The following is a 57439-nucleotide window of genomic DNA, read 5'->3' on the forward strand; positions in this document are numbered from 1 at the left end:
CGGGCACCCGGCGGGGGATACGTGCCCGGCCTCGCTCGCCGTGTACCGGGCGAAACTCGGCGAGCTGGACACGCTCATCGAGCAGCTCCAGTCGGCACGCGCGCAGGTCGGGGCGCAGCTCGCGCGGGCCGAACTGGAAGCGCAGGCGGAGGTTCCGGGCGGTCCGGAACCACGCTGCGCATTGACGGATGGAGGGGAAGACCGGTGATCCACGCGAAAGGCGTCGCCGAGGTGACGGACAACGACTTCGAGGAGGAGGTGCTGAAGGCCGACCTGCCGGTCCTGGTGGAGTTCACCGCCGACTGGTGCCCGCCGTGCCGCCAGATAGCGCCTGTCCTGAGCGCCATCGCCAGTGAGGAGGCGGACAGGCTCAAGATCGTACAGCTGGATGTGGACACCAATCCGGAGACGACGGTGCGGTACGGGGTGCTGTCGATGCCGACGTTGATGGTGTTCCGTGGCGGCGAACCGGTGAAGTCGATGGTGGGTGCCCGCCCGAAGCGCAGGCTGCTCCAGGAGCTGGAGGACGTGGTCCCGCCGAGCATCACCGCGCTGCACCACGAGCCGAAGCACTCCTGAGGACGTCGGGCATTTCGGGCTCCTTCAGAGTGCGCAGAAGAAGCCAGCCGACGGCAGGCAGTGCGATCAGCGGGGCGAGGGCGGTCCGCAGGGAGGCGGCGTCGGCGAGGGCGCCGATGAGCGGCGTCGCGATGCCGCCGATGCTGACGGTCAGGCCCAAGGTGACACCGCCGGCGGTGCCCACGCGCTGGGGCAAGTAGTCCTGGCCGAGGGTGATGTGCAGGGAGAAGGGCACATACAGGCCCGCCGAGGTGAGGGCGACAAACACATAGAGCAGCGGCCCTGGAACGAAGACCACGCCCGCCACGGCGAGAACGGTCAGCGCGTAGGACCACTGCACGACCGGGATACGGCCGTGGCGGGTGGCGAACTTCCCGCCGGCCACGGTGCCCACCGCGCCACCGAGGTACAGCACGAACAGCGCGGCCATACCGGAGACCTCTCCTCCGCCGGTGCGCTGGCGCACATGCAGTGAGATGAACGCGCTGAGGCCGACGAACACAATCGACCGGCACGCGATGGCCCCCGACAGCTTGATGAACGACGCCCAGTCGTCCCTGCCGACGACCCGGCTCGCCCGAGCGTCCGCTGTCGCTGCGGCGGGGGCTTTCGTGCCTTTCATACCTGTCGTGGCACTACCGCGCAGCGCGGCCACGCACAGCGCCGTACCTGCGAGGGCGGGGACGACCAGCAGAGGGGAGGCGCGCAGGCCGTAGGTGGCGATGACGGCGGAGACCAGCAGGGGCGCGGCGGCGAAGCCGAGGTTGCCGCCGAGGGAGAACCAGCCCATCGCGGTGTGGCTGCCGCGGCTGGCGACTCGTGCCACGCGTGCGGCTTCCGGGTGGTACGCGGCGATGCCGATCCCGGATATCGCGACGGCCGCCAGGGTGAGGGCGTACGAGTCACTGACACCGGCGAGGGAGACTCCGACGCCACCCACCAGCGTGCTCACGGGCAGCAGCCACGGCATGGCCCACTTGTCGGTGAGGGCCCCGAACAACGGCTGCACCACCGAGGACAGCAGAGACGCGGCCAGGACGATGCCGGAGGCGGCGGCGTAGCTGTAGGAGCGTTCGGAGACGAAGAACGGCACCAGGGCGGCCACCGCTCCCTGGTAGACGTCCACGCAGGCATGTCCCAGGGACAGCAGCGTGATGGGCCGGGTGCGTTGCCCGGTACGTGAGGTCTGGTTCGCTGACACCTGCCCATCGTCGCCACGGCTTGACCTGGCGCGCTTCCGATAAAATGCCAACCCATGCCGGACATCCGCCATATCCGCCACAGGCCCGAAGCGCCCACCCGCACCCAGGCGCTGGCTCCCGGCGAGAGCATCGACGCGCACCATCACGACGACCACCAGATCGTCTACGCGGGCTCCGGCGTCCTGGCCGTCACCACAGGCGTCGGCACCTGGTTCGCCCCCGGCACGCGTGCCATCTGGGTCCCCGCCGGCTGCGTCCACGCCCACCGCGCCCACGGCCACCTCGCCCTGCACCTGCTGGGCCTGCCGCCCGGCATCAACCCGCTCGGCCTCGACACCCCGACCGTCATCGCGGTCAGTCCGCTCCTGCGCGAACTGATCCTCGCCTACACCCGGGCACCCCACGACGACACCCCCGAGAGGCTGCGCCTGCGCGCGGTTCTCCTCGACCAACTGCGTGCCTCACCCCAGGAACCCGTGCAACTGCCCGCCCCCACCGACCCCCGGCTCGCAGCCGTCTGCGACGTCCTGCACCACAACCCCGCGGACGCGCGCACACTGGCCGCCCTGGCAACCACAGCGGGAGCCGGTGAGCGCACCCTCAGCCGCCTCTTCCGCCGCGAACTGGGCATGACCTTCCCTCAGTGGCGCACCCAGCTGCGGCTGTACCACTCCCTGCGCATGCTGGCGGAGGATGTGTCGGTCACCACGGTCGCGCACCACTGCGGCTGGTCCTCCACCAGCGCCTTCATCGACGTCTTCCGCCGTGCGTTCGGGTACACGCCCGGTACGCACAATCGCCGTCCCTGACCCCTGGCTACAATCCGAAGTTAAAGTCTTCGTAGCAAGAGCGATCACACGGAGAGCAGCGGGGGACGGGGTCATGGGGTTCGATCAGGAGTGGGCCGGGGCGCGCGCCGACGCGAGTGAACGGCAGGCGGTGGCCATGCGGTTGAACCGGGCCGACGACGGCCCGGGTGCGGGACCCGGGGCAGCGGGACCGCCCGATCAGGCGTCGACGCCGGCCACGAAGAAGGCCGCCGCGAACACCATCGAGACCGAGCTTGAGCCGAACACCGGCAAGGCGGCCACCTGGGCCGACGTGGCGACCGACACGGCCATCACCGGATTCGCTGGGTGGGCCACCGCCGTTGGGCTGAAGACGGTGCAGACCACGTGGGACAGCCAGGTCAAGACCCTCACGGGACGGCTCACCGCGGAGAAGGGCGCCCTGAGGGCCACCGCCACGACGGTCAGCAACTTCGAACTGGACCGGAAGCAGCGGTTCAGCGGCCTCCAGTCGGGCATCGGCAGGTACTGAGTCACGGTCAGGTCCGCAGCGGCATGACGACCGGCGTGACAACCGGCATGACGGCCTGACCGCGCAACCGCTTCGACGCCCCAAGGGAATGCAGCATGCTGACGTATTACGAGGTCATGACCACCGACTTTGGCAGCCTCTCCACCGCCGCAGACAAATGGCAGGAGATGGTGGGAGAGCTCCACAAGGTGGAGGAGCGCTACCGCGACAGCGTTCAGAAGATCACGATGGACACCACCTGGATCGGCGAAAGCGCGAACGCGGCCCACACGAACTTCGCCGCGACCCGCTATGAGTACCAGGCCGCCCAGAGGCAGGCGAAGGCGACCGCGACTCTGCTCCGTAACGCCCATCAGCAGTTCGTGGAACTCAAGAAGCAGCTCGCGACCGCCCGTGCCGATGCGGTCAAGGCCGGTATGAAGGTCTCCGAGCAGGGAAACGTCGCCTTCGACTACGACAGTCTCTCCGCATCCGAACGCAGCGCGCTCCGGCACGACCCGGACTACGCGGCAAGCGTCAAGACGAGCGAGCAGTCCTGGGCCGATCTCATCAAGTACTACGTCGAGGCGATGGACGACGCCGACCAGGATCTCAAGAGAGACCTGGAGGCCGTCGTCAAGGACGCCCAGGGCAACAAGAACGACGAGACCGGCGGCACCGGGTTCAACGGTGACGCGGGCAAGGTCGCCAAGGCCGACGACCAGCAGAAGACCGACCGTATGAACCTCGCATGGCTGGACATGCGGGACAACGAGTCCCTGGACGACTACATCAAGCGCCTCCAGCGCGACGGGATGACCCGCCTGACGGGCAACCCGCAGCTCGCCCAGCTCGTCTCGCAGTTCACGAGCGGTGCGATCACGGCCGGCGCCTTCTCCGGTGCCCTCACCGCGGCCGGGCTGTACTCGTACAAGCTGTCCAAGGCCCTGCGGCCGCCCTTCACGCATCCCACCGCGCCCGGCACCTTCCTCTCCCGCCACTTCAACATGAGGCTGGCCGGCGCCGCCCCGGGAAGTCTGCTGGGCCGGGTGCCCCCTGGTCTGGCGACCGCGCTGACGGGGTCGGACGAGGCGGCCATGCTCGGCGGGTTCATGCGGAACGGGGCGTTCTTCATGCCGACGGCCGCGGAGGCCAACCTGGTCAAGGTCGCCCAGAACGGCGGCCTCGCCAATGCCGCGAAGGCGGCCGGCTGGATGCGCGGTGCGGGTGTGGTCGGCGGTGTCGCCGCCACGGCCTACGGCGTGGCCAACCTCACGACGTACAACGCGGACATGATCAAGGCGGATCCCGCGAAGTTCGCCTCCGACCTCACCGGGACGGCGTTCAGCGCCTCCATGACCGCCCTGACCGTGGCACCCAACCCGGTTACGCTCGGATTGGCCGTGGGCACAGGTGTGCTCTACGGCGGCGCCCTGATCTGGGACCACCACGAGGCGATAGGCGACGGGCTGGAGAAGGCGGGGGACTGGGTCGGCGACAAGGCGTCGGAGGTTGGTTCGGACATCGCCGACGGCGCGAAGAAGCTCGGCAGCGCACTCAACCCGTTCGACTAGCCAGGAAGCTGGCCAGGAAGCAAGGAAGCGTATGCACACCGCCGCCACCCCGTTCACGTTGCATGCCTGGAAAGAGGGCAACCGGCACGACTACCGGTCCGGCTGGAAGGGCACCTCGCACGAGTTCGGCGACATCACGCTGACCTGTCCGTTGCCCCGGACCGCGTCGGCAACGGTCGTATCCGAGGTGCGCGGCGGCCTGATCCCCACGGCAAGCTTCGAGGCGCGCGGGATCCACACGGACGTGGTGCGGCTCCCCACCCTGAACCGCTCGACCCTCCGCGTCGGAGACGCCATGGTCTACATGACGCGCAACCGGTGGGGAGCGACGCACCAGCAGCGCTCCCTGCAACTGAAGTACGCCGGTGACCGCTACCGGATGTGGGCGGTCGATGCCCGTGAGTACGTCGTCTCCCGGGAGGCGGACAACGAGGACCCCGGAGTCACCATCAGGGTGCGCGAGTCCGGACGCGGCAAGCGCAAGCAGCTCGCGGTGCAGGTGACGGGCCAGGTAGGCGAGGGTGACATCTCCCTCGCGTTGATCTTCGCCGGTGTCGACCGGTCCGCGCTCACGCGACGCGGGGCCGTGCGCGCGGGCTTCTCCCGGGTGACCCACCTCTTTGCGGAGTCCCAGTACTGACCGCCACTGACCGCGTTCCGGCCGGATCGCGATGATTTCAACACGTAAGCGAGTATGCGCATGCCTTCATACGATGTGACCAGGTCTCGGTTCCGGCTGAGCGACGACCATGTCTTCCTCCTCGCCCAGTTGGCGACCGGGCAGCCGGTCCCCGCGAGGCTGGAGCCCGCCGCGGACGAGCTACGCGAAAGCGGCCTGATCAACCGGACCGGAGAGCTCTCTGTTCTGCTCCTTCCGCTGATGAAGACACTCGTCAGCCCAGGAGTGATCATCTCTCTGGAGGCGGGCGGCCGGCAGGACACGCTGCATCATGGCCTGCTCATCGGGGACGATCACGTCATTTCCCATGAGAGCTGGCCCGGAGAGGCCGAGGCCGAATACCGGCTCGTGGAGCCGAAGATGCTGGTCTGGACGCTGGCGAGCATGGTCAACCTGCAGCGGTCCGCTCCCCGCCACGACACGAATGTCACTGTCGTCGAGACCACGGTCGCCACTGTCGAGGCCGGCATCGCCGCCCTGGGCGTGCCCCTCGCCGAGGGTGGCGAAGAGCGCGAGCATCTGCGGAAGGCCCTGGTGGCAGGGGGTGCCCCTGCCGGACCTGAGCTGCTGCTCGTCGCCGACCTGATAGCGGACCTGCGGTCGAGCTGGCGCATGACCGCGGCCTGGCAGAGCCGACAGGACGGCCAGGAGGGCGTGGAGGCACGCGGATTCGCCATATGGGACTGCGGCCCTCTCGGCTACTGGCACCGGGAACTTCCCGCCGAGCCCGTCGCGGCGGGGCAGACCGGACCCGACAGCACCTTCAGGCTGGTGCGTGTGGAGGCGAAGAAGGTCTGGGAGATGATCACCGGACTTCTGCCGGCGGAGGGGGAGATCACGCACCGGTGAGGGATGGCCGCCAGTGGTGCGCTCAGGAGCGCGGACCGAGGAACAGGCCACCACTTGCGTCGATGATCTGACCGGTGATCCAGCGGGCAGCGTCGGAGGCGAGGAACGCGACTACGCCGGCGACATCGTCGGGCCCGCCCAGCCGGTCGAGCGCCGTCATTCCGGCGATCTGCTCGGCGAGGCCCGGCACTTCGAAGAAGGACCCGTTGGTCGCGGTCCGGGTGGCGCCGGGAGCGACCGCGTTCACCGTGATTCCCCGGGAACCGAGTTCGTTGGCCAAGGTCATGCTCATCGTCTCGACCGCGCCCTTCGTCATGGCGAAGGACGTCTGGGTGGGGTTGGCCATCCGGGTCGCCACGGACGAGATCGTGATGATGCGGCCACCGTCGCGAAGCATGGGCAGCGCATTCTGGATGATGAAGTACGGCGCTCGCACGTTCACCGCGAAGAGGTGGTCGAACTCCGCCCGTGTCGTTGCTCCGAGCGGACCGGCGGGCGCAGCCGCCGCGTTGTTGACGAGGATGTCGAGCGGCCGCCCGGCCAGGCCGGCCTCGACTCCCGCGAAGAGCGTCTCGACGTCGTCATCCACGCCCAGCTCGGCCTGGACGGCGAGCGCGGTTCCACCGGTACGTTCGATTGCGTCGACCGTCGCCGTCGCACCGTCCTTGTCCGTGCCGAAGTGCACGATGACCATGGCCCCGTCCGCGGCAAGCCGGGCCGCGATGGCCTGCCCGATGCCGCGCGACGCCCCGGTCACGAGAGCCGTCCTGCCGGTCAGATCGCTCATACCGTCCACCCCACCCAAGTGATGTTAGTTACTACCACTGCGGTAGTGTCTATCACATGACCGACCGGCATCCAACGCTGCGAGCACAACGGCGATCCGAGACGCAGCGCACGATTCAGGCGCACGCGGTGCGGCTGTTCACCGAGCGCGGCTACGACGCCACGACCGTGGCCGACGTCGCCGAAGCCGCGGGCGTCTCGCCCATGACCGTGTACCGGCACTTCCCCACGAAGGAGGACCTCGTACTCGTCGACCAGCACGACCGGCTCGTCGCCGAGCGCATCGCCGCGTCGTCCGGGGAGCAGCCGCTGGTACGCCGCATCGGCAGCGCGCTTGTCGACTCGGCCACGACATTGACCGGGACCGGTGGCGGCCACGGAGGCGGCCCGACGGTGAACGAGCGGTTCCTGCTGGCCCGCCTCCGGCTCATGATCTCGACGCCCGCCTTGCGGGCCAGGCACCTGGACAACCACTACGCACTGCAGCAGGCCATCGTCAACGCCCTCGGGGGCGACGAGATGGATCCCGACGCGGCGTTCCGCGCCCAGGCGGCGGCCAGCGCCTGCCTGGCCGCCCTGCACACGGCATTGGTGCGCTGGGCCGAGGACGACGGACAGACCGAGCTGCCCGAATTGATCACGAAGGCGCTCGCTGCCGCCTTCGGCGATGACATCGTTGACGTGGGCCCGGACGGGTGAGGAAGACCGTCCGGGCCCACGTCGACGCGGCAGCCGCGTCCCGCGCCGTTTCGGCGAGGGCGAGATGGCCACCGACCAGCCGGCCGCACTGCTGACCTTCAGGGGCAGTTGACGACCGTGTCGCCGGGGTCACGGTTGCAGGTGTCGAAGGAAGCACCGCCGTCGAGGGAGTCGTTCACAGGGATGCCGTCGACCGCCTCCAGGGTGTCGACGCCCTCCTGGCCGTTGTGACTGTCGTTTCCGGTGCCGCCGGTCAAGGTGTCATTGCCGGTGTTTCCGTTGAGGGTGTCATTGCCCTCGTTGCCGTTCAGTGTGTCGTTCCCGGCGTTGCCATGGATCGTGTCGTTTCCGCCGAGTCCGGAGATCGTGTCGTTGCCGGGCCCACCGTTGATGGTGTCGTTGCCCGGTGTCGCACGGCTGCCCGCGGTGGCCACATCGTCACCGACGAGTTGGTCGGCCCGGGGGCCGCCGTTGAGCTGGTCGTCCCCGGCGCCGCCGAACACCACCGCAGGGGTATCCACGTTCGCCGAGACCGTGATGTCGTCGTCGGCGTCCTGGCCGGTGATCCGGATTCCGGTCCCGGGCAGCGGACATGCCACGGAGCCCACCGACCGCACCTGGCAGGGCGCCACCGCGGACACGTCGTCCCCCGCGTCCGACACGAGGAGGACATCGCCCTGCCGCCGGACGGTGATGATATTGGCCACGCCCTCACTCGCCGTGACCACGAGGGTGTCGCCCGAGAATGAGACGACGGTGGTGTCCGCAAGTGCGCCAGCTCCGGCGGAGCGCGGAACAGCCGACGCCGAGGTGCCTGCCAGCGGTAGGCAGACGAGTGCCGCGACGCACATCGCGGCCCACGCGCGCGGGGTTTTCGTCATCACGTGTCTCCTTTGTCGTAGGGCGGAACGGGGCATCGCGGTCCGCGCGGATCTGTCCGCCATCAGGGGCAGCCCGAAAGGAAGTCGCCCAGGTCGTAGCTGCACTTGTCGACGCCCGTGCCGCCTTCGGCGTAGTCGTTGCCGCTGATCTCGTCCACGACGTCGATGGTGTCCCTGCCGCTGCCGCCGTCGGCGTAGTCGTTACCCTCCCCGGAGATGATCTGGTCGGCGCCGTTACCGCCTTCGATGACGTCGTTGCCCAGTCCGGAGCTGACGAGGTCCGCGCCGTCGCGGCCCTCGATGGAGTCGTTTCCGGCGCCGCCGATGATCCCGTCCGAGCCGGATCCGCCGATGAGGGTGTCGTTGCCGCCTCCGCCCGACAGTGAGTCGTTGCCTTCCTCGCCCTCAAGCGTGTCGTTGGCGTTGCCGCCGACCAGCCTGTCGTCGCCCGAGCCGCCGAGCAGGGTGACGCCGAGCCCGGTGAGCGAGGAGGTGACACTGTCGTTCTGGTCGCCCGCGCCGACCACCAGCTCGGTGGTGGTGGCGGCCCCGGAACAGACGGCCTCGTTGGCGCTCACGGCGGTGCAGCCGCCGGACGCCGCGATGTTGTCGCCGGTGTCCCGGATTCTGATGGTGTCACCCACCTGCCATACGGTGAGGGTGTTGCCGTACCCCACACCCGCGGTGACGGTGACGGTGGTATTGGTCTTGTTGACGAGAGTGGTGGCGAGAGCCCCACCCGGCGACTGACCGCCGGTGGCGGCGCTCGCCACCCCCGTGAGGTGCAATGCGAATCCGCACACGGCAATGAGAAGTGCGGTGGCGCGCAGAGGCTTTGTGCCCATGTCCTGCTCCTGCTCCCTGGAAAGGTGGAGACCGGTCGGTGCGGGGCTTCCGTGCCTGATGAACCGGGGAAATATCCCGGGATGGAGAAACGTGCCGGTGCCTGTCCGTGCGCTGTGCCGGTGCGGCGTGCGTTTGCGGCGTGCGGCGTGCGGCGTGCGGCCGTGCGTTGAGTCGGCGCGCGCTCGTGCGGCGCGCTGCCGTGTGTCGGCCCGTCCCGCTGCCCCGGCCACTGGCAGTGTGCGGAGTGCCAGGTGTGACGGTGCAGACGTCTGAGCAGTGAGAGCATGCTCCGCCGTGGAGCCGCGATGAAGGCGTTTTTTCGCCATTCATGGCCGACAACCGCTGATCGCGTCGGCTGGCGTAGGCGATGTGTGGGCAACCTTTGTGCCGGTTGGCGAGTCACCTTGGATTATGGGGCTGGTATGCGATCCGGCGGGGGAATCATGGGGAACGCAAAGGGAGCGGGCGTCCCGTGGGTGCGGTGGCTGTTGGAGGCCGGGGTGCTATTCGTGGCGTGGCAGAATTACGCCACCGAGACGATGCCCTGGTGGTTCGCGTTGCCCCTGGCCTGCCTGGCGTCGGTGATCTACGGGGTCTCGTGGGCGTCGAGACTCCGGTACTTGGTCCGAGGCCCGCAAAGCAGCGGCGTCCACCGAAAGGATGCCGACTCACTGTGACGCTCGCAGCGGGAGGACGCGCGCTGAGCGCGTCGACCTGTCGGCGATTCAAGCGCCCCCGCATTGCCGTATCGGGCGGGGACGACATGGTGGACTTCCGGGAGATCGCTGCCCAACTGCGTGGTCTACCGGCGGACGCCCACCATGTCGAACTGCCTTGACCGATCTGCTGGTCGGCTTCCTGCGTACGAAGGCCAGTTGAGCTGTCGAGCTAGATGGTGCCTCGCTGTACGGCCGAGACGAAGGTGCTGAATGCGTCTGTGGGGAAGACCACGGCCGGACCGTGCGGGTTCTTGGAGTCCCGTACGGGAACGGTGCCGGGGTAGCCGTCGGCGACCTCGACGCATTCGGCCCCTTCGCCGTTGCTGTAGCTCGACTTGCGCCAGCTGGTCGTCAGAGCAGATGCGTCAGGAATCATCTTCATCTTCGTACCCTTTCAGGTATGTGCGGACCATGTCGAGAGATTCGCTCTCAGGCAATGCCTTGGAGCGAGCGATATCAAACCTCTGCGTGAGCTCAAGGATCTTCCTTGGTGACTCTACTGACCCGCCGGAGGCGAAGCTCTCGACGTACCCGATCGTAGCGCCGTTCCGGAGAGTGAGCAGACTCAAGCTCCCGCCCAGCAAGGGGTGTTCCCCCTGTGCAAACGGTAATACCTGAATCTGGACGTGCCGAGACTCCGCAGCCTTGAGCAGAGCGTGAAGTTGCTCCGTCATGCACTCTCTGCCCCCAATTGGGCGTTTGAGTGCGGCTTCATCCATGATTGCCCAGTAGAGGGGTCGCGCTTCTTGATCGAATACGCGCTTGCGGCGCATTCGTGTGGCGACTCGTTCGCCTGTCTGCTCCTCGGTTTCGCCGGGAATCGACTCATGGAAGAGTGCTTGCATGTAGTCCTCGGTTTGCAGCAGGCCAGGAATCAAGCTGCTGCCGAAGACCTGGATCCGAGCCGCCGTGGCCTCGCTTTCCAGAATTACGCGCCCATAGCCAGGAATCGAAGAGTCCTGCGCCATGGTCCGTAGCTCGGCAAAGAGCCCGTCCGTGGCGAAGTGTGTGTCCAGATCTTCGGCGAGCGTGTCGGAGGGAAGCTGCTCGCCGCGTTCGACCCGGCTGATGTACGTATGCGGATAGCCGACCTTGTCGGCAAGGGCTCGCTGTGAGAGTCCCGCACTCTCCCGCAGTCGGCGCAGACGTCGGCCGAGCACTGTGCGTGGGGTGGCCTTGTCGTCGTCCTCGTTGTGTAGCTCCATTGTTCGAACGCACCTTCAATTCCGTGTCCACAGAGGCCTTTTGGTGACAGGTGAAGCCTGTAACCAACGTACCTCGTCGGCAATGGTGTGAGTGGACATTCCGAGAAAGGCACCCGTAGACGCGAAGGGGCACGGCGACCATGGCAGAACCGACCACAACACCCGCGACCGTTGGCGATGTGGATGAGCTCGCGGCGCTGATAGAGGCCGGTGGGTTCTGGCGGTTCGTCCCTGACTGGGTGCCGCGAACCGGTTATGCCGAGCCGACGCCTGACATTCTCAGGGCCGTTGAAGCGGAGCTGAGGCGGGTGCCGGGATGAGCCGTGGAGAGATTCCCTATGTGCCTGCTGTGGGTGAGACGGCCAGGGACTCTATTACGGGCCGGGTGGGCCGGGTGATGGGTCACGAAGGGCCGTACTATCAGCTCCGGCCGCTCAATGGCGGCAAGGAGTGGGACGCGAAGGCGGAGCACCTGGTGCCGGTGTCGCTGTCCGACGCGCTCAGGCCCGCTGTGGCCGAGGTGAATTCCCGCACCAAATGGGGGGATGCCAGGTGGGCGTGAATATGAACCCGCACGGGTTCAAGGTCGGCAGCGTGGTCTATGACCGATATTATGATCTGCCCGCTATGGTCGCCGATTTCCAAGGGCCATTGATCTGCCTTACCCGCCCGAGCGGCTTTTCGTGGCGGTCGCGTTGGGTCAATGTGCGACCGGCCACCCCGTACGAGCGGCGACAGCTACGGGCCATAGCCAAACTCCACGCTCAGCAACAGCGACGGTAAAAATGCCTGGCGCGCATCTTCATGCAGTGGCGTTTGTCGCGGCAAACGCCGTGTCCCTCGCAGGTCACGTCTCTTTGTAGGTGGCCGAAGCCGTGAGCCTGTGTCGCGCTTCAGGGGGCACACGATGTCGCTTTGAGTGCCCCCTGGGGGCGTATCGGGTGACGAGAGTCGCATTGGGGCGTGCGCGGGTCGCTCTGCGCGGCCTGAGCTGTCCGTGTCAGATCGCGCGCTAAGCCTTCGTCGGCCCTGGTGGGTGCCTGACAGCGTCCCTCGCGGTGGCCCACCTACCGCATCCTCGCCGAGCATCGGTCACGCCCACATCGTGGGGATCCGGCAGCTTCCTTGCCCCTGGGGCAGAGCAGGGAGTCCAGGGGCCACGCTGGTCGGCCGAAGCGATGGCAGTTGGCCGCTTCGGCCGCCCGGCCACTTACGGCTGGTCCTGGCCTCGCCTCGCTCGGCCGGACGGTAATGCGACCGCCTACGGCGCCGTGTCGCTGATGGCCGCCGCCGATGCCACCGGTTCGCCCCACAAGGCGGCCATCCAGGGCTCGATCGCCCTGGCCTCTGCGACCTGCCCGATCGGGCACGTACTCGCCGAGAAGTCCAAGATCGAGGACCTGGGCGGCCGGTCCGTGGCGGAACGCGCCGACCGGGTGCTGCCAGCCCTGACGGCGGCGATGAGCCTGCTGAAGGAGCAGGATCCGGGCGAGGCAGACAACTTCCGCGGCACCGTCCTGGTCGCCGTCGAAGCGGCGGCCCAGGCCGACAAGGGGCAGGCCCGGCCCTTTCCTGGCGGAGAGGGCCCGCAAGATCACCGGCGCCATCGACGCCGCTTGACGGGACACGGGGGCCGGAACTCTTCCAACCGGCCCCCGACCGCTCAAGGTTGCTTCTGGACGTCCTTCACCGAGGTCGGCCCCAACTGCTTGGCGCTGGCGTACTCCGGCATCGTCATGGGCTTGTCGAACAGGAAGAACGACTGGTTCGTGCCGACCGTGAACTCCATGTACGCGCCCGTCGTGGCGTCGAAACCGTAGTAGGCATTGCAGGTGGAACCCGACGTGTACGTGCCGTCCATGCCGGGCTGTGCGAGGACCGCGATGCCGTTTTTGGAGTCCTCCACCTTCTCCGTCGGAGTGAGCATCTTGCAGCGCGGCACAGGCAGGCCCTTCATGATGAAGTACCCGTACTCGCCGTTGGCGTTCTGGATGTAGACGTAGGAGAGTTTGCCCCGCTTCCCCCACGTCTTGATCCACTGGTTGATCGCTTCGCGGGTCGGCGAGTACTCCATGCGGCCCGCCGGCTGCTGGGCCACGAGGCGGTCGTAGTTGTCCTGCTTGGCCTTGTTCTCCTTGTCCTGGCTGGAGTCGTCGGTGCAGGACGTCAGGGCAAGGCCCACAACGAGCGCGACGACGGTGGCCAGGGCCATACGTGCGAACTTCTTCATGCGGTGCTGCCCTCTTCCCGGGATGAGATGGGGATCAGTTGGTGCACGTCGTGCGCTCGGCGGTGGCATCCAGCCGGTACGGCAGATCCTTGTCACGGAAGGGCGCGCGGTGCTCCTGGGCGGCCTTCGAGTTGTAGGCGTTGACCGACTCGATCCGCGTGGCCTTCAGCGCGGTGATCGACTGGTCGATCTGCGTCGTGCGAGTCTCCGAAGCGGCCTTCCGCTCCTCCTGGAGCGCCTGGAGCGCCTGGATCGTCCCTTCGGCGTTCTGCACGGCTTCGCACAGATCGAAGAACTCCTCGTACGCGGTCTGACGGAACTCGCCCGAGCCGACGGCGTTCTCGCGCTTGTCCGCCTCACCGCGGAACGGGGCGGTGATCCACCCCGCGCCGCCGAAGGCGAACACCCCGATCACGTACAACACCGCCAGGCCGATGATCCCGCCGACGGCCCAAGCCCCTAACCGTGCCCCCTCGCGTATCTGCCCCATGGCCATCCTCCTTCACAGGTGGTTCCGTGGCGTGGAACCACCTTCCGCGAAGGAGGACACGGCGCCTGGTGAAACGGTTCCGCCGGCACGAACGTCAGGAAGGGTTACCGGCGCGGTCGAGCCACTGCCGGCACACGGTCCAGTGGATGCGCGCGCTGCCAGGGGTTGACCCACAGCCGCTTCAGAGAGGGGACTGAGCGCGCGGTGCCAGGCGCGGACGTCGTGGCTACTCTCGGTGCTGGTCAGCTGCAGGAACCGAACGGGGCCGTTTTGCTGCTGACGGACGCCAGCGGGCGCACGTTCCCGGCGTCTCGGGAGCGGGGTCGTCGCGCAAGGCTGGATCTCGTCGTGCTGGGCGGCCAGGCGTGACAGTGCCAGGGTCTTGGATGTGGTGAGCTCGGCCAACTGCCGGTCGCGGTCCTTGATGCGTTCTTGCAGGGTCGCGTTCGCCGCTTTGAGGCGTTCGATCTGCGCAAGACGCGGATCGACGATCTCCCCGGCGTCCTGGAAACTCCTTCAGACGCCGCTCGAACTCCTCGGCAAGGTGCTGGTAGGGACCGGGCAGGCACGTGCGTGACGTCCAGCAAGTACGGCAGACGTTGATTGACATCCATGTCGGGGTTCGCGCCCGGGACTTCGGGCTCACCGGGCCCTTCTATACGGCCTAGCGCTTCGGCGAGCGCCTCACCGGTCACAGCTCGGCTCCGGGGTGGGAGGCCGTCATCGGTTACGACTACGGTGAGCCGGTCGGGTTCGCGTACTGCGCTCTGCTCGGCCCCAGCACCCGTTGGTGGACCGCGATGACCACCCCGCTGCCCGACGGGTACGCCGTCGAGACGAGCAGCGGTACCCTCGCGCTCAACGAGATTGTCGTCCGCAAGGCCTGGCGCGGCACCGGGGCAGCCCGTCGGCTAGTCGGCGGGCCCACCGACTTCAGGTCCCTGGTGTGCCGCCCGGCCCCTGATCGATCCGGTCGAGCTCCGCGAGGTCCTCCGGTGTGAGGCGCAGTGCCGTCGCGGCTACGTTCTCCTCCAGGTGGGTCAGTGACGACGTCCCCGGAATGGCCAGCATCGCCGGTGATACGGCCAGCAGCCAAGCCAGCATGACCTGGGCCGTCGTGGCCCCATGGCGACCCGCGATACGCCTGAGGGGGGCCGTATCGGGCACTCCCGTGCCGCCGAGCGGAAAGTACGGCACAAAGGCGATGCCCTGCTCGGCGCAGGTGGCCGGCATGGCCGAGTCGGTGCGTGTCACCAAGCTGAAGTTGTTCTGCACCGCCGCTACCGGGGCGATCCGCTGCGCCTCCGCCAGCTGCCCCGTGGTGACGTTGCTGAGTGCGAGGTGCCGGATGAGGCCCTGTTCCCGCAGCGCCGCCAGTGCGGCGAAGCGGTCGCCGATCGGGGCGTCCTGTGGGCCCGCGATTCCGCCGACGCGCAGGTAGACCAGATCCAGGCGGTCCCGGCCCAGTTCGCGCAGGTTCTGCTGGACCCCGGCCTTCAGCTCGTCCGGGCTTGCCGCCGGCAGCCAGGTTCCGTCCGGATCGCGCTGGGGGCCCACCTTCGTGGCGATCACCAGGTCCTCCGGGTAGGGGCGCAGGGCCGTACGGATCAGGGCGTTGGCCGCGACGTCCCCGTAGAAATAGAAGGCGGCGGTGTCGATGTGGCCGACTCCCAGCTCCACCGCCCGGCGCAGGACGGCAACCCCCCGAACCGGGTCGCCCGCCGGGCCGTCGATGTGCCGCGCGGGCAGCCGCATCGCGCCGAAACCCATTCTGGCCACCGGCAGGTCACCGCCGAGGTCCCAGCGCCCGGCGGTTCCGGCCGTTCCGGCGTTCGCTGCGTCTGCTTGCAATTCCTTGGTTGTCATAGGGGGATCCTCTGGTCGGCGCACTCGGCTGTGCAGGGGTTGGCACCTTGCTGCCAGGATGTTCGAACCATGACGACCGACCGGATAGTGACCCTGCGGGGCGAGCGGGAACTGGTTCTCCGGGCCGGCGATCTGTTCGCCGCCGCGCAGCATGAGTTCCTGTGCGCCGCCGCCGACCTGGTGACCTGGTCCGCCGGAGCGAACGCCGCCTTGGCCGGAGAAAAACGGCCGCCGCCGCCCCCTGGCCTGTCCGTACGGAAGCTGTACACCGCACGCGCCCTGTCCGACCCCGCCTCGGAGCGTCGTCTTGTCCGGATCGCCGCCTTGGGCGCGCACGTGCGGATCTGCGCCGCGCCGCTCGCGCACGAGGCGATCGTCATCGATCGGCGGATCGCGATCCTCGCCGGATCCCCGGTCCACGGGACCCGGACCTACACCGTGGTCCGGTCCCCGGATGTCGTCGAAGGCGTCCGGTCGCTGTTCCGCGCGGCCTGGGAGAGCGCCGTGGACCTTGCCGACTTCCGGCGCGCGCGGCCTCCCGTACTCAGCGAGCAGGCCCGCCACATCCTGCGGATGCTCAGCGCCGGACACACCGACGAGGCGGCGTCACGGCAGCTCGGCATGTCACTGCGTACGTACCGCAGACGCGTCGCCGAGCTCATGGTGATGCTCGGCGCCACGTCCCGGTTCCAGGCCGGCATCCGCGCCCGTGAATTCGATGGCGGGTCTGACCGGGCATAAAAATACCCCGCTACCGAATTGGCGGGCGGGGTCTCTGTCTGCGTATATTGAGTGTTTGTGTCCGTGCGCACTAAAGCGCATGGAGAAGTTCACTAGCGTCACCATACCGCGCCGGGAGCCGAATTGTCAACCAACGAATTGCAGAATGAGCAGCAATTCATCAACCACCTCTACGAGCGTCTCGACACGCTCCGCGAGCAGGCCGAGGCCGCCGTCCAGACCGCCATCGCCCAAGGCAGCACCGGCCGGCAGGCCCGCGTCGAGCGCGATGTGGTCGTCGCCGAGCAGTCCGGGCTGTTGTCCGCGCTGAATGGAGTCGACTCCGGGCTCTGTTTCGGGCGCATCGACTTCAGCGACGGCACCCGGCACCACATCGGCCGTATCGGAATGCGCGAGAGCAATACGGAGCGCACCCCTCTGGTCATCGACTGGCGCGCCCCCGTCGCCCGGCCCTTTTATCTCGCCACCGGCTATGAACCCATGGGGCTGCGCCGGCGGCGGCACATCACCACCAAGGGGCGCACCGTCACCGCCCTGCACGACGAGATTCTCGATCTCGCCGACGCCACCCGCACCGGGCACGAGGACCCGGACGCCGACGCCGTGCTGCTCGCCGCGCTCGGGGCCGCGCGGACCGGGCGGATGGCTGACATCGTGCGGACCATCCAGGCCGAGCAGGACCGCATCATCCGCGCCCCGCAGCGCGGCGTCCTCGTCGTCGAGGGCGGGCCCGGCACCGGGAAGACCGCCGTCGCGCTGCACCGGGCCGCGTATCTGCTGTACGCGTACCGCGAGCAGCTCGCCCGCCGCGCCGTACTGATCGTCGGGCCGAACCCCGCGTTCCTCGGCTATATCGGCGAGGTGCTGCCCGCACTCGGCGAGACCGGGGTGCTGCTGTCCACGATGGCGGAGCTCTTCCCCGGCGTACGCGCCACCGGCACCGACACTCCGCAGGCCGCCGTCATCAAGGGGCGCGCCGAGATGGCCGAGGTGCTCGCCAGGGTCGTACGCGACCGGCAGACGCTCCCCGAGTCGCTGCCGGCCATCGACATTGATTACGAGGACGCGGGCACCGTCCCGGAACCCGCGCTGGAGATCGACCACCCCGATCACGGGATCCTGCTCCTCGGCCGCGAAATGGCGTACGAGGCGCGTGACCGCGCCCGTGCCACCGGGCTGCCGCACAATCTCGCCCGGCCGCACTTCGCCTTCCGGATCATCGACGCGCTGACCGCCCAGCTCGCCGACCGCATCGGCGCCGACCCCTACGGAGGACCGAACCTCCTCGGCGCCGACGACATCGCCCAGCTCTCCAAGGAGATCGCCACCAGCGCCGAGGTGCACTCCGCCATCGAGCAGCTGTGGCCCTCCCTCACCCCGCAGCAGCTCATCACCGACTTCCTCGCCGAGCCTGGCTCCCAGTTGCCCGATGAAGACGCCGCGGTGATTCGGCGCGGCGGCGGGGAATGGACCGCGGCCGACGTGGCCCTCCTGGACGAGGCCGCCGAACTCCTCGGCTTCGACGACAGCGCCGCACAGGCCGCCGCCGAAGCCGAGCGCCAGGAGCGCATCGCCTATGCCCAGGGCGTACTGGAGCTCTCCGAGGGCTCCACCACATACGAGTTCGAGGACGAGGAGTCCGAGCTTCTCGCCGCGCACGACATCATCGACGCCGAGCGGATGGCCGAGCGCCACGAAGAGGCCGACCACCGCAGCGCCGCCGCGCGTGCCGCCGCCGACCGGACCTGGGCCTTCGGGCACATCATCGTGGACGAGGCGCAGGAGCTCTCCGCCATGGCCTGGCGGCTGCTGATGCGCCGCTGCCCCACCCGCTCGATGACGCTCGTCGGCGACCCCGCCCAGACCGGCGACGAAGCGGGGTGCGGCTCGTGGCAGGAGATCCTCCAGCCGTACGTGGGCGACCGCTGGACGCACACGCAGCTGCGGGTCAACTACCGTACGCCCGCCGAGATCATGGAGTACGCGGCCGAGCGGCGCCGCGCCACGGACCCCGGCTTCGCGCCGCCGCGCTCCATCCGTTCCACGGGCGTACCGCCCTGGGAGCGCACGCTGCCCCTCGCCGACGTGGCCCGGCTGGCCGCCGAGGAGGCCCCGCACGAAGGGCGGCTCGCGGTCATCGCCCCGCGCGAGCTGCACACCGAGCTGGCCGGGCTCGGGGGTGAGCCCGTTGACCTGACGCGGGCCGTCGTGCTGCTCGACCCGCGTCAGGCCAAGGGCCTCGAGTTCGACACCGTCATCGTTGTCGCCCCCGACCGTATGGAACCCAACGACCTCTACGTGGCGCTCACCCGCGCCACTCAACGGCTCGGGGTGATCACAGAGGCGTGAATCACACCGGACGCAGCCAGATAGTCGCCAGCGGCGGCAGCGTCAGCTGGATGGACGCCGGGCGGCCGTGCGCGGAGACCGACTCCGGTTTCAGCAGGTCAGGGTTGAGCACATCGCTGCCGCCATAGCGCGCCGCGTCCGTGTTCAGGATCTCCATCCACGAGTGGACCGAGTCCGGCACCCCCAGCCGGTACTCGTGCCGCACCACCGGCGAGAAGTGGCTGAGGGCCAGCAGCGGATGCCCCGAGGCGTCGTACCGCAGAAACGCGAAGACGTTGTCCTCCGCCGCGTCGCCCTCCACCCACGCGAAGCCCTCGGGCACCGTGTCCTGCTCCCAGAGCGCGGGCGTCGCGCGGTACGCGGCGTTCAGCTCGCGCACCAGGAGCCGCACCCCGCGGTGGTCCGCCTCCGCCTCGTACGAGGGGTCGAGCAGCCACCAGTCCGGGCCGTGGCTCTCCGACCACTCCGCGCCCTGCGCGAACTCCTGCCCCATGAACAGGAGCTTCTTGCCGGGGTGGGCCCACATGAAGCCCAGATACGCGCGGTGGTTGGCGCGCTGCTGCCACCAGTCGCCGGGCATCTTGCTCACCAGCGACCGTTTGCCGTGCACCACCTCGTCGTGGGAGATGGGCAGGACGTAGTTCTCGCTGTACGCGTACACCATCGAGAACGTCATCTCGTTGTGGTGGAACTTGCGGTGCACCGGCTCGTGCGAGACATAGCCCAGCGAGTCGTGCATCCACCCCATGTTCCACTTCAGGCCGAAGCCGAGGCCGCCGAAGCCGCCCGGACCCACATGGTGGGTGGCCCTGGTCACCCCGTCCCAGGCCGTGGACTCCTCGGCGATGGTGATCACGCCGGGGCAGCGCCGGTAGACGGTGGCGTTCATCTCCTGAAGGAAGGCGACCGCGTCCAGGTTCTCCCGGCCGCCGTGGACGTTCGGGGACCACTCGCCGTGCTCGCGGGAGTAGTCCAGATAGAGCATCGAGGCGACGGCGTCCACCCGCAGCCCGTCGATATGGAACTCCTCGCACCAGTACGTGGCGTTGGCGACCAGGAAGTTACGCACCTCCTTGCGGCCGTAGTCGAATTCGAGGGTGCCCCAGTCGGGGTGCGCGGCCTTGGCCGGGTCCTCGTGTTCGTACAGCGTGCGGCCGTCGAATTCGGCGAGTGCCCAGTCGTCCTTCGGGAAGTGCGCGGGCACCCAGTCCACAATCACCCCGATGCCCGCCCGGTGCAGGGAGTCGACGAGGAAGCGGAAGTCGTCGGGGGTGCCCATCCGGGCCGTCGGGGCGTAGAAGCCGGTGACCTGGTAGCCCCAGGAACCGCCGAACGGGTGCTCGGCGACCGGCATCAGCTCCACATGGGTGAAGCCCAGGTCCTTCACGTACGCGGGGAGCTGCACCGCCAGCTGGCGGTAGGTGAGGCCGGCGCGCCAGGAGGGCAGGTGCACCTCGTAGACCGAGAACGGCGCCCGGTGCACGGGCCGGTCGGCGCGGTGCTCCATCCACTCCTCGTCGTGCCACACATGGTGCGACTCGGTCACGATGGACGCGGTCGCGGGCGGCACTTCGGTACGCCGCGCCATCGGGTCGGCGCGCAAGGTGTGCGAGCCGTCCGGGCGCGCGATGTCGAACTTGTACAGCGCGCCCTCGCCGACCCCGGGCAGGAACAGCTCCCACACGCCCGTCCCGCCGAGCGAACGCATCGGGCAGCCGGTGGCGTCCCAGTAGTTGAAGTCACCGGCGACGCGCACGCCGCGGGCGTTGGGCGCCCACACCGTGAACCGGGTGCCGCTGACGCCCTGGTGGGTCATCGGCTGCGCGCCCAGCGCCGTCCACAGCTCCTCGTGGCGGCCCTCGCCGATCAGGTGCAGATCGAGGTCACCGAGGGAGGGCAGGAAGCGGTACGGGTCCTGCACCTCGACCTCGTGGGCGCCCTCGCCCTCCTCCCCGTCGTACGCCACGAGCAGCCGGTACTCCGGGACCGTACGCAGCGGCAGCACACCCGAGAAGAAGCCGTCGCCGTCCTCGTACAGCTCGGCCCGCAGTCCCTTCGCGAGCACGGTCACCGCCCGCGCGAACGGGCGCAGCACACGCAGTTCGACCCCGCCGCGCACCAGATGCCCGCCGAGCAGCCCGTGCGGGTCGTGGTGGGTGCCGCTGAGCAGCCGTTCCTTGTCCTCGTCCGCGAGGGGCTGCGCGGCCCGTACGCCATGGCTGCCGCCGGCCCGGGGACGGGGCTCCTGCTTCGGCTCGGCGCGGGCCTTGCGGCGGGGCCCCGGGTCGGCCGGCTGCCGGGGGACTTCGGGGTCGGACGAATTACGGGACGGGGGTCGGGCGGTCACGGGTCGGCCTCCTTGGGCAGTGCGATGAGGGTCAGGTGTGGGTGGCGGCCAGCCGGTCGATCGCCGCCATGGGCACCGGCAGCCAGTCGGGGCGGTGGCGGGCCTCGTACACGACCTCGTACACCGCCTTGTCCGTCTCGTACGCGCGCAGCAGCTCGGGCTCGGTGCGCGGATCGACGCCGGAGACCTGGGCGTAGCCCTCGCAGTACGCGGTGCGGCAGCGCTCCGCCCAGCCCGGGTTCCAGGGGCGGTGGGTGCGGGCCGCGTAGTCGAAGGAGCGGAGCATGCCGGCGACATCGCGCACCACGGGCTGCGGTTTGCGGCGCTCGGAGAGCGGGCGGGCGGGCTCACCCTCGAAGTCGATCACGGACCACAGCGCGTGGCCCGGCGGAGATCCCGGCGGACTGGCGCCCAGCAGGGTCTGGCCCAGATGAAGATCGCCGTGGACGCGCTGCGCCTGCCAGGCGCGGCCCCTGCGCCCCAGCGCGGCGATCGCGTCGAAGGCGGCGCGCAGCCGGGGCGCGTACGGACGCAGGCCCGGGACCGCCTGAACGGCCGCGTCGAGGCGCTCGGTCATCGAGGCCGCCAGGTGCTCGGTCTGCGGGCGGCGCAGCATCACGGTCGGCAGGGCGCCGGCCAGCGCCGTATGCACCTCGGCGGTGACCCGGCCCAGCTCACGGGCCTCGTCGGTGAAGGGCTGCCCGGCCGCCAGCGCGTCCAGCGCCAGCAGCCAGCCGTCCTGCGAGCCGCGCAGGAAGGGCTGGAGCACACCGAGCGTGTACGGCTCCGGGGTGGTGGCCTCGTACCAGGCGACGGGCGCGGGCACCCGGGCGCACCCGGCGCGGGCGAGCGCGAGGGGAAGTTCCAGATCGGGATTGGGCCCCGGGTGGACGCGGCGGAACAGCTTGAGGATGTACGCGTCGCCGTACACCAGGGAGGAATTCGACTGCTCGGCGTCCAGCGGGCGGGCGGCGAGGCCGCCGGGAATGGCGGGCCCGCCGTCGTCCAGCCGGTCGAAGCGGAGCGGCCCGAGCGCGCCGGGCGTACGCAGCCGCTCCAGGATCAGCTCGGCCAGCCGTGCGTCGTGCAGGCTCTCGTAGATCGCCCGCCCGGCGAGCGGCCCGTCGGCCGGATGCCCGATGAGCGCATGCGCGAGATGGGGCGGCAGGGCGCCGCGTACGCCGAGGAGGAGCTGATAGCAGTCCTGCGGCCCGGGGGCCGTGGCCGGGTCGGGGTCGGGAAAGTCGGGCTGTTCGACGCGTACGAGCAGGTGCAGGAGTCCCGCGCCGGCACCCCCCAGCGGCAGCATCTCGGTCGCCGAGACGAGCGAGAAGCCGGTGACCGGTCGTCCCTTGCCGGCGAACCAGCGCTGCCGGGGGAGCCATTCACGCAGGAGAGGAGCCAGCGAGGGGAGAAGTGACGGGAGAAGAACGACGGGAGTCCGGGTGGATGCAGCCTCCGACATGGCATCGCGTCCTTTCCCCGGGTACACCACGAATGCGCAGAGTGTCCCGGATTGCAGCTATGGCTGTCCGGCGGCGCGCGGGGATGAGGGGGAGAGTGCCCGGTGGTGGGCGGGGGAAACCGTCCCGCATCACCTGCCTCTCCATACTGCCGCGTATGCTCCCCAGCTGCCTCAGCTCCGTGCCCCAGTCGCCTCAGTTGCGCCAGTTGTCTCAGTTGTTCCCGGTTGCCCCATAACTTCAGTTCCGTGTCTCAGCCTGGGGACGCCTCCTTCCGCAGCCGGAACCAGTAGAAGCCGTGACCGGCGAGCGTCAGCAGATAGGGCCACTGGCCGATGGCGGGGAAGCGCACCCCGCCGATCAGCTCCACCGGATGCCGTCCGCTGAACGCCCGCAGATCGAGCTCGGTGGGCTGCGCGAACCGCGAGAAGTTGTTCACGCACAGGACAAGATCGTCCTTGTACTCGCGCAGGAAGGCGAGGACCGCCGGATTCGACGAGGGCAGTTCGGTGTACGAGCCGAGGCCGAAGGCGCTGTTCTGCTTGCGGATCTCGATCATCCGCCGGGTCCAGTGCAGCAGCGAGGAGGGCGAGGCCATCGCCGCCTCGACATTGGTGACCTGGTAGCCGTAGACGGGGTCCATGATCGTGGGCAGATAGAGCCTGCCGGGGTCGCAGGAGGAGAAGCCCGCGTTCCGGTCGGGCGTCCACTGCATCGGGGTCCGTACGGCGTCGCGGTCGCCGAGCCAGATGTTGTCGCCCATCCCGATCTCGTCGCCGTAGTACAGGATCGGCGATCCGGGCAGCGACAGCAGCAGCGCGGTGAACAGCTCGATCTGGTTGCGGTCGTTGTCGAGCAGGGGGGCGAGCCGTCGCCGGATGCCGATGTTGGCGCGCATCCGCGGGTCCTTGGCGTACTCCGCGTACATGTAGTCGCGCTCTTCGTCCGTGACCATTTCAAGCGTGAGCTCGTCGTGGTTGCGCAGGAAGATGCCCCACTGGCAGTTCTTGGGGATCGCCGGGGTCTTGGACAGGATCTCGGAGACCGGGTAGCGCGACTCGCGCCGTACGGCCATGAAGATCCGCGGCATCACGGGGAAGTGGAACGCCATGTGGCACTCGTCGCCGCCGGCCGGGAAGTCGCCGAAGTAGTCGACCACGTCCTCCGGCCACTGATTGGCCTCGGCGAGGAGCACGGTGTCGGGGTAGTGGGCGTCGATGTCCTTGCGTACCTGCTTGAGGAAGGTGTGGGTGGCGGGGAGGTTCTCGCAGTTCGTGCCCTCCTGCTGGTACAGGTAGGGCACGGCGTCAAGACGGAAGCCGTCGATGCCCAGGTCGAGCCAGAAGCGCAGCGCCGAGGTGATCTCTTCCTGCACGGCCGGGTTCTCGTAGTTGAGATCCGGCTGGTGGGAGAAGAAGCGGTGCCAGTAGTACTGCTTGCGCACCGGGTCGAAGGTCCAGTTGGACGCCTCGGTGTCGACGAAGATGATCCGGGCGTCCTCGTACTGCTTGTCGTCGTCGGCCCAGACGTAGTAGTCGCCGTAGGGGCCGTCGGGGTCGCTGCGGGACTCCTGGAACCACGGGTGCTGATCGCTGGTGTGGTTCATGACGAAGTCGATGATCACGCGCATACCGCGCTGGTGCGCGGCGTCCACGAACTCCACGAAGTCGGCGAGATCGCCGAAGTCGGGAAGGACGGCGGTGTAGTCGGAGACGTCGTAGCCACCGTCTCGCAGCGGCGACTTGAAGAACGGCGGCAGCCAGAGACAGTCGACGCCGAGCCACTGGAGGTAGTCGAGTTTGGCGGTGATCCCCTTGAGGTCGCCGATGCCGTCGCCGTTGCTGTCCTGGAAGGACCGTACGAGGACTTCGTAGAAGACGGCCCGCTTGAACCAGTCAGGATCGCGGTCCTTGACGGGCGTGTCCTCGAACTTGTCGTGGACGGGCTCATTGACGATCATGATGTGGGTGACCCTCCGATCGGCGGGGACGGTCGCAGGACAAGGATGTGCGCGGGCGTGATCCCCGGCTGGAGACGCACATAGTTGGCCCTGCCCCAGTGATAGGTCTCGCCGGTGAGCTCGTCGCGCACCGGTGCGCTCTCGTGCCAGTCGAGGCCGAGATGCGGCATGTCCAACGAGACCGTGGCCTCCTGGGTGTGGTGCGGGTCGAGGTTGACGACAACGATCACGGTGTCCGCGCCCGGTCCGCTTCCGGCGGATTTCGAGTAGGCGATCACCGAGTCGTTGTCGGCGTGGTGGAAGTGGACGTTGCGTAGCTGCTGGAGGGCGGGGTGACGGCGTCTGATCCGGTTGAGGGTGGTGATCAGGGGGGCGATGGTGCGGCCCTCGCGTTCCGCCGACTCCCAGTCACGGGGCCGCAATTCGTACTTCTCGGAGTGAAGGTACTCCTCGCTGCCCTCTCGTAGTGGGGTGTTCTCGCACAATTCGTAACCGGCGTAGACGCCCCAGGTGGGGGCCATGGTCGCGGCGAGCACCGCCCGCACCTCGAACGCGGGACGGCCGCCCTGCTGAAGATAGGCGTGCAAGATGTCGGGCGTGTTCACGAAAAAGTTCGGGCGCATGTACGAGGCGGCCTCGCCCGAAAGTTCGGTGAGGTACTCGGTGAGTTCTGCCTTGGTGTTGCGCCACGTGAAGTAGGTGTACGACTGCTGGAAGCCGATCGCCGCGAGGGTGTGCATCATCGGCGGCCGGGTGAACGCCTCGGCCAGGAAGATCACATCGGGGTCGGTGCGGTTGATGTCCGCGATCACTTTTTCCCAGAAGCGGACCGGTTTGGTGTGCGGATTGTCGACGCGGAAGATTCGTACGCCGTGGTCCATCCACAGCCGCAGCACCCGCAGCGTCTCGCGGACCAGGCCGCGCATGTCCGTGTCGAAGGCGATCGGATAGATGTCCTGGTACTTCTTCGGCGGGTTCTCGGCGTACGCGATGGTGCCGTCGGCGCGGTGGTGGAACCACTCGGGGTGCTCGGTGACCCAGGGATGGTCGGGGGAGCACTGGAGCGCGAAGTCCAGGGCGATCTCCATCCGCAGTTCGCGCGCGGTCGCCACGAAGTGGTCGAAGTCCTCGAAGGTGCCGAGGTCGGGGTGGATCGCGTCGTGGCCACCGTCCGGGGAGCCGATGGCCCAGGGCACGCCGACGTCATGGGGGCCGGGGGAGAGGGTGTTGTCGGGGCCCTTGCGGAAGGTGGTGCCGATGGGGTGGACGGGCGGCAGATAGACGACGTCGAAGCCCATGGCGGCGACGGCGGGCAGGCGCTCGGCGGCGGTGCGGAAAGTGCCGGTGACCGGGGGCGCGCCGGGGGTGACGGCCGCGCCCTCGGAGCGCGGGAAGAGCTCGTACCAGGAGCCGTACAGCGCGCGCCGGCGCTCGACGGCGAGGGGCAGGGGGCGCGACGAGGTCACCAGTTCGCGCAGCGGGTGGCGGGCCAGCGCGGCGTGGGCGTCGGGGGCGAGGGCGGCGGCGAGCCGGGCGGCGGCGGGCCGCTCCTCGTCCCGCAGCGCGTCGACGGCGGCCAGTACCGCCTCGCGCCCGTCGTTCTTGGGCACCCCGGCGGCGGCGCGCTCGTAGAGGGCGGCCCCTTCGGCGAGTACGAGCGCGGTGTCGATCCCGGCGGGGATCTTGATCAGGGCGTGGTGGCGCCAGGTGGAGATGGGATCGCTCCAGGCCTCTACGCAGTACGTCCACCGCCCCTCGGCGTCCGGGGTGATCTCGGCTCCCCACCGGTCGCTGCCGGGGTCGAGCTCCCGCATCGGCGTCCAGGGCCCGCGCCGCCTGCTGGGATCACGCAGTACGACATTGGCGCCGACCGCGTCATGGCCCTCGCGGAAGACGGTGGCGGTGATCTGGAAGGTCTCACCGACCACGGCTTTGGCGGGCCTCCGCCCGCAGTCGACTGCGGGGCGGACGTCCAGGACGGGGATGCGACCGATCATGGGATCACCTGAGGCTTGGGACTGGCGGGACTGGCGCTTGGGGTGGGTGTCGGATGGGGCGGTGGATGAGGCGTCGGATGGGGCATCGGATGGGGCGGGCAGGGCGGATTGTTCCTTTTTACGCGATTCGAGTGTTCTTTGTCGCCGCTCGGTCGGCGACTGGCGGGCTCCCGGCATGGCCGCTCCTGTCCGCGTTCACTCGGGTGGGCGGAAAGAATGCTGTGAAGGTGCGCGCTCGCATGTGTCTCGTATGTGTACCGGGTGAGCCTTCCCCCGCGCTTCGGGTGGGCAATCCGGTGGCCGGTTAACTACTCATGCGTAGGAATACACAGCGGAATATGCCGCAGGGGGCCGTGGGACCATTCGGGTCAACCCGGTCGGTCACGGCCGGGTTGACCGTAGGTGTGGTGCGAGTGGACTTCCGCCCCGAATGCCCCCCACGGCCCGCCGTACGCCGTGGTTCACGAGGCGCGGCTACCACTACCGTCGGGTGACGGAGGAGGCGCACACCGTCGTGCGTCCCCCTGTATGCGTACCTCCCCTGCGAAGGTGGGACCTGTGAAGGCCATTCGTCGATTCACCGTCCGCCCCGTCCTCCCCGAACCCCTCTCCCCACTCAGCGACCTCGCGCGCAATCTGCGCTGGTCCTGGCATACCGAGACCCGTGACCTCTTCCAGGCCGTCGACCCCGATGGGTGGCAGGCGGCCGGGGGCGACCCCGTGCGCCTGCTCGGGGCCGTGTCCGCCGCGCGGCTGGCCGAACTGGCCGGTGACCGGCGGTTTCTCCGGAGACTGACCGCCGCAGCCGACGACCTGGACGACTATGTGCGCGGGCGCAGGTGGTACCAGTCCCACGGCGGCGCCCCGGACAGCGGCGGCCCCGGAGGTACGGAGTTCCCCGCCGCCGTCGGCTACTTCTCGCCCGAGTTCGGCGTCACCGCCGCCCTGCCCCAGTACTCCGGCGGTCTCGGCATCCTCGCCGGCGACCATCTCAAGGCCGCCAGCGACCTCGGCGTACCGCTCATCGGCGTCGGGCTGCTCTACCGGCACGGCTACTTCCGCCAGTCCCTCTCCCGCGACGGCTGGCAGCAGGAGCACTACCCGGTGCTCGACCCGAACGAGCTGCCCGTCGGCCTGCTGAGGGAGGCCGACTCCACACCCGCCGTGGTTTCGCTCGCGCTGCCCGGACGGCGCGCGCTGCGGGCACACATCTGGGTCGCGCAGGTCGGTCGCGTACCCCTGCTGATGCTCGACTCCGATGTCGAGGAGAACGGGCCCAGCGAGCGCGATGTCACCGACCGGCTGTACGGCGGCGGCAGCGAGCACCGGCTGCTCCAGGAGATGCTGCTGGGAATCGGCGGCGTACGGGCCCTGCGGACGTACTGCAGGCTCACCGGTCACCCCGTTCCCGAGGTGTTTCACACCAACGAGGGACACGCCGGTTTCCTCGGCCTGGAACGCATCCGCGAGCTCGGCGAATGCGGTCTGGAGTTCGACGCGGCGCTGGAGGCGGTGCGCGCGGGAACCGTGTTCACCACCCACACTCCGGTGCCCGCCGGCATCGACCGGTTCGACCGCGAGCTGGTCGCCCAGCACTTCGGGGACCACGCGGAGCTGCCCGGAGTCCCGGTCGAGAAGGTGCTTCAGCTCGGCATGGAGACCTATCCGGGCGGCGAGCCGAACCTCTTCAACATGGCGGTGATGGGACTGCGGCTCGCCCAGCGCGCCAATGGCGTCTCCCTCCTGCACGGAGCCGTCAGCCGTTCCATGTTCGCCGGGCTGTGGCCGGGATTCGACGCCGATGAGGTGCCGATCACCTCGGTCACCAACGGGGTGCACGCGCCGACCTGGGTGGCCCCCGAGGTGTTCCGGCTCGGCGCGCGCCAGATCGGCGCGGGCCGAGCCGAGGACGCCATGTCCGTCGGCGGCTCCGAGCGCTGGGACGCCGTCGCCGACATCCCGGACGCCGACATCTGGGAGCTGCGCCGCGCCCTGCGGGAACAGCTGGTCCTGGAGGTACGCAGCCGGCTGCACGCCTCCTGGCGGCAGCGCGGCGCCGGTGAGGCCGAACTGGGCTGGATCGACAGCGTGCTGGACCCGGACGTGCTCACCATCGGCTTCGCCCGCCGGGTCCCCTCGTACAAACGGCTCACCCTCATGCTGCGCGACCGCGACCGGCTGATGGAGTTGCTGCTGCACCCGACCAGGCCCATCCAGATCGTCGTCGCGGGCAAGGCACACCCGGCGGACGACGGCGGGAAACGCCTGGTCCAGGAGCTGGTGCGGTTCGCGGACGACCCGCGGGTGCGGCACCGTATCGTCTTCCTGCCCGACTACGGCATGGCCATGGCGCAGAAGCTCTACCCCGGCTGCGATGTGTGGCTGAACAATCCGCTGCGTCCCCTGGAGGCCTGCGGGACGAGCGGGATGAAGGCCGCGCTCAACGGCTGTCTCAATCTGTCGGTGCTGGACGGCTGGTGGGACGAGTGGTTCGAGTCCGACTTCGGCTGGGCCATTCCCACCGCCGACGGCTCGGCCACCGACGACGACCGCCGCGACGATCTGGAGGCGCGCGCACTGTACGAGCTGATCGAGGAGCGGGTGGCGCCGCGCTTCTACGACCGGGGCGGCAGCGGCTCGGGTGGACTCCCTGAGCGCTGGATCGAAATGGTCCGCCGGACGCTGACGACCCTCGGCCCCAAGGTGCTCGCGGGCCGCATGGTGCGGGAGTACGTGGAGCGGCTGTACGCCCCCGCCGCCCGCGCCCACCGGGCCCTGGACGCCGCCACGGCGAGGGACCTGGCCGCCTGGAAGACGCGGGTGCGCGCCGCCTGGTCGCGGGTGGCCGTCGACCATGTGGAGGCGGCTGAACAGCCCGCGGCGGCGGGCCCGGCGCACCTGGGCTCCACGCTCGCACTGCGGGTACGGGTCGCCCTCGGCGAACTCCAGCCGGACGATGTGGAGGTGCAGGCGGTGGCGGGCCGGGTCGACCCCGACGACGCGATCGCCGACGCCCAGGTCTTCCCGCTGAAGCCGACCGGTGCCTCGTCCGACCTGGAGGGGCGCTGGGTGTACGAGGGCCCGCTCTCGCTCGACCGCACGGGCCCGTACGGCTACACGGTGCGCATCCTGCCGGCTCATCCGCTGCTCGCGACGAGCGCGGAGCTGGGTCTGGTGACGCTGCCGACGGAGGCGACGGGGGACGGTGAGGCGGGGGTGCTGCTGCGGTAGGTCTGGGCGGGTCCTTGTCGGGGGCTCCGCCCCCGACCCCCGCGCCTCAAACGCCGGCGGGGCTGGATTCTCCAGCGCGTCCGGCGTTTGAGGAGCTGGGGGTCCCCCCCATGCCCGCCAGGGGATAGGGGGCGGGTCTGGGGGCAGCGCCCCCCAGGAGCCGTCACACGGTAGGCCTCGTCTCCTCGTTGGGAACGTCGACCACGATCGCCTTGGAGGCCAGCCGGCCATCCTTGAAGCACAGCCGGTACGCGGGCGTCGCGGCGTACTTCGCCGAGCGGTAGTACTCGCACGCGCCCGCCCCCGGCGGCTCCGGTTCGACACCCTCGGGCGCGCCGTCCAGCGAGTAGCGCGGCAGGCGCGTCTCGACGTCGGCGCGGGCGTCGCCGACCTGGATGCGGTCGTAGACCTCACGGTCCATGACCGTGCGGGTCTGGCTGTACAGATGGAAGCCGAGCATCAGCACACCCAGGACGCCGATCACCGCCACCGGCACGACGATCGCCTGCACCAGAACGCGCCGTAGCCGTTTCCTGGCCCGGTCGAGCTCCCTCGCGGAGGTGGGCGCTTCCGGACCGGGGGCGGGCGTAGGCGTGGGCGCGCTGTCGCCGGTCAGTGGCAGCCGGGCCGTCACCGCGAAACCGCCGTCCGGGGAGGGGCCGTGGGCGAGGGCGCCACCGGCGAGCCGCACCCGCTCGTCCAGGCCCACCAGACCCGTACCGCTCGCCCCAGGCCGTACGGGTCGGGCAGCGGCGTTGTTGGTGACGGTGACCGTGACCGTCGACGTGTCGCGTACGACCCGGACGAGAACGGCCGCACCGGGCGCGTGCTTGGTGGCGTTGGTCAGGGACTCCTGGACGACACGGTGGACGGCGCGGGACGTCATCTGAGGCAGCGGGTCCGGCGCGTCCGGCGCGTCCGGCGTGTTCGCTTCGGTCAGCTCGACCGCGACCCCGGACTCCCGCGCCCGCTCCACCAGCGCCTTCACCGTCTCGTCCGCCGGAGCGGTCGGCGCTCCCTCGTCGTCCGCGCGCAGTACGCCGATGATGTCCCGCAGCCGGGCGGTGGCGTCCGCGGCTGCCTGCCGCAACTCCCCGGCCGCCGCCCGCTGCTGTTCCCCGAGCGACCGGTCGACCTCCAGGACCGCCGCCCGTACCGCGATCAGCGACAGGTCATGACCGAGCGAGTCGTGCATGTCCCCGGCGATACGGGACCGCTCACGCAGCCGCTCCCGGTCCGCGACCGCCCGCTGCTCGCGCTCCATCCGGTCGGCCAGCTGCCAGCCCGAGCGGATCAGTTCGGCGTACTGGCGGACGTACCGGCCCAGCAGCCAGGGCACGACGACGGCGAAGAGCAGCGTGACCAGCAGCGTGAACCAGGTCCACAGGTTCTCGCCGAGGACGAAGGAAAGCACCAGGCCCGCCGCCGCGACACCCGCGAAGGCGGCGAGCGCGGGCCGGGCGAGCGCCGTTCGCCGCCCCGCGAGATATCCGAAGACGGCCATCGCGACGGTGTACGTGGGGGTGAACAAGTCCGGGCTCTGCGAGGCGCTGAGCGCCACCGCGATGGAGAGCGAGAGCAGCGGCCGGGCGCGGCAGAGCAGCACGGCGACGCCGATGAGCGGCACGCCGACGGCGACGGCCCACCAGGAGCCGCCGTCGTTGGGATCGCCCTTGAGCAGTACGAAGCAGCTCAGCGCCGCCCAGAGGGCCAGGTCGCAGGCCGTGTCCCGGGTCCGTTCTCTCCGCATGCGACCACCTTGCCGGATGGGCGGGCGCCAGGTCCCCCGACGAAAGTGGGGGTCGCTATTGCTCGCCGGTACCGCCGAGACCCGCCTCGTGCGCCAGAATCGCCAGCTGTACGCGGTTCTTGAGCCCAAGGCGGCCGAGGACGGCGCTGACATGGGCCTTGACGGTGCCCTCGACGACGTACAGCTCCGCCGCGATCTCGCGGTTCGAGTGCCCGGCCCCGACCAGCGACACCACCTCGCGCTCCCGGCCGGTCAGCGGCTCAAGCGTCCGCTTCGCCTCGGCCGCCCGCGACAGCCGGCCGCCGCCGAGCTGCGCGATCACGCGCCGCGCCACGTCGGGGGAGAGGAACGCGGCGCCCTCGGCGACCGCCCGTACTCCGGCGATCAGTTCGTGCGGATTCCCGGACTTGAGCAGGAACCCGCTCACCCCCGCCCCCAGCGCCCGCGCGATGTACTCGTCCTCGGAGAAGGTGGTGAGCATGACGAGCACGGTCCCGGGCACGGTGCGGCGGATCTCCTCGGCGGCCTGGAGACCGTCGAGCCGTGGCATCCGGATGTCCAGGAGCGCCACGTCAGGGCGGTGTTTGAGGGCGAGTTCGACGGCCTCGCGGCCGTCGGACGCCTCCGCGACGACCTCGATCCCGGGATCGGCGGAGAGTATCGCCCCCACACCGGCACGGATCATGGCCTCGTCGTCTGCCAGCAGCACCCTGATCATGCGGTCACGATACGTGCACGACGTGGAGGCTGCCCGGGCGCTTGTGCCCCCGGGCAGCCTCCGTACGCCTCAGAGTCTCAGAGGTTCAGAGTCTCAGAGGTTCAGAGTCTCAGAAGGTGAGCTTGACGCTGTTGATGTAGCCGGTGTCCCGTGCCGCCCTGTCCTGGACCCGCAGCTGCCAGGCGCCGTTCGCGACCTCGGACGAGGCGTTGACCGTGTACGTCGCCACGACGTTGTCCGCGGAGTCGGAGGAGCTGAACGGCTTCAGCGGATACACCGTGCCGTCCGGCGCCAGCAGGTCGACCACCAGGTCACCGCGGAAGGTGTGGACGATGTCCACACCGACCTTGAGGGTGGCCGGGGCGTTGCCCGTCCGCCCGGTGACGGAGACGGTGGAGGTGACCGCCGCGCCGTTGTCCGGGATGGACACGTCGGTCGCGCTCTCGTAGACCGTGCCGCCCGGGTCCGGGTCGCCGCCGCCGGGGCGCGCCCCGACGTTGATGCCCGCCCACGCGTCCGTCACGGCCTTGACCTCGGCGCTGGTCGCTCCGTACAGCTCCGTCGCGACCTTGAGGGTGCCGGTGCGCGCGCCCGCGTAGTTAGTCGTGGAGCCGAACTCCTGGGTGAGCGCCTTGAACCAGATCAGCGCGGCCTTCTCGCGGCCGATGCCGGTGACCGGCAGACCGTCGGAGGTCGGCGAGTCGTAGCTGACGCCGTTGACGGTCTTGGTGCCGCTGCCCTCGGAGAGCAGGTAGAACCAGTGGTTCGCCGGGCCCGAGGAGTAGTGGACGTCGATGGAGCCGATGCCCGAGTACCAGGCGTCCTTGGACGAGCCGTCCCTGCTCGGCTTGTCCATGTAGCGCAGCGGGGTGCCGTTGCCACGGATGTCGATCTTCTCGCCGACCAGGTAGTCGCCCACGTCCTGGGCGTTGGCCGCGTAGAACTCGACAGCCGCGGCGAAGATGTCGGACGTCGCCTCGTTCAGGCCGCCGGACTCGCCGCTGTAGTTGAGACCGGCGGTGTTGGAGGTGACGCCGTGCGTCATCTCGTGCGCGGCCACGTCGATCGAGGTCAGCGGCTTGGTGTTGCCGGCGCCGTCGCCGTACGTCATGCAGAAGCAGCTGTCCTGCCAGAACGCGTTGACGTAGGCATTGCCGTAGTGGACCCGGGAGTACGCGCCGACGCCGTCACCGCGGATGCCGGTGCGGCCCTGCACATTCTTGTAGTAGTCCCAGGTGACGCCCGCGCCGTAGTGCGCGTCCGCGCCCGCGGTCTCCAGGTTCTGCGGGGTGCCGTTGCCCCAGACGTCGTCCGTGCCGGAGAAGAGCGTCCCGGTGCCGGACGTACCGCGGTTGAGGTTGTACGTCTTGTGGCTGCCGCGGGTGGTGTCGGTCAGCGTGTACGAGGGCGCGGTGCCGAGCGTGACCTGCCCGCTGTACTGGGTGTTGCCGGTGCCGGTCTCGACGGCCTCGCGCTCGAAGAGCTTCGCGCCGGTGGTGGCGTCGGTGATGACATGCAGCTCGCTCGGCGTGCCGTCGTGCTGGATGCCGCCGACGACGGTCTCGTACGCGATCTTCGGCGCGCCCTGCGCCATCCACACCACCTTGCGCGGCGCGCGGTCGGCCTTGAGCTTGGCCGAGCCCTCGGCCCGTGCCGCGGTCAGCGCCTGCTGCTCGGCGGTGGGGGGAGCGATGTCGGCGCTGATGTCCACGTTCTTGAGGGCCGCCCGGGAGGCCTTGGTGACCGACTCGGTGACGCCCTTGGTCTCGGCGACCACCAGGTCGCCGCCGAGGACGGGCAGTCCGGCGTAGGTGCGCTCGTAGCGGGTGTGGGTGGTGCCGTCGCGGTCCTGGGTGACGTCGCGGACGACGAGCTTCTCCTGGGCGGTCAGGCCCAGTTCCTTGGCGGTCGCCGCTGTGGTGGCGCTCGCCCGGCTGATCAGCTCGGCGCGCTGGGCGGGCGTCAGGCTCAGGGGCAGGGCGCCGGGGTCGGCTGTTCCTGCCTTGGCCGCCGTGGGGGCTGCGGGGGAAGCGGCCGGTTCGGCGGAGGACGTACCGGTCTGGAATCCGACCAGCAGGGCGGCGGTGGCTATGAGCGCTCCGGTTGCGGTGGCGCGCCGGCGAGGCGTGGGTCTCACGCGAACTCCTTCTGCGAGGGGGGACCGGTCGGCTGGGTCGGCCGACCGGGCAGAGCCTGCGGAGCATGTGGTGGGGGGATCGGGGGAAGAGTGGCAGCAGGACAGGGTCTGTGTCAGGAGCGCGTCAAGAAGTTGGCCGGAAATCGTCCGGTGAGTGAAAAGCTGTGTTCGTTAAGCGGACGTTTCGTTGGTGATCACGGCGAATACGTAGCGCGTTCTCCTGGGCGTAAGCCGACGGCGCGGACCGAGGTCGCTCGTGAACCGGTCCCGGCCTTCGTGGCCGCGGCGATCGGCTGGCGTGTGGCTTGTTCTCTACGCTTGTTCTCTGCGGCGCCCGTCCGGCCGTCAGGGAGCTCCAACGAGAGGAATTCCACTCCCGCTGAGCCCCCGCTGAGCCCCCGCTCAGCCCTTGCTCAGCCCACCACGCTTTCGCGCCACGCCCGGTGCAGACCCGCGAACCTGCCGTCCCCGCCGATCAGCGCTTCCGGCGGACCGTCCTCCACGATGCGCCCGTGCTCCATCACCAGCACCCGGTCCGCGATCTCCACCGTCGACAGCCGGTGCGCGATCACCACGGCCGTACGCCCGTGCAGCACGGTGCCCATCGCGCGCTGCACCGCCCGCTCGCCCGGAATGTCCAGGGAGCTCGTCGCCTCGTCCAGGATCAGCACCGCCGGATCGGCGAGCAGCGCGCGGGCGAACGCGACCAACTGCCGCTGGCCGGCCGAGATCCGGCCACCCCGCTTGCGTACGTCGGTGTCGTAGCCCTCCGGCAGGGTGCTGATGAAATCGTGCGCGCCGATCGCCTTCGCAGCCTGTTCGATGTCCTCGCGGGAGGCGTCAGGACGGCCGATCGCGATGTTCTCCGCGACCGTCCCGGAGAACAGGAACGCCTCCTGCGTCACCATCACCACCCCGCGCCGCAGTTCGGGCGTGGCCAGGTCGCGCAGCTCGACGCCGTCGAGGAGAACCCGCCCCTCGGTGGGGTCGTAGAAGCGGGCCAGCAGCTTGGCGAGCGTGGATTTGCCCGCGCCGGTCGAGCCGACGACGGCGACGGTCTGGCCGGCCGGGATCGTCAGATCGAAGCGGGGCAGCACCTCGCCGCCGGTGCGGTAGGTGAACGAGACACCGTCGAAGACGACCTCGCGGCCGGGGCGGCCCGCGCGGCGGGACGGCAGCTCCTTGGGGTGCGGCGGCGAGGGGACGGACGGGATCTGGGCCAGCAGGCCCGCGATCTTCTCCAGCGAAGCGGCGGCCGACTGGTAGGAGTTGAGGAACATCCCGAGCCGGTCGATCGGGTCGTACAGCCGCCGCAGATACAGCACGGCGGCGGCCAGCACACCCAGCGCGAGGGTGCCGGACGCGACCCGGTACGCGCCCCACAGCACGATCCCGGCGACGGCGGTGTTGGCGACGAGCCGCGAGCCGATGACATAGCGCGCCATCTCCAGGATCGCGTCGCCGTTGCGGCGCTCATGGCGGTGGTTGAGGTCGTGGAAGACCGCGTCGTTGGCGCGCTCGCGGCGGAAGGCGCGCACCGGGCGGATGCCGTTCATCGTCTCCGCGAATTTCACGATGACGGCGGCGATCGCCGTGGACCGGGCGGAGAAGGCGACCTTGGCGCGGCGCCGGTAGAGCCGTACGAGCAGATACAGCGGCACGAAGGAGGCCACGGCAAGACCGCCGAGCCCGAGGTCCAGCCAGAGCAGCATCGCCGAGATGTAGACGAAGGCGAGGACGACCCCGATCAGCTCCTGGAGCCCTTCGCTGAGCAGCTCGCGCAGGGACTCCACGTCCGTGGTCGAACGGGAGATCAGCCTGCCCGAGGTGTACCGCTCGTGGAAGTCGACGCTGAGGGCCTGGGCGTGACGGAAGATCCTGCCGCGCAGGTCGAGGAGCGAGTCCTGGTTGATACGGGCGGAGGCGCGGATGAAGGAGTACTGGAGGACGCCCGCGCCGACCGAGCACACGGCGTACGCGACGGCGACGGCGATGAGCGGCCCGTAGTCGTGCGCGCGGAAGGCGGGGACGCCGCGGTCGATGGCGTACGCGACGAGAAGGGGACCGGCCTGGATGGCGGCCTGCTGGAGGAGCAGGAGCAGGGAGGCGCGGATGACGCGGGCGCGGTGGGGCGCGAGGAGTGAGCGCAGGAGGGCGCCGGTGGCGCCCTTGGGGGTGGGCAGGGCGTCCCGGTCGAAGGGGTCGTCGCCCCGGGCGGACCCGGGGGGCTTGGCCTTGTCCCGGGCGGGCTCGGTCGTCGTTGACGTCATCGTGAACTCCCTTCTTCTGCTCCCGACATCAGCCATGCGTACTCGGGGTTCGTACGCAGGAGCTCCTGGTGTGTGCCCACGGCCGCGATCCGGCCGCCCGACAGCAGCGCCACCCGGTCCGCCAGCATCACCGTCGACGGGCGGTGCGCCACCACCAGCGCGGTGGTGTCCTCCAGGACCCGCCGCAGCGCCGCCTCCACGAGCGTCTCCGTATGGACGTCGAGCGCCGACAGCGGGTCGTCGAGCACCAGGAAGCGCGGCTGCCCGACGACGGCTCGGGCCAGCGCGAGGCGCTGGCGCTGGCCGCCGGAGAGGCTGAGCCCCTGCTCGCCGACCTGGGTGTCGACGCCGTGCGGGAGGTCGTCCACGAATCCGGCCTGCGCGATGTCCAGCGCCCGCCGCAGGGCCGCCCCGTCCGCCCCCTCCGCCCCCTCCGCCCCCAACAGGACATTCTCGGCGACGCTCGCCGAGAAGAGCGTCGGCTCCTCGAAGGCCACCGACACCAGCTCGCGCAGCCGGTCCCGCTCCATCGCGGTGATGTCCTGCCCGTCCAGCGTGATCCGCCCGGCGGTCACCTCGTGCAGCCGCGGTACGAGGGCGGTGAGCGTGGTCTTCCCGGAGCCGGTGGCCCCGACGAGGGCCACGGTCTCGCCGGGCCGCACCCGCAGATCGACACGGGCGAGGACGGGCGGGGTGTCCGGGGGAGCGTCCGGGTAACGGAACTCCACCCCCTCGAACAGCAGCCCGCCCGCGTCGCCCGCGGTAGGAATCTCCGCCTCCGCCTCACCGGCGGTCTCCTCCGCCGCGTCCATCACCTCGAAGTACCGCTCGGTCGCCGTCGCCGCCTCCTGGCTCATCGCCAGCAGGAAGCCGATGGACTCCACCGGCCACCGCAGCGCCAGCGCCGTCGACAGGAAGGCCACCAGCGTGCCCGCCGACAGACCGCCGTCCGCGACCTGGATGGTGCCCAGCACCAGCGCCGCGCCGATCGCCACCTCCGGGATGGCCGTGATCAGCGCCCAGATGCCCGCCAGGAGCCGCGCCTTGGCCAGCTCCGTACCGCGCAGCCGGTCCGAGAGCCCCCGGAAGGCGCGCGCCTGGCTCCGGTGGTGGCCAAAGCCTTTGATGACGCGGATGCCGAGCACGCTCTCCTCGACCACCGTCGTCAGATCGCCGACCTGGTCCTGCGCCTGCCGGGCGACGACCGAGTACCGCGTCTCGAAGACCGAGCAGAGGACGACCAGCGGCACGATGGGCACGAGCAACACCAGCCCCAGCGTCCACTCCTGGCCCAGCAGTATGACGAAGCCGACCAGGATCGTCGTCGCGTTGACCAGCAGGAAGGTCAGCGGAAACGCCAGGAACATGCGCAGCAGCATCAGATCGGTCGTGCCGCGCGAGAGCAGCTGACCCGACGCCCACCGGTCGTGGAAGGCGATGGGCAGCCGCTGCAGATGCCGGTAGAGATCGGCCCGCATGGCCGCCTCCACCCCGGCGAGCGGCCGGGCGATCAGCCACCGCCGCAACCCGAAGAGCGCGGCCTCCGCGAGCCCGAGCAGCAGCAGAACCAGCGCACCCAGCCACACCCCGCCGGGGTCGCGCGCGGCGACCGGCCCGTCCACCATCCACTTCAGGACGAGCGGGATGACGAGCCCCAGACAGGAGGCCACGATCGCTATAAAGGCCGCGCTGAACAGGCGCGTTCGGACGGGGCGTACGTACGGCCAGAGCCGCAGCAGTGAGCGCACGGCGGACCGGTCTTCGGCGGCTTCGAGTTTTTCGGGCATCAGCGGCGAGCCTACGGTTCACCACTGACACACTCATCTGGTTTTGGCCCGACCGGCGGCAGGATCAGGTGTTCCAGGCGCCCTGCGCGGCGGCGGTCCTGGCGTAGTCGGAGAAGTCCCGGGGAGGCCGGCCGAGCACCTTCTGGACATCGTCGGTTCGCGTGCTGAGGCTGCTGGAGCGCACCTGCCCGTACGTGCTGACCAACAGCTGCACCCATTCCTCGGGCACGCCCTGCGCGCGCTGTTCGTCCGCGTACGCCTCGGGGGTCAGCGGCACGTAGGGGATGTCGCGGCCGGTGGCCTTCGCGATCTCCGCGACCGTGTCCCCGAAGGTCATCAGCCTCGGGCCGGTCAGTTCGTACGCCTGCCCCGTGTGCCCGTCCTCGGTGAGGGCGGCGACCGCCACCTCGGCGATGTCCTCGGCGTCGATGAACGCCTCCTTGCCGTCGCCGGCCGGCAGCCGCACCTCACCGCTCATGACGGGGTCGTACAGGAAGTCCTCGCTGAAGTTCTGGAAGAACCAGCGCACCCGCAGCACAGTCCACTCAAGGCCCGCATCGCCCAGCGCCCGCTCCGCGGCCAGGACAGGCTCGTGGTCCAGGCCTCCGCCGTCGGGCACGGACAGCAGCACCGCCCGCCGTACCCCGGACGCCGCGGCCTGCCGGGTGAATGCGGCGATGTTCTGCGCCGCCTGCGGGCTACCGAGGTCGGGCGCGACCAGATACATCGCCATACATCGCCGTCACGCCCTGCAGCGCGGGCCCCCAGGTGGCGCGGTCCGCCCAGTCGAAGCGCACCGCGCCGGACCGGGACGCGGCCCGTGCCGGCACCCCCCGCTCCTGGAGCAGCCGCACCACTCGGCGACCGGTTTTGCCCGTACCGCCAGTCACCAAAATCGTCTCGTCAGTCATGTCCTCCAGCGAACCAGTCGGTGGGCTGTGCAGCCATGGCGAGCACGCTCGCTTCCATACGCATTCGTCCACGCTGACCAGCATGGATCCCGTGACCGACCCGCTGACGGACCCGCTGACGGACCTGCTGAACGGCGTGCGGACCAGTGGGGCGGTCTTCAACCGGGCGATCCTCTCCGGTGCCTGGGCGGTGCGCTTCGAGGACGGTTCACCACTGGCGCTGGCCGTGCCCCTGCGGGGCCCGGCGTGGGTGACCCCCGAGGGGGGCGATCCTGTGCGGCTCGGGCCCGGCGATGTCGCGGTGCTGAGCGGCGGCGCACCGTATGTGGTCGCGGACGACCCGGCCACCGAGCCGGACGTGATGATCCGCCCCGGGGGCCGTTGCACGACCCTGGACGGCGAGGACATGAGCGCCTGGCGCCCGACCGGGCCGGGCAGCACGCTGCTGCTCAACGGCCTGTACACCGTGGTCGGCGGCGTGCCCAGCAGACTGCTCGCGGCGCTGCCGCCGCTCGCCGTCGCCCGCGGGGGGCAGGAGGCCTGTCCCGTCAGTCCGGCGGCGTTCGAGAACGTCACCCGCACGGCACCGGGCCAACAGGTCCTGCTGGACCGGATGCTGGACCTGATGCTCATCACCGCCCTGCGCGCCTGGTTCACCCGCCCCGGCGCACAGGTCCCCGCCTGGTATCAGGCACACAGCGACCCGATGGTGGGCCCGGCCCTGCGGCTGCTGCACGCGGACCCCGCCCAGCCGTGGACGGTCGAGACGCTGGCGGCCAGGACGGGCGTGTCCCGGGCGGCCCTGGCCCGGCGCTTCACGGCCCTGGTCGGGCAGCCCCCGATGACGTACCTGCGCGAGCAGCGCCTCGCGCTGGCCGCCGACGTCCTGCGCGAGCCGGGCACAACGGTCGCCGCGGCAGCACGTCGCGTCGGCTTCTCCAGTCCCTTCGCCCTGAGCATCGCCTTCAAGAAGGCACGCGGCATCAGCCCGAGCGAACACCGGACCGCCGACGGATGCCAGGCTTGACAGTGAAACCCGCGGCGAAGTTCCCACGGCCTGTACAACGCCAACTCGCCGAGAAGGTAGAGCCAGCAGGATGCAACAAGTCGGCCTCGCCCGAGCGGACGAAGGTCAGGAGGCCGTCCCATCCCGCCCGGCTGACGTGCAGCGCCGGGCCGCTCTTGTTTCTTGGAGTCGCGGATCAGGATCTCGCCATGAGTCGCAGTTGTTCCCCGTGCCGTCGCTGTACGACGACTTGATCCAGGCGTCTTCCGGGGCCAGTTGGGCGGCTGGAGTGTGAGTATTGATGGCTCTACTACCTTCGCGCTAGATCTTCGAGAAATTCGATGGTGTCTTCCAGGCCAGGAGCCAGCCCCACCATCGCGTTGAACCGGCGGGTGAACCGGTCCACCTCTTGGGGCTTGTCCGAGGTCGACACAGCGCCCCAGGCATTGTCGGTCTGCACCCGAGCCGGCAGCCCGCCGAGATCGCGCGGCCCTCTTCTCCACCTTCCGGCATAGGCGCGGCATCTTCCTCCCACGCACTGCCGGGCTGGGCTGAAGGCGGGCGTGCCGGGTCGCCGTCAGTTCAGCTCCTCCAGTTGCCGCCGTACGTCGGCCGTCAGGGGGTCGTCCGGGCCCAGCGCGCGCTCGCACCGCTCCAGCGTGTCCCGGAGCAGCTCCACCGCCTCGCCCCTGTGCCTGCGGGACGAGGCGTAAAGCTGGGCCAGTCCGCGCATCGCCTCCAGCGTTTCCGGGGCGTCGGGACCGTGCAAGCGTTCCTGGGCCCGCGCCGCCGCCCGTACCTCGTCCGGCTTGTCGCGGTACTCCGCGAACTCGCAGGCCTTGATCAGCTCCTCCCGTACATAACCTGTGTCCGGGTGGTCGGCGCCGAGCGCCCGCTCGGACCGGTCCAGCGTCTCCTCCAGCACCTCCAACGCCCGTAGCACGCGGGAGCCGACCAGCTGGGCCGAGCCCAGTGCGCACGCGGTGCGCAGGGCCTTGGGGTGGTCCGGCCCCAGGGTGCGTTCCACCTCGGCCAGCTCTGCCGCGATCGCCTTGATATTGTCGCGAGACAGGCCCAACTGGTTGAGTGCGTTGGTCATGTCGTGGCCCGCCCGGCGGGTGTCCGGGTGGCGCGGGCCCAGCACCCGGCCGAGATGGGCGGCGGTCTGCTGGAGCAGCGCCAGCGCCGCCACCGGCCGTCCGACCGCCAGATACGCCTCGCCCACGCGCTGGCGCAGCTGGAGCGTCGCGGTGTCGTCGGCCGGCAGCACCGCCTCGTGAGCGGCGAGCACCTCCTCGTACACCGGCAGAGCGCGGTCGGGGAAGTCGAACTCCCAGTAGTCCTCGGCTTCCTGGTAGCGCTCGCCGCGCAGTTCGGGATGATCGGCCAACTGAGACGGCGGCGGTTCGGGCCAGGACTTCGCGGCCTCCTCCACCTCGGCACGCGCCAGCGCCATGAGCTCGGCGGTCTTCTTGTCCAGGCCGTACGGGTTGTCGGCGCTGACCGGGAACCGGCGGCCGACGTAACTCGCGCCGGTCAGCGAACGGCCCAGGGTGATGATGCGGAAGCGGCCCATCGGCCAGACGGGGATCCACAGGACGCAGAAGTACAGCCGCTTGACGACGGAGCCACACCGCGAGCAGGGGTCGGCCGCGCCGTAGAAGATGGTGCCGATCCCGTTGACAGTCACCGTGTCCGGGGCGAGCCACGCGGTGGTCTCGTCCGTGCACGGCCCGCAGAACGGATGGACACCCTGCCGGGCGCCCTGGCTGGTCGGCTCCATGTCGCCCCCCCCGTGACTCGCCGCTGGTTGGCTGGCGAGAACCAATCTGACACGCCGTCGACACGCCGTGAAGGGGGAGCCGCTACGCCGGACGGCCCGACAACTCACGGGTCCAGGCCGCGGCCTGACTGCTGAACTCGGCCAACGTCCTCGGTCACAGCACCAGCGGATTCCGCCTCATTCACGTAAGACCAGGGCCCGCCCCGGGCAGCGCGCACAACCCCCACCCACAGTGGGGAGGAAACAGGAACCTGGCTCAAGGTGAACCGTGACAGCGGACGCCAGGGAGGAGGCCAACGGATCGCCTCCGAGGCCCTCGGCTGAACGGGGTCCATCACGTCCTGACCCTCAGCAGCAGCACCGACCGCGCCGCCACCGTCACCGTTTCTCCCCCCGTGAACACCGTCCCCGGCGCCTCGTCCTGGTCCTCCAACGAGGTGTCCACCACCAGCTCGTAGGCCTGTGCCCACGGCGGCCCCGGCAGCCGGAAGTCCGTCGGCCGGTCCGCCGAGTGCAGCACCGTCAGGAAACTGTCGTCCGTCACCTCCACTCCACGCGCGTCACGTCCAGGAATATCGCGCCCGGAGAGATAAAGGGCCACCGTCGCCGCCGGGGCGTACCAGTCCCGCTCCGTCATCTCCGTACCGTCGGAGGTGAACCACGCGAGATCCCGCAGCCCGTCCGCCGCCTGCGCGCGCCCCGAGAAGAAGGCCCGCCGGCGCAGCACCGGATGGGTGTTGCGCAGCGCCAGCAGCCGGGTCGTCAGCTCCAGCAGCCCGCGCGGACCCGCCTGTTCGCGCAGTGACCAGTCGACCCAGCTGATCTCGTTGTCCTGGCAGTACGCGTTGTTGCTGCCGCCCTGCGTACGTCCCATCTCGTCGCCCGCGACCAGCATCGGCACCCCCGTCGACAGCAGCAGCGTCGTCAGCAGGTTGCGCAGCTGCCGCCGCCGGAGCGCGTTGATCCGCGGGTCGTCGCTCTCGCCCTCCGCGCCGCAGTTCCACGACCGGTTGTCGTTCGTGCCGTCGCGGTTGTCCTCGCCGTTGGCCTCGTTGTGCTTGTGCTCATAACTGACCAGGTCGCGCAGGGTGAATCCGTCGTGCGCGGTGATGAAGTTGATCGACGCGTACGGTCGCCGCCCGCCCCAGGCGTACAGATCGCTGGACCCCGACAGCCGGTATCCCAGGTCTCGTACGTCGGGCAGCGCGCCGCGCCAGAAGTCCCGTACGGCATCGCGGTACCGGTCGTTCCACTCCGTCCACAGCGGCGGGAACGAGCCCACCTGGTAGCCGCCGTTGCCCACGTCCCACGGCTCGGCGATCAGCTTGACGCGCCGCAGGACCGGGTCCTGCGCGATCACCGCGAGGAACGGCGAGAGCATGTCCACATCGTGCATCGAGCGCGCCAGCGCCGCCGCCAGGTCGAAGCGGAAGCCGTCGACACCCATCTCGCTCACCCAGTAGCGCAGCGAATCGGTGATCAGACGCAGCACATGGGGCTGCACCACATGCAGGGTGTTGCCGCAGCCGGTGTAGTCCGCATACGTACGGGCGTCGGACCGCAGGCGGTAGTAGCCCCGGTTGTCGATACCGCGCAGCGAGAGTGTCGGACCCAGCTCGCCCGCCTCCGCCGTGTGGTTGTAGACCACGTCGAGGATGACCTCGATCCCGGCGTCATGCAACGCCCGCACCATCCGCTTGAACTCGGCGACCTGCTGACCCGTCGTCCCGCTCGCGGAGTACGCGGCGTGCGGCGCGAAGTAGCCGATGGAGTTGTAGCCCCAGTAGTTGCGCAGCCCGCGCCGCAGCAGATGGTCCTCGTGGGCGTACTGGTGCACCGGCAGCAGCTCGACCGCCGTCACACCCAGACCGACCAGATGCTCGATCGCCGCCGGATGCGCGAGCCCCGCGTAGGTGCCCCGCAGCTCCTCGGGGATGCCCGGATGGAGCTTGGTGAACCCGCGCACATGCAGTTCGTAGATGACCGAGTCCGCCCACGGTGTCTTGGGCCTGCGGTCGTCCATCCACTCGTCGTCGGGCGCGTCGTCGTGGACGACGACGCCCTTGGGGACGTACGGCGCGGAGTCCCGGTCGTCGCGCACGGTGTCCGCGACGCCGCGCTGCGGCCAGTCCCTGACGTGCCCGTAGACCTCGGGGGGCAGTCCATGCGTTCCGTAGTCCCCGTCCACCGCGCGGGCGTACGGGTCGAGCAGCAGCTTCGCCGGATTCCAGCGCGCGCCCGTCCACGGGTCCCAGCGGCCGTACACGCGGTAGCCGTAGCGCTGGCCGGGGCGGACGTCGGGCACGAAGCCGTGCCAGATCTCATGGGTGAGCTCGGTCAGCGGCAGCCGCGTTTCGGTGACCGCTCGCCCCTCGCCGTGATCCGCGCCGTCCGCGCCGCCCGCGTCGTCGAACAGGCACAGCTCGACCGCCTCGGCCCCGCCCGCCCAGAGCGCGAAATTGGTCCCGGCGACCCCGTCGGGACCGACCCGGAAGCGCGCCCCGAGCGGCGTGGGCGTGCCGGGCCACACGGTCGGCGTCGCGCGGGTGGCCCGATCTCTGTGGCGGCCGTTGACCCCGGCCGCGGGGAGGGGGCGGGGCAGCTCTCCCCGCAATCCCTCCCGCGCTGTTTCCTGCTCGGCTGCGCTGGACACTGTCCGGCCTCCCGCGGCTCATCGGACCCCGCGACGCCGGGTTCGCGGCGTCCCGGCCGCGGCACCCACGTGGAGCCTCCCACCTTTTCTGCCCGCGCCACTCTGATGCCAACACGTACGGCCCCAACCCGGACGGAGCCCGGACGGGGCCGGAGCGCGGCAGTCCGGGGGGACCAAACGGCCTATCCCTCACGTTTCCCCCGGAGAAGATGATCGTTGGGCGGTACGTGAGACACGTACTGAGGCGCGCGGGGCACGGCACAGCCGTCGTCCTGACATGGGCAGGACTGATGGGGCTGCTGGCCGTACTGCTGGCAGGACTCGCCGGATGCACCGGCGGGGCGCTCGACATCGCCAACAAGCCGCGGTCACCCGAGGACGCGATCCAGATCATGCCCAAGGACGGCGCGAGGGGGGTCGGCAGGGAGGACCCGCTGGAGGTGAAGCTGACCGGCGGACGACTCGAACGGGTCAAGGTCGTCCAAGTCGCTGACGAGCGGCCGACCGAGCTCGCCGGCCGGATCTCCGAGGACGGCCTGCGGTGGAATCCGGCCCCGGGCGCCCGCCTCGACCTGGCGGCCAAGTACACCGTGGACGTGGTGGCGCTGGACGGCCACGGCCGCCGCTCGGCCCGCCACACCACCTTCACCACGCAGATTCCCGAGCGCCGCTTCATCGGCTACTTCAAACCGGAGAACCGCGCGACCGTCGGCACCGGCATGATCGTGTCCTTCGGCTTCAACCGGCCGATCGAGAACCGCAAGGCCGTCGAGAGCGCCATCCGCGTCAGTTCCGACCCGCCCGTCGAGATCGTGGGCCACTGGTTCGGCAAGGAACGCCTCGACTTCCGCCCGCGCGAGTACTGGAAGCCGGGCACCAAGGTCACAGTCGACATGCGGCTGCGCGATGTCCAGTCCGCGCCGGGGGTGTACGGCATCCAGCAGAAGACCGTCGAGTTCACGGTCGGCCGCTCCCAGGTCACGCTGGTCGACGCGGAGGCGCACACCATGGAGGTACGGCGCGACGGCAAGGTCCTGGCGACCGTGCCGATCACGGCGGGAGCGCCCAAGACGACGACGTACAACGGAAAAATGGTCGTCTCCGAGATGTTCGACGTGACCCGGATGAACGGCGCGACCGTCGGCTTCACGAAGCGGGACGGCAAGAGTGAGTACGACATCAAGGACGTGCCGCACGCGCTGCGGCTCACCGACTCGGGGACGTTCCTGCACGGCAACTACTGGGCCGCGCCGGAGACTTTCGGCAGGACGAACGTCAGTCACGGCTGTGTCGGACTGCGCGACGTCAAGGGCGGCAGCGCCGACACTCCGGCCGGGTGGTTCTTCGACCGGACACTGATCGGCGATGTGGTCGAGGTCGTCAACTCGCGTGACAAGACAGTCGACCCGGGCAACGGTCTCAGCGGCTGGAACCTGGACTGGGAGCTCTGGAAGGCGGGTTCCGCGCTGCCCTGACTCCTCCCTGACTCCTCCCTGTCTCCCTCACCTGTCTCCCCTCGCTGACCTGCGAGGCGTGCGCCGTCTCAAGTGAGCCCCGCGGACAAGCTGGGACTGAACGGTGACATTCGCGACGAGGATCACCCACCCCCAATGTGATTATCTAGCGCGGTGCGCGTGTGAGGCGCGCCGGGGGAGCGGGTTGTGGCACGGCCAGGCCGTGCGAGGGGAGAGAACAACTGTGAACGGGCAGCCGATATCGGGGGCATCGGCCGGGGCCGGAAGCGGACGCGCGCGCAAGCGACGCGCCGCTCTGCCGGCTCTGGTGCTGGGGGCGTTGCTGGTGCTGGTGACAGCGTGCGGGGGCAGTGGCTCCGGCAAGGGCGACGACAAGAACGACGGCAAGAAGGACGGCGGGAAGGTCGGTAACACGGCCTCCCAGGCGGTGGTGACCATCGCGCCCAAGGACGGCGCCAAGTCGGTCGCCACCAGCGGCGCGCTCAAGGTCACCGCCGCGGGCGGCAAGCTGACGACGGTCACGGTCCAGGACGACAAGGGCGTCGCGGTCGAGGGCAAGGTCGCGGCGGACGGTGCCAGTTGGCAGCCGTCGCAGCATCTGGCGGGCTCCACCAAGTACAAGGTGCACGCCATCGCCAAGGACGCGGACGGCCTCGAGTCGGCGAAGGACGCCGCCTTCACCACACTGGTACCGAAGAACACCTTCCTCGGCCAGTACACGCCCGAGGACGGCTCGACCGTCGGCGTCGGCATGCCGGTCTCGGTCAACTTCACCCGGGGCATCACCGACCCCGCGGCCGTCGAGAAGGCCATCACGGTGACCGCGGAGCCCGCTGTCCCGGTCGAGGGCCACTGGTTCGGCAACGACCGCCTCGACTTCCGCCCGGACAAGTACTGGGCCCCGGGTACCAAAGTGACGGTCAAGCTCAACCTGGACGGCGTCGAGGGACGCCCGGGGGTGTACGGCAAGCAGTCCAAGACGCTGAAGTTCACCATCGGCCGCAGCCAGGTCTCCACCGTGGACGCGACCGAGAAGACGATGAAGGTCGTACGGGACGGCAAGCTGCTCAAGACCATCCCGATCACCGCGGGCGCGCCGTCGACCACGACGTACAACGGCACGATGGTCATCAGCGAGAAGTACAAGGTGACCCGGATGAACGGCGCCACCGTGGGCTTCGGCGGTGAGTACGACATCAAGGACGTGCCGCACGCGATGCGCCTGTCCACCTCGGGCACCTTCATCCACGGCAACTACTGGGCCTCGTCGGGGACCTTCGGATCGTCGAACGTCAGCCACGGCTGTGTGGGGCTGCGCGATGTACGCGGTGCGTACGACGGCAACACCCCGGCGGCCTGGCTCTACGAGCGGTCGCTGATCGGTGACGTGGTGATCGTGAAGAACTCCAAGGACAAGACGATCGCCCCGGAGAACGGCCTGAACGGCTGGAACATGTCCTGGGCGGACTGGACGAAGTAGTCCTCGCTCTTTCGAACGTTCTTGTACGGACCCGGTGCTGTCAGCGACAGCACCGGGTCCGCTGTCGTTAGCGCCGGTTAACCTGCCTGCATGACTGTGAACCTTGAGGTCTCCGAAGGCGTCGGCACCATCCGACTGGACCGCCCGCCCATGAACGCGCTGGACATGGCCGTCCAGGACCGGCTGCGCGAGCTCGCCGTGGAGGCGGGCAGCCGCGACGACGTACGGGCCGTGATTCTGTACGGCGGCGAGAAGGTGTTCGCGGCGGGCGCGGACATCAAGGAGATGCGGGACATGGACCACACGGCGATGATCGTACGGTCCCGGGCTCTCCAGGAGTCCTTCACCGCCGTCGCCCGCATCCCCAAACCCGTCGTCGCCGCCGTCACCGGCTACGCCCTCGGCGGCGGCTGCGAATTGGCCCTCTGCGCCGACTTCAGGATCGCCGCCGACTCCGCCAAGCTCGGCCAGCCCGAGATCCTGCTCGGGCTGATCCCGGGCGCGGGCGGCACCCAGCGGCTGTCGCGGCTGGTGGGGCCCTCCAAGGCCAAGGACCTGATCTTCACCGGCCGGATGGTCAAGGCGGAGGAGGCGCTCACGATGGGGCTCGTCGACCGGGTCGTCCCGGCGGCCGAGGTGTACGAGCAGGCGCACGCCTGGGCCGCCAGGCTCGCCCAGGGCCCCGCCCTCGCGCTGCGCGCCGCCAAGGAGTCCATCGACGCCGGTCTTGAGACGGACATCGAGACGGGCCTCGCCATCGAACGCAACTGGTTCGCGGGCCTGTTCGCCACGGAGGACCGCGAGCGCGGCATGCGCAGCTTTGTGGAGGAGGGCCCGGGCAAGGCCAAGTTCCTCTGAAGCCCGCGCGCTTCGGCGATCACTCGAAAGAGGGGTATTGGCGCAGTTGACGGCGGGTAGGGAGACCGGCGCGCGGCCAGTCTTATAGGTATTTTCATTCCACCGGAGCGTTAGATTTCGGGGGTCCTATTCCCCTGGAACGGCCGCGTTTCCACTCCATCGCGGCCATGATGGATCCATGGCGGGCCTGGAGGGTGTGGAGCAACCGCGGCAGCGCGTCGGCGCGACCGCGGCACGGTGGTTACCGGCCGTCGAGGACGATCAGGCGCTCAGGGCCCTGGAGTTGTTCGGCGACCCGACTGAGGGGGAAGTTCAGTTGCCGTCCCGCCCCGAATCAGCGGCCACCGCACGGCGGCTGACACAGTGTGTGGTGCTGCGCCATTGGGCTCTGTCCGCGCAGATCGCCGAGGACGCTGTGTTACTCGTCTCGGAGCTCGTCGGCAACGCGGTACGTCACACGGGCGCGCGGGCCTTCGGGCTGCGGATGCTGCGCCGCCGCGGCTGGATCCGGGTCGAGGTCCGCGATCCCTCGCGCGGCCTGCCCTGTCTGATGCCGGTCCAGGAGATGGACACCAGCGGCCGGGGCCTGTTCCTGGTCGACATGCTCTCCGACCGGTGGGGCGTGGATCTGCTGCCGCGCGGCAAGACCACCTGGTTCGAGATGCGCGTGGCCGACCGCTGATCGCTGATCACTGACAGACGGGGAGAAACACAGAAGCCCCCGCGGAGGGGGCTTCTGTGTTTGCCGTGGATCGGGGGGGTGTATCCACGGCGGCTTACGACGACCTGGCCCGGGTCAATGGGGGTCGTAGAAACAACTATGGCAGACGGGCGGCCGTACGCCAAAAGCTCTCACTGGGTTATATCCCGGCAAATGGTGCATTCCGGAAATGAATCACAGGTAAATGTGCATTGCCAACCTTATAAGTGTTGGATAAATATGGGTTACGGCGAGTGATTCGTCGATCGCCCGCTCGGCGTGGCGTTCCGCGCCCGCGACCCGTAAATGCCGCGAACCGGTTCAATCATTACCTTCCGGCCAGACCGCGCCTACTGTGACTTTCCGTGACGACGACTCCCCTCACCAAGCGGGCCACCGTGCTCCTCGCGGGCGCCGTGCTCGCCGTGCTCGCCCCGCTCGCGGCCTGCGGCTCACCCGACGGCAAGCCGCAGGCGCGCTCCACCAAGGCCGAGCGGCCCGCCAAGCGCAAGAACGTCGCCCCGGCCGGGCTCCCCGGCATGCCGCCGGTGCTCGACCCCGACGACATCTACGCGGCGGACCGGCCGGGCCTGCTCTCGCCGGTGGTCAGGGGCTTCCCCTCACGGGTGTACGTCCCCAACACCAACTCCAACACCGTCTCGGTCATCGACCCCAAGACGTACAAGGTCATCGAGACGATCCGGGTCGGCGTCCAGCCGCAGCACGTCGTCCCGTCCTGGGACCTGAAGACCCTGTGGGTCAACAACAACCGCGGCCACACACTCACCCCCATCAACCCGGCCACCGGCGCCGCGGGCAAGCCGGTCGAGGCACACGACCCGTACAACCTCTACTTCACGCCCAACGGCAAGTACGCCGTCGTCATGGCCTCCTTGGACCGCGAGCTGGTCTTCCGCGACCCGCACACCATGAACCGCGTCAAGACCGTGCCGGTCTCCTGCAGCGGCGTCAACCACGCGGACTTCTCCGCCGACGGCCGGTACTTCATCGTCTCCTGCGAGTTCTCCGGCGAACTGCTGAAGGTGGACACCGAGCGGATGCGGGTCATCCGTCAGCAGAAGCTCCCCTTCAAGGGCGCGATGCCACAGGACGTGAAGCTCTCCCCGGACGGCAGGACCTTCTACATCGCGGACATGACGGCGCACGGCATGTGGGTCCTCGACGGCAAGTCGTTCGACACGCCCACGCTGCTGCCCACCGGCAAGGGGTGCCACGGCCTCTACGTCAGCCGCGATTCCCGGAAGATGTACGTCACCAATCGCGGCGAGGGTTCCGTCTCCCTCTTCGATTTCGGGCAGCGCAAGCTGACCGAGAAGTGGTGGCTGCCGGACGGCGGGAGCCCCGACATGGGCGGGGTCTCGGCGGACGGCAAGGTGCTGTGGCTGTCCGGGCGTTACAACTCCGAGGTGTACGCGATCGACACCGCGACCGGCCGCCAGCTGGCCCGCATCCCGGTGGGCAGCGGCCCGCACGGCCTCGCGGTCTACCCGCAGCCCGGCCGCTACTCGCTCGGGCACACCGGCGTCTTCCGCTGACGGGCCTTTCGCGGGCGGTCAGCCGCTGTCAGCCGGCCACCAGCAGCGCCTCGGACCCCACCGGCCTGAACCCCGCCGCCTGGAACGTCCGCACACTGCGGGCGTTGCCCGGCGGCTGCTGCGACCACACCACGGAGTCCTCCACCAAGTGGCGGGCGGCGAGGGCGAGCCGGAGCCCCAGGCCCCGGCCGCGCGCGTCTTCGTCCACCTCGATCGCGGCCTCCCAGCGGCCCGCGACGCCCCGGCCCAGGATCAGCACCCCGCCGTCGGCGGCCCACACGCGTACGCCGTCGCGGTACTTCAGTGCCCGCGCCACGCGGGGGTGCTCCGGGTCCTCGATCTCGCGCAGTTCCAGGTCCGGATCACCCGGCAGTGCCCCGGCGACGGTCACCATGTCGATCGTGCTCATCGAACGGCCGGTACGGGCCAGCAGCGCGGCCAGGAACAGGGGGTTCATCGCGGCGGCCAGCCGGTCGGAGTCGGTGGCGGCGAGCTCCGACCGTATCCACTCCGGATCCTCGTCCGTGAAGATCACCGAGTGCGCGGTGAACGCCACCACGCCCGCGTCGCGCGTATGCGGCTGCCCGATCACGGTGACGCCGCCGTCCTGCGGCGGGAACTCCCCGCGTGCCGCCGCGGCCAGAATCCCCGCCAGTGCGCTGCTCATGCCACATCCCCCTCCATGCCTGTCATATCAGGGCAGTTAACCTGACCTCCGTCAGTTGTGCACCAAGAAAAGGCGGAAGCAGTGGCGGACATCGAAGAGGCGCGCAGGGCGTTCAAGCGCTACGACCTGAACGAAGACGGCCTGATCACGGCGGCCGAGTACAAGAGCGTGATGGCGCAGCTGGGCGACTTCAACGTCACCGAGACGGTCGCCGAGGCAGTGATCAAGACGAAGGACGCCAACGGCGACGGTCAGCTGACCTTCGACGAGTTCTGGGCCTCGCTGAACAAGGCCTGACGAAGGCCTGACCCAGGGTCTGAGCCCCCACCGCAGAGGCTCCCCGGAGCGGGCGGCACCCCGGCCCGCCTCCGGGGGCCCGCTGTCGGCCCGCTGTCGTCAGTTCTGGGCCGCCACAGCCGCGTCCAGCGTCGGCAGCATCTGGAAGACCTCCAGCACACCGCTTGCCCGGAACACGCGCAGGATCGCGGGCCGGTCGCAGATCACCCACAGCCGCCCGCCGTTCGAGGCGGTCCGCCGCAGTGCCCGGCACAGCAGCGTCAGTCCCGAGCAGTCGAAGAACGCCACCTGCGTCAGATCGACCAGCACCTCATGGTCGCGGACCGCGGTGACCACATCCAGATACGCCCCGATGAGCGAGCACGCCGCGATGTCGATCTCGCCGTGCAGTTCGACGACCGTACGGTCCTGGCCGCGGTGGACCGTCCCGTACGGTCCCGGCAGGGCGATGCGTAACACTGACGACCTGGATGACCTGGTGGTCAGCCCCTCGGCCATGGTGTTTCTCCTTGCTGCGACGGCGCGATCGGGCCACCGGGGGCTGGGGCGTGAGGGCAGAATGGCGAGATTAGTTCGCCGGTTAGTGCGAGTGGCGGCGAAGAAACGTTCTGGCCGTGGAAAGTCCCTCGTCCGGGTGAATGCGCGTGAAATCGCTTGACTTGGCTTGACTCGGCTTTGCTGTGCCGCCTGACTCAAGAGCTGAAGCTCAGCACTCGATGATGTTCACCGCGAGGCCGCCGCGCGCGGTCTCCTTGTACTTCACCGACATATCGGCCCCGGTCTCCTTCATGGTCTTGATGACCTTGTCCAGGGAGACCTTGTGGCTGCCGTCGCCGCGCATCGCCATCTTTGCCGCCGTCACCGCCTTGACCGCCCCCATGCCGTTGCGCTCGATGCAGGGAATCTGCACGAGCCCGCCCACAGGGTCGCAGGTCAGCCCGAGATTGTGCTCCATGCCGATCTCCGCGGCGTTCTCGACCTGCTCGGGGGTGCCGCCGATCACCTCGGCGAACGCGCCCGCCGCCATCGAGCAGGCGGAGCCGACCTCGCCCTGGCAGCCGACCTCGGCGCCGGAGATGGAGGCGTTCTCCTTGAAAAGCATGCCGATCGCGCCCGCGGACAGTAGGAAACGGACCACACCCTCCTCGTCCGCGCCCGGCACGAAGTTCATGTAGTAGTGCAGCACGGCCGGGATGATGCCCGCGGCGCCGTTGGTCGGGGCGGTGACGACCCGGCCGCCCGCGGCGTTCTCCTCGTTGACGGCCATCGCGTACAGCGTGATCCACTCCATCGCGCGGGCCGGGGCATCGCCCTCGGCGCGCAGCTGACGGGCGGAGTTGGCCGCGCGGCGGCGCACTTTCAGGCCACCGGGCAGGATCCCCTCGCGGGACATGCCGCGCGCGACGCAGTCCTGCATGGACCGCCAGATCTCCAGCAGCCCCCGGCGGATCTCGTCCTCGGTGCGCCAGGCCTTCTCGTTCTCCAGCATCAGCGCGGAGATGGACAGACCGGTCTCCCGGGCGAGCCGCAGCAGCTCGTCGCCGGTGCGGAAGGGGTACTTCAGGACAGTGTCGTCCAGCTTGATCCGGTCCTCGCCGACGGCGTCCTCGTCCACGACGAAACCGCCGCCCACCGAGTAGTACGTCTTCTCCAGGACGGCCGCGCCCTCCGCGTCGTACGCGAAGAGCGTCATGCCGTTGGCGTGGTACGGCAGTGCCTGGCGCCGGTGCAGGATCAGATCCGCGTCGAAATCGAAGCCGATCTCGTGCATACCGAGCAGATTGAGCCTGCCCTCGGTGCGGATGTGCTCGACCCGGGCGTCCGCGGTCTCGATGTCGACGGTACGGGGGGAGTCGCCCTCCAGGCCGAGCAGGACGGCCTTGGGGGTGCCGTGGCCGTGGCCGGTCGCTCCCAGGGAGCCGTAGAGCTCGGCCCGTATCGCGGTGGTGTGGACCAGCAGGCCCTCGTTCTTCAGCCGGCGGGCGAACAGGGCGGCGGCGCGCATGGGACCGACGGTGTGGGAGCTGGACGGGCCGATGCCGATCGAGAACAGGTCGAAGACCGAGATGGCCACGGAGGTACTCCTATAGAGGGTTGGCGGACGTCGTTGTCTGCCGGGGTGGTGCGGGGGCGTGCGGGCAGCGCATGGCGCGGGGCACCGCGCGCACTGGACCAGTGTGCGCGGTGCCCCATGAACTCGTACGAAAATTCGACCAAAAGTGTGCGGAATTACTTCAGGCCGGGGTAAAGCGGGTGGGCCGCGGCCAGTGCCGAGACCCGCGCGGCCAGCGCCTGGGTGTCGTATGCCGGCTTCAGCGTTTCGGCGATGATGTCCGCCACCTCGCGGAAGTCGGCGTCCTGGAAGCCGCGAGTGGCCAGCGCCGGGGTGCCGATCCGCAGACCCGAGGTGACCATCGGGGGGCGCGGGTCGTTCGGGATGGCGTTGCGGTTGACCGTGATGCCCACCTCGTGGAGGCGGTCCTCGGCCTGCCGGCCGTCCAGCTCGGAGTCGCGCAGGTCGACCAGGACCAGATGCACGTCCGTACCGCCGGACAGGACGGCGACGCCGTGCTCGGTCACATCGGCCTGGCACAGGCGCTCGGCGAGGATATGGGCGCCGTCCAGGGTGCGCTGCTGGCGCTCCTTGAACTCCTCGGACGCCGCGACCTTGAAGGAGACCGCCTTCGCCGCGATGACGTGCTCCAGCGGGCCGCCCTGCTGACCGGGGAAGACCGCGGAGTTGATCTTCTTGGCGAGCTCGGCCGTCGACAGGATCACACCGCCGCGCGGACCGCCGAGGGTCTTGTGGGTGGTCGTGGTGACCACATGGGCGTGCGGTACCGGGTTCGGGTGCAGGCCGGCGGCGACCAGGCCCGCGAAGTGGGCCATGTCGACCATCAGATACGCGCCGACCTCGTCCGCGACCCGCCGGAACGCGGCGAAGTCGAGCTGACGCGGGTACGCGGACCAGCCGGCCACGATCAGCTTCGGCCTGGACTCCTTGGCGAGCCGCTCGACCTCGGCCATGTCCACGCGGCCGGTGGCGTCGTCGACGTGGTACGCGACGACGTTGTACAGCTTGCCCGAGAAGTTGATCTTCATGCCGTGGGTCAGGTGCCCGCCGTGGGCGAGGTTCAGACCCATGATCGTGTCGCCGGGCTTGAGCAGCGCGAACATGGCGGCGGCGTTGGCCTGCGCGCCGGAGTGCGGCTGGACATTGGCGTGCTCGGCGCCGAAGAGCTCCTTGACGCGGTCGATGGCGATCTGCTCGACCACGTCGACGTGCTCGCAGCCGCCGTAGTAGCGGCGGCCCGGGTAGCCCTCGGCGTACTTGTTGGTGAGGACGGAGCCCTGGGCCTCCATGACCGCGACCGGAGCGAAGTTCTCCGAGGCGATCATTTCGAGGGTGGACTGCTGGCGGTGGAGCTCGGCGTCGACGGCGGCGGCGACGTCCGGGTCCAGCTCATGGAGAGGGGTGTTGAGAAGAGACATGGCCATACGTCCTTAAGCCTTAGGAGCCGGAGAACTCGGTGTAGGCGTCCGCGGAGAGCAGGTCCTTCGGCTCCTCCGCGACGCGCACCTTGAAGAGCCAGCCGCCCTCGAAGGGGGCGGAATTCACCAGCGACGGGTCGTCCACGACATCCTGGTTCGCGGCGACGACCTCACCGGTGACCGGCGAGTACAGCTCGCTGACCGACTTGGTCGACTCCAGCTCACCGCAGGTCTCGCCCGCGGTCACGGTGTCACCGACGGCCGGGAGCTGCACGAACACCACGTCGCCGAGCGCGTTCGCCGCGTGCTCCGTGATGCCGACCGTCGACACGCCGTTCTCGGCGGCCGACAGCCACTCGTGCTCCTTGCTGTAGCGCAGCTGCTGGGGATTGCTCATGGCGTGAATTCTCCTGTACGCGGGGGAGTGCTGAGGTACGTGACCGAGTGGCCTGGATGTGGCCTGGATTACTTCTGACTACTACCGATGACTGCTACCGACTGCTTCTGGCTACTTCTGGCGCTTGTAGAACGGCAGCGCGACGACCTCGTACGCCTCATGGGTGCCACGGATGTCGACGCAGACGTCCTGGGTGCCCGGGGCGGCGTGCGCCGCGTCGACGTACGCCATGGCGATCGGCCGGCCCAGGGTGGGGGAGGGCGCGCCGGAGGTGACCTCGCCGATGACCTCGCCGCCCGCGACCACGGCCATGCCCGCGCGGGGCACCCGGCGGCCCTCGGCGATCAGGCCGACCAGCTTGCGCGGCGGGCTGGTCGCGGCGCGCTCGGCGGCGGCGCTCAGGGCCTCGCGGCCCACGAAGTCACCGGCCTTCTCGAATTTCACGACGCGGCCGAGGCCCGCGTCGAAGGGGGTCAGCCCAGTGGTCAGCTCGTGCCCGTACAGCGGCATGCCCGCCTCCAGACGCAGCGTGTCCCGGCAGGACAGCCCGCAGGGGACCAGGCCGGCGGGGGCTCCCCCATGGCCTTCGGCATGGGAGGGACCCCCAGCCTCGGTCAGCGCCTGCCAGAGCTGCTGGGCGTACTGCGGCTCGACGAAGAGTTCGAAGCCGTCCTCGCCGGTGTAGCCCGTACGGGCGATCAGCGCGGGGACGCCGGCGACCGTGCCGGGCAGACCCGCGTAGTACTTCAGTCCGTCGAGGTCGGCGTCGGTCAGCGACTTGAGGATGCCGGGGGACTCGGGGCCCTGGATGGCGAGCAGGGCGTACGCGTCACGGTCGTCGCGGACCTCGGCGTCGAAGCCGTCGGCGCGGGCGGTGATCGCGTCGAGGACGGTCTGCGCGTTGGAGGCGTTGGCGACGACCATGTACTCGGTCTCGCCGAGGCGGTACACGATCAGGTCGTCGAGGATCCCGCCGTCCTCCTGGCAGATCATGGTGTAGCGGGCGCGGCCGACGCCGATCGTCGCGATGTTGCCGACCAGCGAGTAGTCCAGACAGGCGGCGGCCTCGGGCCCGGTGACGGTGATCTCGCCCATGTGGGAGAGGTCGAAGAGACCGGCACTGGTGCGGACGGCGTTGTGCTCGTCGCGCTCACTGGCGTAGCGCAGGGGCATGTCCCAGCCCGCGAAGTCGGTCATGGTCGCGCCGAGCGCACGGTGGACGGCGTCGAGTGCGGTCAGACGGGGGACGTTGCTCATGGATATGGCTCCCAGGGCATGGCTGGCCGACGAGGACAAGGCGAGGTCAGTCCTCCCCATCTGTCATCGGAACCTGAGAGGTTCATCGCGATCGTACGTACTGATGGGTACGGACGGTCGTGACTTGCACCGTGGGTGGGGCCGCTCGACAGCGGCCCGCTTTTCAGATCTGCCTCATCGCACGCGGTACTGGGCCTGAGAGATTCAAGGGAGGGACTTGCTCCTTCGGCGCCCGGCGCACTGTGGCCAGGAC

General features: G+C 69.6%; 47 protein-coding genes, 1 pseudogene and 1 riboswitch (2 of these 49 cut by a window edge). Of the genes and pseudogenes, 20 read left to right on the forward strand and 28 right to left on the reverse strand.

Going from position 1 to position 57439, the window contains the following annotated elements; translation table 11 throughout:
- Together ACIHCQ_RS11060 and trxA are read left to right on the forward strand one after the other, a co-directional pair.
- Positions 1-208, forward strand: partial view of a MerR family transcriptional regulator gene (locus ACIHCQ_RS11060; RefSeq protein ID WP_399660343.1) — the 3' portion only. Its footprint begins 212 nt before the window's first position; the window shows 208 of its 420 coding nt (coding positions 213-420); the start codon falls outside the window, past its left edge; its stop codon occupies positions 206-208.
- Positions 205-579, forward strand: a complete 375-nt coding sequence (gene trxA / locus ACIHCQ_RS11065) for a thioredoxin (protein ID WP_399660346.1) — start codon at positions 205-207, stop codon at positions 577-579. Before ACIHCQ_RS11060 ends, trxA begins: the two co-directional genes overlap by 4 nt.
- On the opposite strand, the gene ACIHCQ_RS11070 is transcribed toward trxA, so the two are convergent.
- A complete protein-coding gene (locus ACIHCQ_RS11070; RefSeq protein ID WP_399660349.1) occupies positions 545-1780 on the reverse strand; it encodes an MFS transporter in 1236 nt (411 codons plus the stop codon). The genes trxA and ACIHCQ_RS11070 overlap by 35 nt on opposite strands.
- Positions 1781-1834: 54 nt before the next feature.
- Here ACIHCQ_RS11070 and ACIHCQ_RS11075 point away from each other — a divergent pair, with 54 nt between their 5' ends.
- From ACIHCQ_RS11075 to ACIHCQ_RS11095, 5 genes are all read left to right on the forward strand, one after another.
- Entirely contained in the window at positions 1835-2590 is a 756-nt protein-coding gene (locus ACIHCQ_RS11075; protein WP_399660352.1) for an AraC family transcriptional regulator, read from the forward strand.
- A 73-nt stretch (positions 2591-2663) separates the two neighbouring features.
- Positions 2664-3101 carry a hypothetical protein gene (locus tag ACIHCQ_RS11080; RefSeq protein ID WP_399660355.1) on the forward strand — a complete coding sequence of 146 codons (438 nt, stop codon included), beginning with the start codon at positions 2664-2666 and terminating at the stop codon, positions 3099-3101.
- Positions 3102-3196: 95 nt separating this feature from the next.
- Positions 3197-4654: a hypothetical protein gene (locus tag ACIHCQ_RS11085; RefSeq protein WP_399660358.1), complete on the forward strand. Its 1458-nt coding sequence runs from the start codon at positions 3197-3199 to the stop codon at positions 4652-4654.
- 31 nt (positions 4655-4685) lie between these two features.
- The gene (locus tag ACIHCQ_RS11090; protein ID WP_399660360.1) at positions 4686-5294 is read left to right on the forward strand and encodes a hypothetical protein; all 609 of its coding nucleotides are present in this window, start codon (positions 4686-4688) and stop codon (positions 5292-5294) included.
- Positions 5295-5369: 75 nt separating this feature from the next.
- A complete protein-coding gene (locus ACIHCQ_RS11095) occupies positions 5370-6182 on the forward strand; it encodes a histidine kinase (RefSeq protein WP_399660363.1) in 813 nt (270 codons plus the stop codon).
- Positions 6183-6204: 22 nt separating this feature from the next.
- Here the strand turns inward: ACIHCQ_RS11095 and ACIHCQ_RS11100 are convergent, their stop codons facing one another.
- Positions 6205-6969 (reverse strand): SDR family oxidoreductase, encoded by a 765-nt coding sequence (locus ACIHCQ_RS11100; protein ID WP_399660365.1) that lies wholly within the window; start codon positions 6967-6969, stop codon positions 6205-6207.
- 56 nt (positions 6970-7025) lie between these two features.
- Between ACIHCQ_RS11100 and ACIHCQ_RS11105 the strand changes: the two genes are divergently transcribed.
- Positions 7026-7667, forward strand: coding sequence for a TetR/AcrR family transcriptional regulator (locus ACIHCQ_RS11105; protein ID WP_399660368.1), 642 nt, complete (start codon positions 7026-7028; stop codon positions 7665-7667).
- Positions 7668-7765: 98 nt separating this feature from the next.
- Here ACIHCQ_RS11105 and ACIHCQ_RS11110 read toward each other — a convergent pair whose 3' ends face one another.
- From ACIHCQ_RS11110 to ACIHCQ_RS11125, 4 genes are all read right to left on the reverse strand, one after another.
- Positions 7766-8548: a calcium-binding protein gene (locus tag ACIHCQ_RS11110; RefSeq protein ID WP_399660371.1), complete on the reverse strand. Its 783-nt coding sequence runs from the start codon at positions 8546-8548 to the stop codon at positions 7766-7768.
- Positions 8549-8610: 62 nt separating this feature from the next.
- Positions 8611-9393: a calcium-binding protein gene (locus ACIHCQ_RS11115; RefSeq protein ID WP_399660374.1), complete on the reverse strand. Its 783-nt coding sequence runs from the start codon at positions 9391-9393 to the stop codon at positions 8611-8613.
- Positions 9394-10282: 889 nt separating this feature from the next.
- Entirely contained in the window at positions 10283-10495 is a 213-nt protein-coding gene (locus tag ACIHCQ_RS11120) for a DUF397 domain-containing protein (RefSeq protein ID WP_399660376.1), read from the reverse strand.
- Positions 10479-11318, reverse strand: coding sequence for a Scr1 family TA system antitoxin-like transcriptional regulator (locus ACIHCQ_RS11125; RefSeq protein WP_399660379.1), 840 nt, complete (start codon positions 11316-11318; stop codon positions 10479-10481). Before ACIHCQ_RS11125 ends, ACIHCQ_RS11120 begins: the two co-directional genes overlap by 17 nt.
- 140 nt (positions 11319-11458) lie before the next feature.
- On the opposite strand from ACIHCQ_RS11125, the gene ACIHCQ_RS11130 reads away from it, so the two are divergent.
- Together ACIHCQ_RS11130 and ACIHCQ_RS11135 are read left to right on the forward strand one after the other, a co-directional pair.
- The gene (locus tag ACIHCQ_RS11130; protein WP_399660380.1) at positions 11459-11638 is read left to right on the forward strand and encodes a hypothetical protein; all 180 of its coding nucleotides are present in this window, start codon (positions 11459-11461) and stop codon (positions 11636-11638) included.
- Positions 11635-11880, forward strand: a complete 246-nt coding sequence (locus ACIHCQ_RS11135; RefSeq protein WP_399660383.1) for a hypothetical protein — start codon at positions 11635-11637, stop codon at positions 11878-11880. The genes ACIHCQ_RS11130 and ACIHCQ_RS11135 overlap by 4 nt, the downstream gene beginning before the upstream one ends.
- Before the next feature lie 1101 nt (positions 11881-12981).
- Here the strand turns inward: ACIHCQ_RS11135 and ACIHCQ_RS11140 are convergent.
- From ACIHCQ_RS11140 to ACIHCQ_RS11155, 4 genes are all read right to left on the reverse strand, one after another.
- The gene (locus ACIHCQ_RS11140) at positions 12982-13548 is read right to left on the reverse strand and encodes a hypothetical protein (protein WP_399660386.1); all 567 of its coding nucleotides are present in this window, start codon (positions 13546-13548) and stop codon (positions 12982-12984) included.
- Positions 13549-13582: 34 nt separating this feature from the next.
- On the reverse strand, positions 13583-14038 hold the full coding sequence (locus ACIHCQ_RS11145; RefSeq protein ID WP_399660389.1) for a hypothetical protein: 456 nt from the start codon (positions 14036-14038) through the stop codon (positions 13583-13585).
- Positions 14039-14771: 733 nt separating this feature from the next.
- Positions 14772-14900, reverse strand: a complete 129-nt coding sequence (locus tag ACIHCQ_RS11150) for a hypothetical protein (protein WP_399660392.1) — start codon at positions 14898-14900, stop codon at positions 14772-14774.
- 71 nt (positions 14901-14971) lie between these two features.
- Entirely contained in the window at positions 14972-15904 is a 933-nt protein-coding gene (locus ACIHCQ_RS11155) for an oxidoreductase (protein WP_399660395.1), read from the reverse strand.
- 69 nt (positions 15905-15973) lie between these two features.
- Here ACIHCQ_RS11155 and ACIHCQ_RS11160 point away from each other — a divergent pair, with 69 nt between their 5' ends.
- Both ACIHCQ_RS11160 and ACIHCQ_RS11165 read left to right on the forward strand, forming a co-directional pair.
- Positions 15974-16645: a DNA-binding response regulator gene (locus ACIHCQ_RS11160; RefSeq protein ID WP_399660397.1), complete on the forward strand. Its 672-nt coding sequence runs from the start codon at positions 15974-15976 to the stop codon at positions 16643-16645.
- A gap of 138 nt (positions 16646-16783) precedes the next feature.
- The gene (locus ACIHCQ_RS11165) at positions 16784-18994 is read left to right on the forward strand and encodes a HelD family protein (protein WP_399660884.1); all 2211 of its coding nucleotides are present in this window, start codon (positions 16784-16786) and stop codon (positions 18992-18994) included.
- 1 nt (position 18995) lies between these two features.
- Here the strand turns inward: ACIHCQ_RS11165 and glgB are convergent, their stop codons facing one another.
- The 4 genes from glgB to ACIHCQ_RS11185 all read right to left on the reverse strand — a co-directional run bounded on the left by glgB (position 18996) and on the right by ACIHCQ_RS11185 (position 26761).
- The gene (gene glgB / locus ACIHCQ_RS11170; protein ID WP_399660400.1) at positions 18996-21341 is read right to left on the reverse strand and encodes a 1,4-alpha-glucan branching enzyme; all 2346 of its coding nucleotides are present in this window, start codon (positions 21339-21341) and stop codon (positions 18996-18998) included.
- A gap of 31 nt (positions 21342-21372) precedes the next feature.
- Entirely contained in the window at positions 21373-22806 is a 1434-nt protein-coding gene (locus ACIHCQ_RS11175) for a maltokinase (protein WP_399660403.1), read from the reverse strand.
- Positions 22807-23057: 251 nt separating this feature from the next.
- Positions 23058-24764, reverse strand: a complete 1707-nt coding sequence (gene treS / locus ACIHCQ_RS11180) for a maltose alpha-D-glucosyltransferase (protein ID WP_399660405.1) — start codon at positions 24762-24764, stop codon at positions 23058-23060.
- Positions 24761-26761, reverse strand: coding sequence for a maltotransferase domain-containing protein (locus tag ACIHCQ_RS11185; RefSeq protein ID WP_399660408.1), 2001 nt, complete (start codon positions 26759-26761; stop codon positions 24761-24763). Before ACIHCQ_RS11185 ends, treS begins: the two co-directional genes overlap by 4 nt.
- 558 nt (positions 26762-27319) lie before the next feature.
- Between ACIHCQ_RS11185 and glgP the strand changes: the two genes are divergently transcribed.
- Complete coding sequence (glgP, locus tag ACIHCQ_RS11190) at positions 27320-29992, forward strand: alpha-glucan family phosphorylase (RefSeq protein ID WP_399660410.1); 2673 nt, start codon at positions 27320-27322, stop codon at positions 29990-29992.
- Positions 29993-30155: 163 nt separating this feature from the next.
- Here the strand turns inward: glgP and ACIHCQ_RS11195 are convergent, their stop codons facing one another.
- From ACIHCQ_RS11195 to ACIHCQ_RS11220, 6 genes and pseudogenes are all read right to left on the reverse strand, one after another.
- Entirely contained in the window at positions 30156-31742 is a 1587-nt protein-coding gene (locus tag ACIHCQ_RS11195; RefSeq protein ID WP_399660413.1) for a sensor histidine kinase, read from the reverse strand.
- Positions 31743-31797: 55 nt separating this feature from the next.
- A complete protein-coding gene (locus tag ACIHCQ_RS11200) occupies positions 31798-32460 on the reverse strand; it encodes a response regulator (RefSeq protein WP_399660416.1) in 663 nt (220 codons plus the stop codon).
- Positions 32461-32569: 109 nt separating this feature from the next.
- Positions 32570-34597: a M4 family metallopeptidase gene (locus ACIHCQ_RS11205; RefSeq protein ID WP_399660419.1), complete on the reverse strand. Its 2028-nt coding sequence runs from the start codon at positions 34595-34597 to the stop codon at positions 32570-32572.
- A 413-nt stretch (positions 34598-35010) separates the two neighbouring features.
- Complete coding sequence (locus ACIHCQ_RS11210) at positions 35011-36867, reverse strand: ABC transporter ATP-binding protein (RefSeq protein ID WP_399660422.1); 1857 nt, start codon at positions 36865-36867, stop codon at positions 35011-35013.
- Positions 36864-38654 (reverse strand): ABC transporter ATP-binding protein, encoded by a 1791-nt coding sequence (locus tag ACIHCQ_RS11215; RefSeq protein WP_399660425.1) that lies wholly within the window; start codon positions 38652-38654, stop codon positions 36864-36866. The genes ACIHCQ_RS11210 and ACIHCQ_RS11215 overlap by 4 nt, the downstream gene beginning before the upstream one ends.
- A 64-nt stretch (positions 38655-38718) precedes the next feature.
- A pseudogene (locus ACIHCQ_RS11220) lies at positions 38719-39565 on the reverse strand (NAD(P)H-binding protein).
- Between the two features lie 82 nt (positions 39566-39647).
- Between ACIHCQ_RS11220 and ACIHCQ_RS11225 the strand changes: the two are divergent.
- Positions 39648-40592, forward strand: a complete 945-nt coding sequence (locus ACIHCQ_RS11225; protein ID WP_399660427.1) for an AraC family transcriptional regulator — start codon at positions 39648-39650, stop codon at positions 40590-40592.
- 556 nt (positions 40593-41148) lie between these two features.
- Here ACIHCQ_RS11225 and ACIHCQ_RS11230 read toward each other — a convergent pair.
- A complete protein-coding gene (locus tag ACIHCQ_RS11230; protein WP_399660430.1) occupies positions 41149-42354 on the reverse strand; it encodes a tetratricopeptide repeat protein in 1206 nt (401 codons plus the stop codon).
- Between the two features lie 334 nt (positions 42355-42688).
- Entirely contained in the window at positions 42689-45007 is a 2319-nt protein-coding gene (gene glgX, locus ACIHCQ_RS11235; RefSeq protein WP_399660433.1) for a glycogen debranching protein GlgX, read from the reverse strand.
- A gap of 227 nt (positions 45008-45234) precedes the next feature.
- On the opposite strand from glgX, the gene ACIHCQ_RS11240 reads away from it, so the two are divergent.
- From ACIHCQ_RS11240 to ACIHCQ_RS11260, 5 genes are all read left to right on the forward strand, one after another.
- Positions 45235-46482: an Ig-like domain-containing protein gene (locus tag ACIHCQ_RS11240; RefSeq protein ID WP_399660436.1), complete on the forward strand. Its 1248-nt coding sequence runs from the start codon at positions 45235-45237 to the stop codon at positions 46480-46482.
- A 223-nt stretch (positions 46483-46705) separates the two neighbouring features.
- Entirely contained in the window at positions 46706-47962 is a 1257-nt protein-coding gene (locus ACIHCQ_RS11245) for an Ig-like domain-containing protein (RefSeq protein WP_399660439.1), read from the forward strand.
- A 90-nt stretch (positions 47963-48052) separates the two neighbouring features.
- Complete coding sequence (locus ACIHCQ_RS11250) at positions 48053-48820, forward strand: enoyl-CoA hydratase/isomerase family protein (RefSeq protein ID WP_399660441.1); 768 nt, start codon at positions 48053-48055, stop codon at positions 48818-48820.
- Between the two features lie 178 nt (positions 48821-48998).
- Positions 48999-49502 (forward strand): ATP-binding protein, encoded by a 504-nt coding sequence (locus tag ACIHCQ_RS11255; RefSeq protein WP_399660444.1) that lies wholly within the window; start codon positions 48999-49001, stop codon positions 49500-49502.
- A 383-nt stretch (positions 49503-49885) separates the two neighbouring features.
- Complete coding sequence (locus tag ACIHCQ_RS11260; protein WP_399660447.1) at positions 49886-51076, forward strand: YncE family protein; 1191 nt, start codon at positions 49886-49888, stop codon at positions 51074-51076.
- Positions 51077-51104: 28 nt separating this feature from the next.
- Here the strand turns inward: ACIHCQ_RS11260 and ACIHCQ_RS11265 are convergent, their stop codons facing one another.
- A complete protein-coding gene (locus ACIHCQ_RS11265; RefSeq protein ID WP_399660450.1) occupies positions 51105-51743 on the reverse strand; it encodes a GNAT family N-acetyltransferase in 639 nt (212 codons plus the stop codon).
- A gap of 81 nt (positions 51744-51824) precedes the next feature.
- Between ACIHCQ_RS11265 and ACIHCQ_RS11270 the strand changes: the two genes are divergently transcribed.
- Positions 51825-52040 (forward strand): EF-hand domain-containing protein, encoded by a 216-nt coding sequence (locus tag ACIHCQ_RS11270; protein ID WP_399660452.1) that lies wholly within the window; start codon positions 51825-51827, stop codon positions 52038-52040.
- A 99-nt stretch (positions 52041-52139) separates the two neighbouring features.
- On the opposite strand, the gene ACIHCQ_RS11275 is transcribed toward ACIHCQ_RS11270, so the two are convergent.
- The 5 genes from ACIHCQ_RS11275 to gcvT form a co-directional block, all read right to left on the reverse strand.
- Complete coding sequence (locus ACIHCQ_RS11275) at positions 52140-52538, reverse strand: STAS domain-containing protein (RefSeq protein WP_399660455.1); 399 nt, start codon at positions 52536-52538, stop codon at positions 52140-52142.
- Positions 52539-52746: 208 nt separating this feature from the next.
- Complete coding sequence (locus ACIHCQ_RS11280; protein ID WP_399660458.1) at positions 52747-54114, reverse strand: L-serine ammonia-lyase; 1368 nt, start codon at positions 54112-54114, stop codon at positions 52747-52749.
- Positions 54115-54269: 155 nt separating this feature from the next.
- Positions 54270-55532 carry a serine hydroxymethyltransferase gene (gene glyA / locus ACIHCQ_RS11285; protein WP_399660461.1) on the reverse strand — a complete coding sequence of 421 codons (1263 nt, stop codon included), beginning with the start codon at positions 55530-55532 and terminating at the stop codon, positions 54270-54272.
- A gap of 19 nt (positions 55533-55551) precedes the next feature.
- Positions 55552-55929 carry a glycine cleavage system protein GcvH gene (gcvH, locus tag ACIHCQ_RS11290; protein ID WP_399660464.1) on the reverse strand — a complete coding sequence of 126 codons (378 nt, stop codon included), beginning with the start codon at positions 55927-55929 and terminating at the stop codon, positions 55552-55554.
- Between the two features lie 111 nt (positions 55930-56040).
- Positions 56041-57186, reverse strand: coding sequence for a glycine cleavage system aminomethyltransferase GcvT (gcvT, locus tag ACIHCQ_RS11295; RefSeq protein WP_399660467.1), 1146 nt, complete (start codon positions 57184-57186; stop codon positions 56041-56043).
- 174 nt (positions 57187-57360) lie between these two features.
- Positions 57361-57439, reverse strand: a riboswitch (glycine riboswitch); it runs 17 nt beyond the window's last position.

Source organism: Streptomyces sp. NPDC052236 (assembly GCF_044548015.1).
In the GTDB taxonomy this organism is placed as follows: domain Bacteria; phylum Actinomycetota; class Actinomycetes; order Streptomycetales; family Streptomycetaceae; genus Streptomyces.

Bases quoted from the DNA above. Each gene is read 5' to 3' on its own strand.
- ACIHCQ_RS11075 (WP_399660352.1), top strand. From the start codon at position 1,835: ATGCCGGACATCCGCCATATCCGCCACAGGCCCGAAGCGCCCACCCGC.
- ACIHCQ_RS11080 (WP_399660355.1), top strand. From the start codon at position 2,664: ATGGGGTTCGATCAGGAGTGGGCCGGGGCGCGCGCCGACGCGAGTGAA.
- ACIHCQ_RS11085 (WP_399660358.1), top strand. From the start codon at position 3,197: ATGCTGACGTATTACGAGGTCATGACCACCGACTTTGGCAGCCTCTCC.
- ACIHCQ_RS11090 (WP_399660360.1), top strand. From the start codon at position 4,686: ATGCACACCGCCGCCACCCCGTTCACGTTGCATGCCTGGAAAGAGGGC.
- ACIHCQ_RS11100 (WP_399660365.1), bottom strand. From the start codon at position 6,969: ATGAGCGATCTGACCGGCAGGACGGCTCTCGTGACCGGGGCGTCGCGC.
- ACIHCQ_RS11105 (WP_399660368.1), top strand. From the start codon at position 7,026: ATGACCGACCGGCATCCAACGCTGCGAGCACAACGGCGATCCGAGACG.
- ACIHCQ_RS11110 (WP_399660371.1), bottom strand. From the start codon at position 8,548: ATGACGAAAACCCCGCGCGCGTGGGCCGCGATGTGCGTCGCGGCACTC.
- ACIHCQ_RS11115 (WP_399660374.1), bottom strand. From the start codon at position 9,393: ATGGGCACAAAGCCTCTGCGCGCCACCGCACTTCTCATTGCCGTGTGC.
- ACIHCQ_RS11120 (WP_399660376.1), bottom strand. From the start codon at position 10,495: ATGAAGATGATTCCTGACGCATCTGCTCTGACGACCAGCTGGCGCAAG.
- ACIHCQ_RS11125 (WP_399660379.1), bottom strand. From the start codon at position 11,318: ATGGAGCTACACAACGAGGACGACGACAAGGCCACCCCACGCACAGTG.
- ACIHCQ_RS11130 (WP_399660380.1), top strand. From the start codon at position 11,459: ATGGCAGAACCGACCACAACACCCGCGACCGTTGGCGATGTGGATGAG.
- ACIHCQ_RS11135 (WP_399660383.1), top strand. From the start codon at position 11,635: ATGAGCCGTGGAGAGATTCCCTATGTGCCTGCTGTGGGTGAGACGGCC.
- ACIHCQ_RS11140 (WP_399660386.1), bottom strand. From the start codon at position 13,548: ATGAAGAAGTTCGCACGTATGGCCCTGGCCACCGTCGTCGCGCTCGTT.
- ACIHCQ_RS11145 (WP_399660389.1), bottom strand. From the start codon at position 14,038: ATGGGGCAGATACGCGAGGGGGCACGGTTAGGGGCTTGGGCCGTCGGC.
- ACIHCQ_RS11155 (WP_399660395.1), bottom strand. From the start codon at position 15,904: ATGACAACCAAGGAATTGCAAGCAGACGCAGCGAACGCCGGAACGGCC.
- ACIHCQ_RS11160 (WP_399660397.1), top strand. From the start codon at position 15,974: ATGACGACCGACCGGATAGTGACCCTGCGGGGCGAGCGGGAACTGGTT.
- ACIHCQ_RS11175 (WP_399660403.1), bottom strand. From the start codon at position 22,806: ATGTCGGAGGCTGCATCCACCCGGACTCCCGTCGTTCTTCTCCCGTCA.
- treS (WP_399660405.1), bottom strand. From the start codon at position 24,764: ATGATCGTCAATGAGCCCGTCCACGACAAGTTCGAGGACACGCCCGTC.
- ACIHCQ_RS11185 (WP_399660408.1), bottom strand. From the start codon at position 26,761: ATGATCGGTCGCATCCCCGTCCTGGACGTCCGCCCCGCAGTCGACTGC.
- ACIHCQ_RS11195 (WP_399660413.1), bottom strand. From the start codon at position 31,742: ATGCGGAGAGAACGGACCCGGGACACGGCCTGCGACCTGGCCCTCTGG.
- ACIHCQ_RS11200 (WP_399660416.1), bottom strand. From the start codon at position 32,460: ATGATCAGGGTGCTGCTGGCAGACGACGAGGCCATGATCCGTGCCGGT.
- ACIHCQ_RS11210 (WP_399660422.1), bottom strand. From the start codon at position 36,867: ATGACGTCAACGACGACCGAGCCCGCCCGGGACAAGGCCAAGCCCCCC.
- ACIHCQ_RS11215 (WP_399660425.1), bottom strand. From the start codon at position 38,654: ATGCCCGAAAAACTCGAAGCCGCCGAAGACCGGTCCGCCGTGCGCTCA.
- ACIHCQ_RS11225 (WP_399660427.1), top strand. From the start codon at position 39,648: ATGGATCCCGTGACCGACCCGCTGACGGACCCGCTGACGGACCTGCTG.
- ACIHCQ_RS11230 (WP_399660430.1), bottom strand. From the start codon at position 42,354: ATGGAGCCGACCAGCCAGGGCGCCCGGCAGGGTGTCCATCCGTTCTGC.
- ACIHCQ_RS11250 (WP_399660441.1), top strand. From the start codon at position 48,053: ATGACTGTGAACCTTGAGGTCTCCGAAGGCGTCGGCACCATCCGACTG.
- ACIHCQ_RS11255 (WP_399660444.1), top strand. From the start codon at position 48,999: ATGGCGGGCCTGGAGGGTGTGGAGCAACCGCGGCAGCGCGTCGGCGCG.
- ACIHCQ_RS11265 (WP_399660450.1), bottom strand. From the start codon at position 51,743: ATGAGCAGCGCACTGGCGGGGATTCTGGCCGCGGCGGCACGCGGGGAG.
- ACIHCQ_RS11275 (WP_399660455.1), bottom strand. From the start codon at position 52,538: ATGGCCGAGGGGCTGACCACCAGGTCATCCAGGTCGTCAGTGTTACGC.
- glyA (WP_399660461.1), bottom strand. From the start codon at position 55,532: ATGTCTCTTCTCAACACCCCTCTCCATGAGCTGGACCCGGACGTCGCC.
- gcvH (WP_399660464.1), bottom strand. From the start codon at position 55,929: ATGAGCAATCCCCAGCAGCTGCGCTACAGCAAGGAGCACGAGTGGCTG.
- gcvT (WP_399660467.1), bottom strand. From the start codon at position 57,186: ATGAGCAACGTCCCCCGTCTGACCGCACTCGACGCCGTCCACCGTGCG.